This window comes from Pantoea sp. XY16 (assembly GCF_025153065.1).
In the GTDB taxonomy this organism is placed as follows: domain Bacteria; phylum Pseudomonadota; class Gammaproteobacteria; order Enterobacterales; family Enterobacteriaceae; genus Pantoea; species Pantoea alfalfae.
Window position 1 is genome coordinate 1 of sequence record NZ_JANZNP010000001.1, and the last position, 55,335, is coordinate 55,335.

At 56.6% G+C, this 55,335-nt stretch carries 56 protein-coding genes, 2 tRNA genes and 1 rRNA gene (1 of these 59 only partly in view); 39 read left to right on the forward strand and 20 right to left on the reverse strand.

Features of this window, described 5'->3' with window-relative positions; all coding sequences use genetic code 11:
* Positions 1 to 129: 129 nt before the first annotated feature.
* Positions 130 to 245: ribosomal RNA gene (gene rrf, locus N1689_RS00005) — 5S ribosomal RNA — on the forward strand.
* Between the two features lie 87 nt (positions 246 to 332).
* Positions 333 to 409: transfer RNA gene (locus N1689_RS00010), tRNA-Asp, on the forward strand.
* Between the two features lie 144 nt (positions 410 to 553).
* Here N1689_RS00010 and yafC read toward each other — a convergent pair.
* Positions 554 to 1,456, reverse strand: a complete 903-nt coding sequence (yafC, locus tag N1689_RS00015; protein ID WP_161734554.1) for a DNA-binding transcriptional regulator YafC — start codon at positions 1,454 to 1,456, stop codon at positions 554 to 556.
* 263 nt (positions 1,457 to 1,719) lie between these two features.
* Between yafC and N1689_RS00020 the strand changes: the two genes are divergently transcribed.
* On the forward strand, positions 1,720 to 2,511 hold the full coding sequence (locus tag N1689_RS00020) for an endonuclease/exonuclease/phosphatase family protein (protein WP_161734552.1): 792 nt from the start codon (positions 1,720 to 1,722) through the stop codon (positions 2,509 to 2,511).
* Positions 2,512 to 2,619: 108 nt separating this feature from the next.
* Here the strand turns inward: N1689_RS00020 and mltD are convergent, their stop codons facing one another.
* Both mltD and gloB read right to left on the reverse strand, forming a co-directional pair.
* Positions 2,620 to 3,996, reverse strand: a complete 1,377-nt coding sequence (mltD, locus tag N1689_RS00025) for a murein transglycosylase D (RefSeq protein ID WP_013356866.1) — start codon at positions 3,994 to 3,996, stop codon at positions 2,620 to 2,622.
* Between the two features lie 71 nt (positions 3,997 to 4,067).
* Positions 4,068 to 4,823 (reverse strand): hydroxyacylglutathione hydrolase, encoded by a 756-nt coding sequence (gloB, locus tag N1689_RS00030; protein ID WP_161734558.1) that lies wholly within the window; start codon positions 4,821 to 4,823, stop codon positions 4,068 to 4,070.
* A 42-nt stretch (positions 4,824 to 4,865) separates the two neighbouring features.
* On the opposite strand from gloB, the gene N1689_RS00035 reads away from it, so the two are divergent.
* Complete coding sequence (locus N1689_RS00035; RefSeq protein ID WP_150012952.1) at positions 4,866 to 5,603, forward strand: class I SAM-dependent methyltransferase; 738 nt, start codon at positions 4,866 to 4,868, stop codon at positions 5,601 to 5,603.
* Here N1689_RS00035 and rnhA read toward each other — a convergent pair.
* On the reverse strand, positions 5,585 to 6,151 hold the full coding sequence (gene rnhA, locus N1689_RS00040) for a ribonuclease HI (protein WP_161734560.1): 567 nt from the start codon (positions 6,149 to 6,151) through the stop codon (positions 5,585 to 5,587). The two genes, N1689_RS00035 and rnhA, sit on opposite strands and share 19 nt — an antisense overlap.
* On the opposite strand from rnhA, the gene dnaQ reads away from it, so the two are divergent.
* Together dnaQ and N1689_RS00050 are read left to right on the forward strand one after the other, a co-directional pair.
* Positions 6,105 to 6,836: a DNA polymerase III subunit epsilon gene (dnaQ, locus tag N1689_RS00045; protein WP_013356870.1), complete on the forward strand. Its 732-nt coding sequence runs from the start codon at positions 6,105 to 6,107 to the stop codon at positions 6,834 to 6,836. The genes rnhA and dnaQ overlap by 47 nt on opposite strands.
* A gap of 134 nt (positions 6,837 to 6,970) precedes the next feature.
* Positions 6,971 to 7,047, forward strand: a tRNA-Asp gene (locus tag N1689_RS00050).
* A 49-nt stretch (positions 7,048 to 7,096) separates the two neighbouring features.
* On the opposite strand, the gene N1689_RS00055 is transcribed toward N1689_RS00050, so the two are convergent.
* The gene (locus N1689_RS00055; protein WP_161734550.1) at positions 7,097 to 8,605 is read right to left on the reverse strand and encodes an NCS1 family nucleobase:cation symporter-1; all 1,509 of its coding nucleotides are present in this window, start codon (positions 8,603 to 8,605) and stop codon (positions 7,097 to 7,099) included.
* 144 nt (positions 8,606 to 8,749) lie between these two features.
* On the opposite strand from N1689_RS00055, the gene N1689_RS00060 reads away from it, so the two are divergent.
* The 3 genes from N1689_RS00060 to puuE are packed head-to-tail and all read left to right on the forward strand — an operon-like array spanning position 8,750 to position 11,188.
* Positions 8,750 to 9,472, forward strand: coding sequence for a GntR family transcriptional regulator (locus N1689_RS00060; RefSeq protein WP_222924499.1), 723 nt, complete (start codon positions 8,750 to 8,752; stop codon positions 9,470 to 9,472).
* Positions 9,469 to 10,200 (forward strand): allantoin racemase, encoded by a 732-nt coding sequence (hpxA, locus tag N1689_RS00065; RefSeq protein ID WP_161734546.1) that lies wholly within the window; start codon positions 9,469 to 9,471, stop codon positions 10,198 to 10,200. The genes N1689_RS00060 and hpxA overlap by 4 nt, the downstream gene beginning before the upstream one ends.
* A gap of 34 nt (positions 10,201 to 10,234) precedes the next feature.
* Positions 10,235 to 11,188 carry an allantoinase PuuE gene (gene puuE / locus N1689_RS00070; RefSeq protein ID WP_161734544.1) on the forward strand — a complete coding sequence of 318 codons (954 nt, stop codon included), beginning with the start codon at positions 10,235 to 10,237 and terminating at the stop codon, positions 11,186 to 11,188.
* 49 nt (positions 11,189 to 11,237) lie between these two features.
* On the opposite strand, the gene hpxZ is transcribed toward puuE, so the two are convergent.
* Genes hpxZ through N1689_RS00090 form a run of 4 tightly spaced genes read right to left on the reverse strand, consistent with a single transcriptional unit; the run spans position 11,238 to position 14,793 of the window.
* Entirely contained in the window at positions 11,238 to 11,618 is a 381-nt protein-coding gene (gene hpxZ / locus N1689_RS00075) for an oxalurate catabolism protein HpxZ (RefSeq protein ID WP_161734541.1), read from the reverse strand.
* Entirely contained in the window at positions 11,618 to 13,015 is a 1,398-nt protein-coding gene (locus N1689_RS00080) for an AtzE family amidohydrolase (RefSeq protein ID WP_260057561.1), read from the reverse strand. Before N1689_RS00080 ends, hpxZ begins: the two co-directional genes overlap by 1 nt.
* A complete protein-coding gene (gene hpxX / locus N1689_RS00085; protein WP_161734537.1) occupies positions 13,012 to 13,194 on the reverse strand; it encodes an oxalurate catabolism protein HpxX in 183 nt (60 codons plus the stop codon). The genes N1689_RS00080 and hpxX overlap by 4 nt, the downstream gene beginning before the upstream one ends.
* A 12-nt stretch (positions 13,195 to 13,206) precedes the next feature.
* A complete protein-coding gene (locus N1689_RS00090) occupies positions 13,207 to 14,793 on the reverse strand; it encodes a gamma-glutamyltransferase family protein (RefSeq protein WP_260057562.1) in 1,587 nt (528 codons plus the stop codon).
* 138 nt (positions 14,794 to 14,931) lie between these two features.
* Between N1689_RS00090 and hpxU the strand changes: the two genes are divergently transcribed.
* The 9 genes from hpxU (at position 14,932) to uraH (ending at position 22,130) form a co-directional block, all read left to right on the forward strand.
* A complete protein-coding gene (gene hpxU, locus N1689_RS00095; protein ID WP_222924491.1) occupies positions 14,932 to 15,771 on the forward strand; it encodes a MurR/RpiR family transcriptional regulator HpxU in 840 nt (279 codons plus the stop codon).
* 191 nt (positions 15,772 to 15,962) lie between these two features.
* Positions 15,963 to 16,748 (forward strand): transporter substrate-binding domain-containing protein, encoded by a 786-nt coding sequence (locus tag N1689_RS00100; protein WP_161734531.1) that lies wholly within the window; start codon positions 15,963 to 15,965, stop codon positions 16,746 to 16,748.
* A 10-nt stretch (positions 16,749 to 16,758) separates the two neighbouring features.
* On the forward strand, positions 16,759 to 17,427 hold the full coding sequence (locus N1689_RS00105; protein ID WP_161734529.1) for an amino acid ABC transporter permease: 669 nt from the start codon (positions 16,759 to 16,761) through the stop codon (positions 17,425 to 17,427).
* Positions 17,427 to 18,083 (forward strand): amino acid ABC transporter permease, encoded by a 657-nt coding sequence (locus N1689_RS00110; protein WP_161734556.1) that lies wholly within the window; start codon positions 17,427 to 17,429, stop codon positions 18,081 to 18,083. The genes N1689_RS00105 and N1689_RS00110 overlap by 1 nt, the downstream gene beginning before the upstream one ends.
* Positions 18,064 to 18,795 carry an amino acid ABC transporter ATP-binding protein gene (locus N1689_RS00115; protein ID WP_061061686.1) on the forward strand — a complete coding sequence of 244 codons (732 nt, stop codon included), beginning with the start codon at positions 18,064 to 18,066 and terminating at the stop codon, positions 18,793 to 18,795. The genes N1689_RS00110 and N1689_RS00115 overlap by 20 nt, the downstream gene beginning before the upstream one ends.
* Before the next feature lie 20 nt (positions 18,796 to 18,815).
* Positions 18,816 to 20,051, forward strand: coding sequence for an alanine--glyoxylate aminotransferase family protein (locus N1689_RS00120; RefSeq protein ID WP_260057563.1), 1,236 nt, complete (start codon positions 18,816 to 18,818; stop codon positions 20,049 to 20,051).
* Positions 20,048 to 21,301, forward strand: a complete 1,254-nt coding sequence (gene hpxK / locus N1689_RS00125; RefSeq protein WP_161734525.1) for an allantoate amidohydrolase — start codon at positions 20,048 to 20,050, stop codon at positions 21,299 to 21,301. The genes N1689_RS00120 and hpxK overlap by 4 nt, the downstream gene beginning before the upstream one ends.
* Positions 21,302 to 21,303: 2 nt before the next feature.
* On the forward strand, positions 21,304 to 21,798 hold the full coding sequence (gene uraD / locus N1689_RS00130) for a 2-oxo-4-hydroxy-4-carboxy-5-ureidoimidazoline decarboxylase (RefSeq protein WP_161734523.1): 495 nt from the start codon (positions 21,304 to 21,306) through the stop codon (positions 21,796 to 21,798).
* The gene (gene uraH / locus N1689_RS00135) at positions 21,795 to 22,130 is read left to right on the forward strand and encodes a hydroxyisourate hydrolase (RefSeq protein ID WP_161734521.1); all 336 of its coding nucleotides are present in this window, start codon (positions 21,795 to 21,797) and stop codon (positions 22,128 to 22,130) included. Before uraD ends, uraH begins: the two co-directional genes overlap by 4 nt.
* Before the next feature lie 23 nt (positions 22,131 to 22,153).
* Here the strand turns inward: uraH and N1689_RS00140 are convergent, their stop codons facing one another.
* Together N1689_RS00140 and N1689_RS00145 are read right to left on the reverse strand one after the other, a co-directional pair.
* Positions 22,154 to 22,921, reverse strand: a complete 768-nt coding sequence (locus tag N1689_RS00140) for an amidohydrolase (RefSeq protein ID WP_161734519.1) — start codon at positions 22,919 to 22,921, stop codon at positions 22,154 to 22,156.
* A complete protein-coding gene (locus N1689_RS00145; protein ID WP_161734517.1) occupies positions 22,909 to 24,069 on the reverse strand; it encodes a pyridoxal phosphate-dependent aminotransferase in 1,161 nt (386 codons plus the stop codon). Before N1689_RS00145 ends, N1689_RS00140 begins: the two co-directional genes overlap by 13 nt.
* Before the next feature lie 341 nt (positions 24,070 to 24,410).
* Between N1689_RS00145 and N1689_RS00150 the strand changes: the two genes are divergently transcribed.
* From N1689_RS00150 to N1689_RS00160, 3 genes are read left to right on the forward strand one after another with little or no spacing between them, the layout of a single operon-like run.
* A complete protein-coding gene (locus N1689_RS00150) occupies positions 24,411 to 25,025 on the forward strand; it encodes a methylthioribulose 1-phosphate dehydratase (RefSeq protein WP_260057564.1) in 615 nt (204 codons plus the stop codon).
* Positions 25,022 to 25,705, forward strand: coding sequence for an acireductone synthase (mtnC, locus tag N1689_RS00155; RefSeq protein ID WP_253421141.1), 684 nt, complete (start codon positions 25,022 to 25,024; stop codon positions 25,703 to 25,705). The genes N1689_RS00150 and mtnC overlap by 4 nt, the downstream gene beginning before the upstream one ends.
* A gap of 1 nt (position 25,706) precedes the next feature.
* Positions 25,707 to 26,249: an acireductone dioxygenase gene (locus tag N1689_RS00160; RefSeq protein ID WP_061061694.1), complete on the forward strand. Its 543-nt coding sequence runs from the start codon at positions 25,707 to 25,709 to the stop codon at positions 26,247 to 26,249.
* A 56-nt stretch (positions 26,250 to 26,305) separates the two neighbouring features.
* On the opposite strand, the gene mtnA is transcribed toward N1689_RS00160, so the two are convergent.
* Positions 26,306 to 27,328, reverse strand: a complete 1,023-nt coding sequence (gene mtnA / locus N1689_RS00165) for an S-methyl-5-thioribose-1-phosphate isomerase (protein ID WP_222924480.1) — start codon at positions 27,326 to 27,328, stop codon at positions 26,306 to 26,308.
* A gap of 121 nt (positions 27,329 to 27,449) precedes the next feature.
* Here mtnA and mtnK point away from each other — a divergent pair, with 121 nt between their 5' ends.
* The gene (gene mtnK / locus N1689_RS00170; RefSeq protein ID WP_161734507.1) at positions 27,450 to 28,649 is read left to right on the forward strand and encodes an S-methyl-5-thioribose kinase; all 1,200 of its coding nucleotides are present in this window, start codon (positions 27,450 to 27,452) and stop codon (positions 28,647 to 28,649) included.
* A 395-nt stretch (positions 28,650 to 29,044) separates the two neighbouring features.
* Here mtnK and fadE read toward each other — a convergent pair whose 3' ends face one another.
* Positions 29,045 to 31,495, reverse strand: coding sequence for an acyl-CoA dehydrogenase FadE (gene fadE / locus N1689_RS00175; RefSeq protein WP_161734505.1), 2,451 nt, complete (start codon positions 31,493 to 31,495; stop codon positions 29,045 to 29,047).
* Between the two features lie 253 nt (positions 31,496 to 31,748).
* On the opposite strand from fadE, the gene lpcA reads away from it, so the two are divergent.
* Positions 31,749 to 32,327: a D-sedoheptulose 7-phosphate isomerase gene (gene lpcA / locus N1689_RS00180; RefSeq protein ID WP_260057565.1), complete on the forward strand. Its 579-nt coding sequence runs from the start codon at positions 31,749 to 31,751 to the stop codon at positions 32,325 to 32,327.
* A 51-nt stretch (positions 32,328 to 32,378) separates the two neighbouring features.
* Positions 32,379 to 33,146: a class II glutamine amidotransferase gene (locus N1689_RS00185; protein ID WP_013356897.1), complete on the forward strand. Its 768-nt coding sequence runs from the start codon at positions 32,379 to 32,381 to the stop codon at positions 33,144 to 33,146.
* On the opposite strand, the gene dpaA is transcribed toward N1689_RS00185, so the two are convergent.
* On the reverse strand, positions 33,117 to 33,860 hold the full coding sequence (gene dpaA, locus N1689_RS00190; RefSeq protein ID WP_161734503.1) for a peptidoglycan meso-diaminopimelic acid protein amidase: 744 nt from the start codon (positions 33,858 to 33,860) through the stop codon (positions 33,117 to 33,119). The two genes, N1689_RS00185 and dpaA, sit on opposite strands and share 30 nt — an antisense overlap.
* A gap of 244 nt (positions 33,861 to 34,104) precedes the next feature.
* On the opposite strand from dpaA, the gene dinB reads away from it, so the two are divergent.
* On the forward strand, positions 34,105 to 35,160 hold the full coding sequence (gene dinB / locus N1689_RS00195; RefSeq protein WP_161734500.1) for a DNA polymerase IV: 1,056 nt from the start codon (positions 34,105 to 34,107) through the stop codon (positions 35,158 to 35,160).
* A gap of 36 nt (positions 35,161 to 35,196) precedes the next feature.
* Here dinB and N1689_RS00200 read toward each other — a convergent pair whose 3' ends face one another.
* From N1689_RS00200 to pepD, 4 genes are all read right to left on the reverse strand, one after another.
* The gene (locus N1689_RS00200) at positions 35,197 to 36,264 is read right to left on the reverse strand and encodes a sugar ABC transporter substrate-binding protein (RefSeq protein ID WP_260057566.1); all 1,068 of its coding nucleotides are present in this window, start codon (positions 36,262 to 36,264) and stop codon (positions 35,197 to 35,199) included.
* 25 nt (positions 36,265 to 36,289) lie between these two features.
* Positions 36,290 to 37,291 (reverse strand): ABC transporter permease, encoded by a 1,002-nt coding sequence (locus N1689_RS00205; protein WP_161734495.1) that lies wholly within the window; start codon positions 37,289 to 37,291, stop codon positions 36,290 to 36,292.
* Positions 37,288 to 38,793: a sugar ABC transporter ATP-binding protein gene (locus N1689_RS00210; RefSeq protein WP_260057567.1), complete on the reverse strand. Its 1,506-nt coding sequence runs from the start codon at positions 38,791 to 38,793 to the stop codon at positions 37,288 to 37,290. The genes N1689_RS00205 and N1689_RS00210 overlap by 4 nt, the downstream gene beginning before the upstream one ends.
* A gap of 260 nt (positions 38,794 to 39,053) precedes the next feature.
* Positions 39,054 to 40,511, reverse strand: a complete 1,458-nt coding sequence (gene pepD / locus N1689_RS00215; RefSeq protein ID WP_260057568.1) for a beta-Ala-His dipeptidase — start codon at positions 40,509 to 40,511, stop codon at positions 39,054 to 39,056.
* A 254-nt stretch (positions 40,512 to 40,765) separates the two neighbouring features.
* Between pepD and gpt the strand changes: the two genes are divergently transcribed.
* From gpt to crl, 3 genes are all read left to right on the forward strand, one after another.
* Positions 40,766 to 41,224 (forward strand): xanthine phosphoribosyltransferase, encoded by a 459-nt coding sequence (gpt, locus tag N1689_RS00220; protein ID WP_003851171.1) that lies wholly within the window; start codon positions 40,766 to 40,768, stop codon positions 41,222 to 41,224.
* A gap of 115 nt (positions 41,225 to 41,339) precedes the next feature.
* A complete protein-coding gene (gene frsA / locus N1689_RS00225; protein ID WP_222924471.1) occupies positions 41,340 to 42,587 on the forward strand; it encodes an esterase FrsA in 1,248 nt (415 codons plus the stop codon).
* Between the two features lie 131 nt (positions 42,588 to 42,718).
* Positions 42,719 to 43,120, forward strand: a complete 402-nt coding sequence (gene crl / locus N1689_RS00230) for a sigma factor-binding protein Crl (protein WP_161734487.1) — start codon at positions 42,719 to 42,721, stop codon at positions 43,118 to 43,120.
* 408 nt (positions 43,121 to 43,528) lie between these two features.
* Here the strand turns inward: crl and ompC are convergent, their stop codons facing one another.
* Positions 43,529 to 44,641 (reverse strand): porin OmpC, encoded by a 1,113-nt coding sequence (ompC, locus tag N1689_RS00235; protein ID WP_161734485.1) that lies wholly within the window; start codon positions 44,639 to 44,641, stop codon positions 43,529 to 43,531.
* A gap of 238 nt (positions 44,642 to 44,879) precedes the next feature.
* On the opposite strand from ompC, the gene proB reads away from it, so the two are divergent.
* The 11 genes from proB (at position 44,880) to N1689_RS00285 (ending at position 53,573) form a co-directional block, all read left to right on the forward strand.
* Complete coding sequence (gene proB, locus N1689_RS00240; RefSeq protein ID WP_010255198.1) at positions 44,880 to 45,983, forward strand: glutamate 5-kinase; 1,104 nt, start codon at positions 44,880 to 44,882, stop codon at positions 45,981 to 45,983.
* A gap of 10 nt (positions 45,984 to 45,993) precedes the next feature.
* Positions 45,994 to 47,247: a glutamate-5-semialdehyde dehydrogenase gene (gene proA / locus N1689_RS00245; RefSeq protein ID WP_161734483.1), complete on the forward strand. Its 1,254-nt coding sequence runs from the start codon at positions 45,994 to 45,996 to the stop codon at positions 47,245 to 47,247.
* Between the two features lie 360 nt (positions 47,248 to 47,607).
* Complete coding sequence (locus tag N1689_RS00250) at positions 47,608 to 48,339, forward strand: S24 family peptidase (RefSeq protein WP_161734481.1); 732 nt, start codon at positions 47,608 to 47,610, stop codon at positions 48,337 to 48,339.
* Between the two features lie 423 nt (positions 48,340 to 48,762).
* Complete coding sequence (locus tag N1689_RS22075) at positions 48,763 to 49,041, forward strand: hypothetical protein (RefSeq protein ID WP_161734479.1); 279 nt, start codon at positions 48,763 to 48,765, stop codon at positions 49,039 to 49,041.
* A 204-nt stretch (positions 49,042 to 49,245) separates the two neighbouring features.
* Positions 49,246 to 49,713 (forward strand): glycoside hydrolase family protein, encoded by a 468-nt coding sequence (locus tag N1689_RS00255; RefSeq protein ID WP_013356911.1) that lies wholly within the window; start codon positions 49,246 to 49,248, stop codon positions 49,711 to 49,713.
* Positions 49,710 to 50,057 carry a hypothetical protein gene (locus tag N1689_RS00260; RefSeq protein WP_161734477.1) on the forward strand — a complete coding sequence of 116 codons (348 nt, stop codon included), beginning with the start codon at positions 49,710 to 49,712 and terminating at the stop codon, positions 50,055 to 50,057. The genes N1689_RS00255 and N1689_RS00260 overlap by 4 nt, the downstream gene beginning before the upstream one ends.
* Positions 50,054 to 50,347 (forward strand): hypothetical protein, encoded by a 294-nt coding sequence (locus N1689_RS00265; RefSeq protein WP_260057571.1) that lies wholly within the window; start codon positions 50,054 to 50,056, stop codon positions 50,345 to 50,347. The genes N1689_RS00260 and N1689_RS00265 overlap by 4 nt, the downstream gene beginning before the upstream one ends.
* 204 nt (positions 50,348 to 50,551) lie before the next feature.
* Complete coding sequence (locus N1689_RS00270) at positions 50,552 to 52,306, forward strand: glycosyl hydrolase family 28-related protein (protein ID WP_161734474.1); 1,755 nt, start codon at positions 50,552 to 50,554, stop codon at positions 52,304 to 52,306.
* A 244-nt stretch (positions 52,307 to 52,550) separates the two neighbouring features.
* A complete protein-coding gene (locus N1689_RS00275) occupies positions 52,551 to 52,886 on the forward strand; it encodes an Ivy family c-type lysozyme inhibitor (RefSeq protein WP_260057573.1) in 336 nt (111 codons plus the stop codon).
* Between the two features lie 300 nt (positions 52,887 to 53,186).
* Entirely contained in the window at positions 53,187 to 53,399 is a 213-nt protein-coding gene (gene cspA / locus N1689_RS00280) for an RNA chaperone/antiterminator CspA (protein WP_003854408.1), read from the forward strand.
* Positions 53,400 to 53,402: 3 nt separating this feature from the next.
* On the forward strand, positions 53,403 to 53,573 hold the full coding sequence (locus N1689_RS00285) for a cold-shock protein (RefSeq protein ID WP_098053076.1): 171 nt from the start codon (positions 53,403 to 53,405) through the stop codon (positions 53,571 to 53,573).
* A 226-nt stretch (positions 53,574 to 53,799) separates the two neighbouring features.
* On the opposite strand, the gene N1689_RS00290 is transcribed toward N1689_RS00285, so the two are convergent.
* Positions 53,800 to 55,335 carry the 3' portion of a methyl-accepting chemotaxis protein gene (locus N1689_RS00290; RefSeq protein WP_260057576.1) on the reverse strand. 42 nt of this gene lie beyond the right edge of the window, so only the last 1,536 of its 1,578 coding nucleotides appear in the window; its start codon lies beyond the right edge, outside the window; its stop codon occupies positions 53,800 to 53,802.

Genomic DNA, 55,335 nt, shown 5'->3' on the forward strand with positions numbered 1-55,335 from the left:
GAGCTAACCGGTACTAATGACCCGTGAGGCTTAACCTTACAACGCCAGAGGCGTTTTTGAGAGACACGATTTTCAGCCCTGTTCCGGATATTCTGCGCGGCCTTACGGGCGGCGCGGAGACAGAATTTGCCTGGCGGCTTTAGCGCGGTGGTCCCACCTGACCCCATGCCGAACTCAGAAGTGAAACGCCGTAGCGCCGATGGTAGTGTGGGGTCTCCCCATGCGAGAGTAGGGAACTGCCAGGCATCAAATTTGTTCCTTTTCCTCTGACAGGGAAAATAACGGGAACAGGCGGTTATCAGCCGGTTGCTGATAAGCGTGAAAGAATCGGTGGAGCGGTAGTTCAGTTGGTTAGAATACCTGCCTGTCACGCAGGGGGTCGCGGGTTCGAGCCCCGTCCGTTCCGCCACTTAATTGGAAAGCCCTGACTTAACGGTCAGGGCTTTTTCCATTGCAGCAAATTCATCGCGGAAAAAGTATCCGCGCTGATTATCTTCGATCTCCAGGATCATACTGTAGCAACAGACCCCGATAAGGCCTGCTCTTATAGATGTCACGTGCGCCACGGCTGCGCAGCTGTCCACTCACTGAGAAAATCGATAAAAGCCCGCACACGCTGGCTTACTCCGATATCGCTGTAGTAGACCGCATTGAAGGGCATCTCGACCGGCAGACGCTGATCGGCCAGCACTTCCACCAGTGATCCCTCCGCGACCTCACGATCAATCATATAGTCTGACAGGCAGGCAATCCCATTGCCGGTAAGACAGAGCTGCTTAATTGTCTCTCCGCTATTCGAAGAGATAGCCCAGTCGATGTCATAAAGTTCGCCGCTTTCACGTGCAATGGGCCAGCGATTGAGCCTCGGGGACTCTTCGAAGCCAAGACAATGATGGTTATCCAGATCGGTCACCTTTTGTGGGACACCGTGCTCATGGAGATAGGCAGGGGAGGCGACAACTTTGCGAAAACTATTGAACAGTAATCTGGCGCGTAGTGTTGAGTCCGTGAGATTGCCAGCACGAATCGCAATATCCACTTTCCGTTCAATCAGATTGATAAAACTCTCAGATGAGATTAACGAAAGCGTCACCCCGGGATAGCGCTGGCGAAAGGGCTTAACCATCGGCATCAGCAAATGCAGAATAACCGGTGTCGCGGCATCAACGCGCAGTAACCCTTTGGGCTCCTGTAAGCTTTCTATCAAATCGCTTTCTGCGGTCGTCATCTCCTGCAAAAAATGCTGAACATGGCGGAAATAGCGTTCACCTTCCTGCGTAAGTGCCAGCTGTCGCGTGGTACGGGTTAGCAGAGCAATGCCCAGCTTGTTTTCCAGTTTTTTTATGGTTCTGCTGACGGCAGAATTAGCCATCTGCAACTGCTCAGCAGCGCGGCTGAAACTTCCACTCTCGACTACACTGACAAACACTTTGAGTTCGTCAGAAGATGCCTTCATTCTTCCTCCCTGTCATGTCGCAGATATTTAGCTATTTTATGGACGATTATACTGGCATAACTCCAGTACAGGCGTCCTCAATGATGACACCGTTGATGTGGCCAGGTTCTGCCTCGTTTAGCTTAGCGAGCTTAAAGTAACGCCTTATTCTGGAAAAGCGTGATGAATTCTGACATTCACCTGCATCCATTGAAACATCGGTCTAGAATCCCTATAACAGACAGGTGTTAACTGTATTTTTGAATTATCAGCCAGGCGGGAAAGTGCGTAAAAAAACTTATGCAATGCGATATGTAGCAGGACAACCAGTGGAGCAGATTTTTCCACCTGGCGCGATGCTCCATCTCGGCCAGGCACTGCCACCCGGCGCACCGTTGCCCGCGCATCCAAACCTTAAAGTTCTGGTATGGAATATCTTCAAGCAGCAGCGTGCAGACTGGATGTCAGTGCTGGAAGGATTTGGTAAGGATGCCCATCTGGTGTTACTGCAGGAAGCGCAGACCACACCTGAACTGGTGCAGTTTGCCACCAGCAATTATCTGGCTGCCGATCAGGTGCCTGCCTTTGTGCTGCCTCAGCATCCCTCTGGCGTAATGACCCTCGCTTCTGCCCATCCGGTCTATTGTTGCCCCTTACGCGAACGTGAGCCTCTGCTGCGGCTGTCAAAATCGGCGCTGGTTACGGCTTATCCTCTGCCTGCGGGAGAAATGCTGATGGTGGTTAACATCCATGCGGTTAACTTCAGCCTGGGTGTCGACGTCTACAGTAAACAGCTGGGGCCTATCGGCGAGCAGATCATGCATCATCAGGGACCGGTCATCATGGCCGGGGATTTCAATGCCTGGAGCCGTCAGCGCATCAATGCGCTCTATCGGTTTGCACAGCGGATGAAGCTGGAAGAGGTGATGTTTACGGCCGATCATCGCCGCAAAGCGTTTGGTCGCCCGCTGGATTTCGTCTTCTATCGCGATCTCAGAGTGAGTGAGGCATCCGTACTGGTGACGCGCGCTTCCGATCATAACCCGTTACTGGTGGAGTTTAGCTCAGGAAGCTAATCCGGTGCATTGAATGTGCCTGCAGAAGAAGAAGCGGGCAGGGTAATGAGTAAATCGTGGCAGATGGATGAAAGAAAAAGGCTGACAATTGTCAGCCTTTTCAACGTATCAGGTATCAGGTGTAGCGTTATTATTCACAAACAGCGTTAAGTTATCGCCGGGCTGAATATCTTTCGCACTGTCCAGCACACTGTTCCAGCGCATCACGTCTTTGATATTGACACCGTGATGACGGGCAATACTGTCAAGAGAATCACCCTTACGAACACGATAGGTGATGCTGTTGCCGTTATCAGCCAGTCGGGTGCCGTTCGAACCGATGGTCAGCGTCTGACCCGGTCGGATATCAGCACCGCGCAGGTTGTTTTCCTGCTTCAGTGTCGAGACGCTAACGCCAAGTTTCGCGGCGATACCTGAAAGCGTATCACCCCGTCGCACTTTGTACCCGCCACTCGCGCTGGCTTTCGCAAGCTGCACAGGCTGTACCGCTGCGATGTCACCGGAGGCCAGTGAGTTACGCAATTTCGCGACGTTCGACTTTGGCACCATAATGTAGTGCGGGCCGTTTGGCGCTGTTGCACCGCCTTTGTAGCCGGTATTGAAGCTCTTCAGTTTCGTGAGCGACATACCCGCCATTTCGGCAGCCTGCGTCAGCTGTATCTGCTGACCCACTTCCACTCGTGCCAGAGCACGACTTTCATTCGGTGTCGGCAGTTTGATACCGTAACGCTTGTTATTTTTGAGCAGTTCACTCAAGGCTAACATTTTAGGCACATACACGGTGGTTTCGCGTGGCAGCGATAAATGCCAGAAGTCAGTCGGCTTACCGCGCGCCTTATTCTGCTTAATCGCTTTGAGCACCCGTCCTTCACCACTGTTGTAAGCAGCAATGGTCAGTAACCAGTCACCGTCAAACATGGTATTAAGACGCTGCATCATATCCAGCGCAACTTTCGTGGATGCGACTACATCACGTCGCCCATCGTAATACTGGTTTTGTTTCAAACCATAGTTTCGACCCGTAGCTGCAACAATCTGCCAGATACCAGCGGCATTGGCGGATGAGGTTGCGCGAGGGTCAAAAGCGCTCTCCACTATGGGTAGCAGTACCAGTTCCATCGGCATTTTACGTTTCTGTATCTGCTCGACTATCCAGTACATGTACGGCTCTGCCCGTAATGTTACATCGTGGAGATAGCTCTTATTTTTTAAAAATTTACTTTTTTGTTCGCGGATTGCCGGGTTTTCCGGAATCCCCATCTTCAACTCGTCACTAATGAAACTCCAGAGATCTGCGTCTGCTGCGAGGCCAGTTCCATCTTCCTGCCATCGCGGCGACAAAAACTCGTCTCCGTACTTTCCATTTTCACCTTGACCAGCTGAAGACAGACTCTGTGCATGCTGTTCGGGGATATTGGCATCGTTCCTGGACGCCTGACATCCTACCAGCAAGACTGAGGCGAGTAAGATCGCTTTAGCCTTCATGTGTGTGTCAATAGTTCGCTTAAAAGACGAGCAACTATACGTGACGACTTTTCACAACACAACCCGAAAAATCAAAAAGCGTCTTTCTTCTCGCGTAGAACGGCAAATGTCCGCCATACTGGTTCATCAGTAATGTTAACGTTTAATGCCCTTTGTAAATCAATATCTTGCGTACGAAGAAATAAATTTATTGACCGTTCGTGCGCCAGTTTTGTTGGCAAAGTAATGCCATTTTCGGCGCGTAAGTCCTTAATTTTCTGGTATTCGGCCGTTATTTGCGGGTCATGGGGCAGAATAGCCGCAGCAAACTTCAGATTGGATAAAGTATATTCATGCGCACAGCAGACTAAAGTCTCACCTGGTAGCTGGTTAAGCTTTTGAAAGGAATCATACATCTGCTCTGGAGTGCCTTCAAAAAGGCGTCCGCACCCGCCTGAAAAGAGAGTGTCGCCACAGAAAAGATAAGGCGAGCTGTAATATGAGATATGTCCTAAAGTGTGACCAGGAGTATGGATCACTCTGAAGGTCAGGCCCAGTACGGTGACTTTATCGCCTTCGCTGACTATCGTCCTGGCCCCTTTCGCTTCGGTTTCCCGAGGGCCGTAAACCTCAAGGTCAGGGAAGTGCTCACATAATGTTTTCACGCCGCCCGTATGGTCGTTATGGTGGTGAGTCAACAGAATGGCGACTGGCTGCCAGCCGTTTGACGCCATTTTTTCTAACACTGGCTGAGCTTCGCCGGGATCAACGATCAGGCATTTACCCTCATCATCATTCAGCGTCCAGATGTAGTTGTCCTGCAACGCAGGAATACTGGTAAGATTCATCATCACCTCTCGCAGGTCGTAGGAAAAGGAAGAGCGTAAAGCATGAAGCCCGCTAAATCACGCCAGGTTCTGAACGCACCGCTGTCCTGGCGTAACATGCCGTGGGGAGATTATTTCCGCGACGCGCTAACGCAGCAGCTTCAGCCTTATCTCGGAAAGCTTTATGGCTTTCATATGCTTAAGCTTGGCAACCTCAGCGCAGAAATCAACACCGAAAACTGTGCTATTTCACATCAGGTCAATGTGGGCAGCGAAGGCGAGCTATTACAGGTGCGGGCTGACCCGATGCAATTGCCGTTTGAGTCGAAGTCGATTGATGCCTGTCTGCTTGCCCATACGCTTGCCTGGAGTCAGGATCCTCACCGGGTGTTACGCGAAGTAGACAGGGTATTAATCGACGATGGCTGGATGATCATCAGCGGCTTCAATCCTTTCAGCCTGCTCGGCGTTAGTAAAATGGTACCGGGATTAACTCGTAAAGCCCCCTGGAGCGGGCGGATGTTCAGCCAGATGCGATTGCTCGACTGGCTGGGACTACTGAATTATGAGGTGGTCTACCGCACCCGATTTCAGGTGCTGCCATGGCATCAGCAGGGCGGGAAACTGATCAGCGCCCACTTACCGGCGCTGGGGTGTCTTAATATTGTGGTGGCGCGCAAGCGAACCTTCCCGCTGCTGCCGACCCGGGCAAAGAAGAGCCTGAGTACCAGCAAGATTCGTCAGACGGTCAATGCCACACGTCAGTTCCGGAAAGCAGAGGATCAGGACTCGGCTTTATAGCCGATATCCTCAAAAGCAGGATTTTCCGCCGCGCTGCGGGCCAGCACATCGCAGCGCTCGTTTTCCGGGTGTCCGGCATGGCCTTTAACCCACTCCCACTGAATCTTATGGGTACTGAGGGCTAAGTCGAGACGCTGCCAGAGATCGACATTCTTCACCGGCTTTTTATCGGCGGTTTTCCAGCCACGCTTTTTCCAGTTGTGGATCCAGCTGGTAATACCCTGACGTACATACTGACTGTCGGTGCTGAGCACCACATCGCACGGCTGGGTCAGCGCCTCAAGCGAGACAATCGCCGCCATCAGCTCCATCCGGTTGTTAGTGGTAAGGCGATAGCCCGCGCTGAAGGTTTTCTCATGCTGACCGTAACGTAAAATCGCCCCGTAACCGCCGGGACCGGGATTTCCAAGACAGGATCCATCGGTGAATATCTCTACCTGTTTGCGCATCTCTGGTAGACTTCCTCTTAAAAAACGCCAAGTCTGACATAAAACGGGTCTTATGAGCACTGCAAATAACCGCCAGATCGTTCTCGATACTGAAACCACCGGCATGAACATGATCGGGGTACATTATGAGGGGCACCGCATCATTGAGATTGGTGCGGTAGAGGTGATTAACCGTCGCCTGACCGGTAACAATTTCCATATGTATCTCAAGCCCGATCGGCTGGTCGATCCCGAAGCTTTTGGCGTCCACGGCATTGCCGATGAGTTTCTGGCCGACAAGCCCGCCTTCAGCGAAATCGCCGATGAGTTTCTCGACTACATTCGCGGTGCCGAATTAGTCATCCATAACGCGCCGTTTGATATCGGCTTTATGGATTACGAATTTTCAAAGCTGAATCGCGGCATTGAGAAAACCGAAACCTTCTGCAAAATTACCGACAGCCTGGCACTGGCGCGTCGAATGTTTCCCGGCAAGCGTAACAGCCTTGATGCGCTCTGCTCACGTTACGAAATAGACAACACCAAACGAACCCTGCACGGCGCACTGCTCGATGCCGAGATTCTGGCAGAAGTGTTCCTGACCATGACCGGCGGGCAGACCTCTCTCTCCTTTTTATCGGAGAGTGAAAGCGCCCGACAGGCTCAGGGAGAGAGCATCCAGCGCATCGTGCGTCCCGCTTCTGCACTGCGTGTGGTCACGGCCAGCGAAGAAGAGGTGGTTGCTCATGAATCCCGTCTGGATCTGGTGATGAAAAAAGGCGGCAGCTGTCTGTGGCGCGGCTGAATTGCGTGATTTTGTTGAGAAAATCAGCGGCAAGCTGAAAAAAACAGCAAACGATTTGTTCGGTCGGAAAAAGCATTGACGCCATAACAGGCTGCCATTACTATGCGCCTCGTTCCCGACGGGGAACAAAGCGCGGAGCGGTAGTTCAGTTGGTTAGAATACCTGCCTGTCACGCAGGGGGTCGCGGGTTCGAGCCCCGTCCGTTCCGCCAATCTCTTTAAAAAAGCCGATTCAGAAATGAATCGGCTTTTTGCTGTCTGCTATTCAGCCGCGGCTTGCTTCTTCTGCGCCATTCCCTCGCTATGCCAGCGGGTCACATCCTCCGCCTCGCGATCTTCACGGGCGATAAAGCGATAGCAGCCTGCCGCCAGACCGGCACCAATAAACCAGCTGAAGTTCGCTACCTGATGCAGGGAAGGGATAAAGCTAATCACCAGGCAAATTGCCACCGACGGCAGCAGCGCGCCAATCGCTTTAGGGTTAAAGCCACCGCGATACCAGTAACGGCCTGCAGGTGTGTCGTTAAACAGATCGTCGACCGAAATACGTCCACGTTTAATCAGATAGAAATCGGTCAGCAGAATCCCGAACAGCGGCCCGATAAACGATCCCAGCACATCCAGCGTGTAGTGAATCAGCTCAGGCGACTGGAACAGGTTCCATGGTGTTAACAGCACCGAGCCAACGGCAGCGATCATGCCACCAGTACGGAAGCTGATTTTCTGCGGTGAACAGTTGGAGAAGTCAAAAGCGGGTGAAACGAAATTCGCCACGATATTGATGCCGATAGTGGCAGTAATCATGGTCAGCAGACCGATCGCAACGGCCAGATCGTTGCCAACCATGCTCACGGTTTCGATGGGATCGGTAATCATTTTGCCAAACAGCGACTGCGTGCCTGACACAATCACCACCGTCACCACAGAGAACAGCAGGAAGTTAAACGGCAGGCCCCAGCGGTTGCCGCGGCGAATCTCTGACATGTTCTTGCCGTAGCGTGAAAAGTCACCGAAGTTCAGCAGCGGCCCGGAGAAGTAGGAGACCACCAACGCCGTGGCCGTAATCATCTGCCACGTTTGCTCGCCCGCGGTCAGCGATTTGCTTGCCAGGGTAAAGGAGATCCCGTCAAAGCCGGTCTTGTATACAATCCAGCCCGCCAGCGCGACCATCACCACATAAACCGCTGGTCCAGCGACATCGATAAACCGTTTAATGGCGTTCATGCCGTGCCAGAACACCATCGCCTGCAGTAACCACATCACCCCGAAACAGCACCAGCCCAGCAGCGACAGGCCCAGCCAGTGCGGCACGGTCATCGACGTCAGAGAAGGCACGAACTTCAGCAGCACCAGCATCAGGGCGTTCGCCGCCAGATAAGTCTGGATGCCATACCAGGCGAAGGCGATTAGCCCGCGAATGACTGCTGGAATATTGGCACCAAATACGCCAAACGCCTGACGGCAAATCACCGCATAAGGCACGCCCGCCATCTGGCTCGGTTTCGCCACCAGATTCGCACAGATCTGCACGATGCAGATCCCGGCGAGCAGGCAAAGCAACACCTGCCAGCTGGCTAGTCCCAGCGTGAAGAAACTGGCGGCCACCACATAGCCGCCCATACTGTGCACATCGGACATCCAGAAAGAGAAAATGTTGTACCACGACCAGTTCTGATCGCGTGTCGGTGCCAGGTCGTCGTTACAGAGCCGTGGGCTGTAATGGGCACTGGCTTCAGAGGCCGTGCTGGCCACCGTTGATTGATTTGGCATGAAACCTGCTCCTGTACCTGAAAGTGGAATGAATAATCTGGTAGGACGGTATTGCAGGATTCAGGCCAGATCTCTTTTCTTGTATACAATATTTAATTTTCACGTATACGATATGTAGCACACAGCGAGTGACCGGAGCAGGTAATGACGAGTAAAACAGGCCAGCGAGACGCCACCAGGCTGCAGGATAAGGATGAAGGGATCTATCAGGCGTTAATGAACGCCATTGTTGAACATCAGCTACCGCCGGGCAGCAAATTGCCGGAAGAGGCCCTTTCCGGGGTCTTTGGTGTAAGCCGCACCGGCATCCGTAAAGTGCTGCAACGCCTCGCGGCGGTGCAGATGGTGACGCTGACGCCCAAACGTGGTGCGCAGGTGGCGACACCCGGAGTTGAAGAGGCGCGGGACATCTTCTCAACCCGCAGTTTAATGGAGTGCGCTAATCTGCCCGCGGTACTGGCGCATCTGCAGCCTCCCCATCTGGTGGCGCTGGAGCAGCTCATCGAGCAGGAGAACCAGGCGCTTGCCGATCAGGATGGTCCGGCAGCGATCCGGCTCTCTGCGGCATTTCATATCCAGCTGCAGGCGATCTCCGGCAATCAGGTGCTTACCGGCATGGTGACCAGCCTGACGCAGCGCTCCTCGCTGGTGATCGCCGCCTATGGCGCGCCCTGGCAGCGCGGCTGCCGCTGTGACGATCACGACAATCTGCTGAAGTTACTGCGCGCGCGCGCGCAGGAACCGCTGACGCAGGCGCTACAACATCACTTTGAGCATATCGTCTCCAGCCTGCACTTTGAGCGCAGCGGGGAAACCCTGCCCGATTTCTCCCGACTGTTTGCCGCAAACTCTGGAGCTGCCTCATGAGTCTGATTCAGGTGATTAACCCCAACACCAGCCTGGCGATGACCGAAACCATCGGCCAGGCCGCCCGTGCCGTCGCCGCGCCGGGTACCGAAATTCTGGCGGTTTCGCCGTCGCAGGGTGTGCCCTCCATTGAAGGCCACTTCGATGAGGCGATCGCCGCCATCGGTGTGCTGGAGCAGATCAGGCTCGGCAGGGAACAGGGCGTCAGCGGTCACGTCATCGCCTGCTTTGGCGATCCGGGTTTACTGGCAGCACGTGAGCTGGCCAGCGGACCGGTGATTGGCATTGCGGAAGCGGCGATGCACACCGCCACGCTGCTGGCGACGCGTTTCTCTATTGTCACCACGCTGCCGCGCACCCTGGTGATTGCGCGTCATCTGCTGCAGCAGTATGGCTTTACCCATCACTGTGCCGCGCTGCATGCCATCGATCTGCCAGTACTGGCACTGGAGGATGGCAGCGGCCTGGCGCAGGAAAAAGTGCGGCAGCGCTGCATTCAGGCGAAGCGGGAAGATGGCAGCGGGGCGATTGTGCTGGGCTGTGGCGGAATGGCGACGCTGGCTGCTTCGCTGACCCAGGAACTGGGCCTGCCAGTGATCGATGGTGTCAGTGCAGCAGTAAAAATGGTCGAATCGCTGGTGGCGCTTGGCTTTGGCACCAGCAAACATGGCGATCTGGCCTGGCCTTTGCAGAAACCTCTCTCAGGTGCGTTTCAGCATCTAAACTAACGGAACTTTCCCGAATCCCGAAAGGAAGCCAGTGATGACTGACGCTGCAGAGAAGAAAGAGTACAGCTTTAACAAAAACTATCCGCGCGATTTAATCGGTTATGGCGCTAATCCGCCACACGCCGCCTGGCCCAACAACAGCCGTGTGGCGGTGCAGTTTGTTCTGAACTACGAAGAAGGCGCTGAAAACAGCGTGCTGCATGGCGATGCCGGCTCGGAGCAGTTTCTCTCCGATATCATCGGTGCAGCGAGCTATACCGATCGGCACATGTCGATGGAGTCGCTGTATGAGTACGGCTCCCGCGCCGGATTCTGGCGCATCCACAATGAATTTCAGAAACGCGGTCTGCCATTAACCGTGTTTGGCGTGGCGATGGCGCTGGCACGTCATCCGGAAGTCGTTGAGGCGATTAAACAGGCGGATTACGATGTGGTCAGCCACGGCTGGCGCTGGATCCACTATCAGGGTATGGATGCAAAAACTGAACGTCAGCATATGCAGCAGGCGGTCGATGTGCTGGTGGATCTGTTTGGTAAAGCGCCGACCGGCTGGTACACCGGCCGCGACAGCCCGAACACCCGTCGGCTGGTGGTGGAGCAGGGCGGTTTCAGCTACGACAGCGACTACTACGGCGACGATCTGCCGTTCTGGACCCAGGTCACCTGTCAGGATGGCACGGTGAAACCGCACCTGATTATCCCCTATACCCTGGAGTGCAACGACATGCGCTTTGCCTCGCCGCAGGGGTTTAACACCGCCGAACAGTTCTTTACCTATCTGCGTGATACGTTCGATGTGCTGTATGAAGAGGGTGAAACCGCGCCGAAGATGATGTCGATCGGCATGCATTGTCGCCTGCTGGGCCGTCCTGGCAAATTCCGCGCGCTGCAGAACTTCCTTGATCACATCCAGCAGCATGACGATGTCTGGATCTGTACCCGCCAGCAGATCGCCGACCACTGGATCACCACGCACCCGGCACCGTAAGCCGGTTCCGGCGCTTGCCCCTGTTGAGCGGGCGAAGCGCCGGACAGTGTCAGCTCATCAGACTGACCTGCGCCGCCACGATGCACCAGCCGTGGGGCATTCGCACCCAGGTCTGCTGCTGACGGCCAATTTTATCGCTACCGGTGCGGGTAAATTCAGTGCTGCAGACCGCATAATTCTCACCAAAAGTGGTAATCACGGTGTTGCGCAGCGTCCGGTTCAGCCCGGCTGACGGACGCGCGGCACGGAAGGCCCGAATCTCATCAATGCCATACAGGTTCTCACCCGCGCCAAGGCGCACGGTTCGCGGGTCGTGCCAGAACAGGGCATCCAGTTCGGCCACATCATTGCTGACCAGCGCCTGCTCGTAGCGATAAAACTGCGCCGTCACCTCGGTAAGCACCTGCGGTAAATTAATCTCTCTGTTCATCAGGCTCCTGCCATATTGATTTGCGGCATCGTGATGCCGCGTTGTTCCAGTGTCCAGGCGGCACGTAACACCGCCTCTTCGTTAAACGGACGGGCGATAAGCTGTAATCCAATCGGCAGACCACTTCGGGTCGCCAGCGGCACGGTACAGACCGGTAATCCCAGGAAGGAGATCGGCTGCGTCAGCATCCCCATGCTCGCCTTAGCAGGCAGCGATTCGCCCTGAATCGTCAGGGTCTGCTGACCGATAGTGATCGCGCTGCAGGGCGTCGCCGGCGCGATCAGCACATCGAAGCGATCAAACAGCGGTAACACCTGCTGCTGGAAATGACGACGGAAGCGCTGCGCCTGCACGTACCAGGCACCTGGCATCATGGCACCCGCCAGCAGACGCTCACGGGAGTTTGGTTCAAACTGCTCCGGTATCTGACGCAGGGCAGGGAGATAGTGATTGCCACCTTCTGCGGCGGTCATGATAAACGCCGCCGAGCGGGCCACCTCTGCGTCCGGCATCAGCACCTCTTCCTGGGCTTCAAGCGCTGCCGCAACCACCGCGACGGCAGCGCGGGCATCCTCATCGCACCAGCGGGCAAAAAAGCCACCCAGCACGCCGCAGCGTAATCCTTCGCTGCCCAGTGACAGCCCCGGCAGCGTCGCGGCCACCGGACGATCGGCCTGAAACGTATCGGTGTGGTCTGCGCCCTGTAACAGATCATATACCAGCGCCAGGTCTTCAACCCGCCGCGTCAGCGGCCCGATGTGATCGAGGCTGGCAACAAACGGATGACTGCCGCTGCGAGATAACCGGCCAAAGGTCGGCTTAAGACCAAAAATACCGCACAGCGACGCGGGCACCCGAATCGAACCGTTGGTGTCGGTGCCGAGCGAAAAGTGGACCAGCCCGGCGGCTACCGCGGCGGCCGAACCGCCTGACGAACCGCCCGCCACGCGGCTGAGATCGCGCGGATTGTGGGTCGCACCATAATGGCTGTTTTCGGTGGTAAAACCATACGCGTAGGCATCCATGTTCAGCATGCCCGACAGCAGCGCGCCAGCATGCCGCAGTTTTCCGACGGCAAACGCATCGGCCTGTGCCGCAGGGCGATCGCGGAACAGGCTGGCACCGGCCAGCGTGCTGTGACCCGCCACATCAAACAGGTTTTTCACCGCATACGGGATGCCCGCCAGCGGGGGCAGCTTGTCGCCACGCTGCCGCTGCGCATCAATGGCGCTGGCCTCTTTTAACATGCGCGGCCCGGTGACCTCCGTCCAGGCATTCAGCGCCGGATTATGCTGCTCAACTGCCTGCAGCGTGCGCTTTGCCACTTCCAGTGCGCTGATCTCACCCTGCTGGATAGCCTGTTGCAGCGTCTGAATTGAAACGTCACCTAATCTCATGCCTGGTATACTCCTGCCACTTCCAGTCGTTCATCCAGCGGAAACGCCATCAGCGGCGCAGCCATCACCGCGATACGCGACAGCTGGATCAGCAGTTCAGCGCGACGCGCGTCATCCAGTTCCAGTTGCAGGATCTGCTCCATATGGCCGATGTAGCTGGCCCACTCGTGTTGATTCATGATTCGCTCCTGTTAAAAACCGGCGGCGCTGCCGTTACTGCGCGGATCGCTTGCGCCCTCGAACATGCCGTTGCTGTGGCGCACAATCGCGCCCGCATGGCCCACGGATTCGCTGAAATCCGGCAGCATTTCCACCTCATGGCCCCACAGACGCAGCATCAATACCGTTTCATCGTCAAAGCGGCCTTCCAGTTTCAGCGAGTCTGACGATTGCCCCCAGGTACGGCCCAGCAGCCAGCGCGGCGCACTGACCGCCTGTTGCAGCGGCAGGCCCTGAATCACATGGCGGGTGAAAATCGCCGCCTGGGTCTGCGGCTGTCCATCGCCGCCCATCGCGCCATACACCATTGTCCGGCCATCTTTCAGCCGTGCGGCGGCGGGATTCAGGGTATGAAACGGCTGCTTGCCGGGCGCAAGGGCCAGCAGATGCTCAGGGTCGAGGCTGAACGCCGCGCCCCGGTTCTGCCAGGTAACGCCCGTGCCGGGCAGCACCACACCACTGCCAAACTCGTGATAGATGCTCTGAATAAAAGAGACAGCCAGACCGCTGCTGTCCATTACGCCCATCCAGACCGTATCGCCCGGTCCGCGTCCGCTGCCCCAGGCGGCGGCCTCGCCATCGGCGATCTGGCTGGCGAGCGTGGCGAGGTGATCGCTTTCCAGCAGCGCCTGCAAATCTTCGGTGACGTGACGCGGATCGGTGATGTGTTTGTCGCGCAGGGCAAAGGCTTTTTTGGTGGCTTCAACGATGCGGTGCACCGTCTGTGCGTCGTCAGCCTCGGCCATCTCCAGGCGATCGGTGATGCCGAGGATCGCCAGCGACACGACGCCCTGGGTCGGCGGAGCGATATTCCAGATGTCGCCTTCGCTGTGGGCGAGATGCAGCGGAGTCGTGCGACGGGCGCGATGCTGCTGCAGATCGGACAGCGTCACCGGCATGCCCAGCGTCGCCATGTCGTCGGCCATATGGTGAGCCAGCGGACCGCGATAAAAGCTGTCGAGTCCCTCTTCGGTGAGCTGGCTCAGGGTATTCGCCAGCGCGGGCTGGGTAAAACGGCTGCCCGGCTGCGGCACATCGCCGTCGGGCATAAAATGGGCACTAAAGCCGGGCTGATGCTGCAACTCACTGCGGAAGTTCGTGGTCGCGGCGGTCTGTGAGGCGCTCACCGGAATGCCGTCGGCGGCGTAGCGAATCGCATCCCGCAGCAGACGGGCCAGCGGCAGTGGCGGGGTGCCCATCTCCGCAGAGAGCGTCAGGGCCTCCTGCCAGCCGCTGACCGTACCGGCCACCGTCAGCGCCGCTTTCGGCCCACGATGGGGGATCTTCGGGTGATCGGCGTAAAAATCGCGGTGAGCCAGCGAACCGGCGGCACCGCTGGCGTCGATAGCGACAGGGCCGCCGCCGGGCGGCAGAATCAGCCAGAAGCCATCGCCGCCCAGTCCGTTCATGTGCGGATAGACCACAGCGATAGTCGCGGCAGCGGCTACCATCGCTTCAATGGCATTACCGCCATCACGCAGCACCGCGAGCGCACTTTCACTCGCCAGATGGTGTGGCGTTACCGCCATCCCCTGCGGGGCCATATTGCTTTGAATCATCTTTTTCTCGTTCTTTGGGTGACAGAACCCATAACAAAGCAAGAGCTGTTCCAGTTTTCATGCTCCGCTGACGATGCACCGGTTAACCTGGCGTAAATTGTGCTAGCTTCTGCTGAAACAAAAGTTACAGGACGCCTTATGAAACAGCTTGATGAACGACTCAGAAGTCACTATGCCCAGCTCTCTCCGCAGGAGCAGCGTATTGCCGACTTCGTGTTTGACCACTTCGATGATCTGATTAGCTACAACAGCGCCGAGCTGGCGCGGCTCAGTGGCGTGTCGAAAGCCACAGTCAGTCGACTGTTTAAGCGTCTGGGCTATGAGAAGTACAAGGATATGCGTGATGAGCTTCGCATCCTGCGCCAGAGCGGCATGCCGCTGACCGATAACCGGGATGCGGTGCAGGGCAATACGCTGCTGGCACGTCATTACAAGCAGGAGATGGCTAATCTGACGCAGTGGGTAAACAGCCTGGATGCCCGGCACTTTAACGAGGTGATTCAGCAGCTGGCGCAGGCTAAACGTCTCTTTATCATCGGCATGCGCAACGCCTATCCGGTAGCGCTGCATCTGCGACAGCAGCTGGTACAGGCGCGTTCGCAGGTGCATATTCTGCCGCAGCCGGGCCAGACGCTGGCTGAGGAGCTGGTGGATATCACGCCGGACGATATGGTCATTGTGATGGCGTTTCGTCGTCGTCCGCGCATCATTCGCCCACTGATGCAGCAGCTGCAGACGGCTGGCATCCCGCTGCTGGCGCTGTGTGAGCCACAGGCGCAGACGGTAATTGCGCTGGCACGCTGGCAGCTCTGTACGCCGCTCGACAGCGTTTCCGCCTTCGACAGTTACAGTGCCGCCATGAGCCTGGTTAACCTGATCGCCAATGCGCTGCTGCATGAAATGCTGGCACAGGGACGCCAGCGGATTCATCAGATCGCCGACCTTTACCAGCAGTTTGACGAGCTGGAGCACCGTTAACAGGCACCGTTTTGGTGCTTTGCCCCATTTCAGAACACCTCTTCCGCGGCGTGATTGCCCCGATTACGCCCTATTTCCGTAGAACTCTCTGTCGCTTAACCCTTTTTCTGTTGCCGCCCGGGTTGGCACATTAGTTGCAGATTGCTTGTCAAAGAATCTTTTGTTTCACGTTAATCTCACCGGGGTGCATAATGAAAAAAGTTTTGATGGCGGTTGCGACAGCGGCATTACTGATGGCACAAACGGGCAGTGCGCTGGCCGATCAATTGCAGGATATCCAGAAGCGCGGCGTCATCCGCGTCGCCGTGCCGCAGGATTTCCCGCCGTTTGGCTCGGTCGGCACTGACCTGCAGCCGCAGGGATATGACATCGACACGGCGAAATATCTGGCAAAGCAGATGAAACTTAAGTTGCAGCTGGTGCCGGTCAGCAGTGCCAACCGCGTGCCTTATCTGCAAACCGACAAGGTCGATCTGGTTATCTCCAGCATGGGTAAAAACCCCGAGCGTGAAAAGGTGATCGACTTTACCCGCGCCTATGCGCCGTTCTTTCTGGGCGTCTTCGGTCCGAAAGGCGATGAAATTAAAGCGGCGTCGGCTCTGAGCGGCAAGTCGATTGGCGTCACGCGCGGTGCGGTAGAGGACATGGTGCTCAGCGAAGTGGCCCCGAAAGATGCGCAGGTGAAACGCTATGAAGACAACAACACCACCTTGTCTGCGTATCTCTCCGGTCAGGTGCAGTATGTTGCGACCGGCAACCTGGTCGTCGCCGCCATTGCGCGCCAGAATCCGGCCAAAGCGCCCGTCGCGCAGTTTATGCTGAAAGATTCACCCTGCTTTATCGGCCTGAAGAAAGATGAGCCTGCGCTGAAAGCGAAAGTGAATGAACTGATTGAGCAGGGCATTAAAGATGGCACGCTGAATAAACTCTCTGAAGAATGGCTGAAAGCACCGCTGCCTGCGAACCTCGGCGCCTGAGGACGGATTCATGATCGGGCAACTTAACTTTCCCGCCCTGTGGCCCTACTGGCCGGAGCTGCTCTCCGGTCTGTGGGTCACCATCCAGCTGACGGTGCTGGCGACCACCGGTGGCGTGGCGCTGGGCATTGCGGGCGCCGCGCTGCGCAGCGGCAAACCGAGCTGGATGAGCCGTCTGTGGGGCATCTATGTCGAGCTGATCCGCAATACGCCGTTTGTGGTGCAACTGTTCTTTATTGTTTTTGGTCTGCCTGCGCTGGGGCTGAAACTCACTGCGGGTGAGGCGGCGCTGCTGGCGATGCTGATCAATCTTGGCGCCTACAGCACCGAGATCATCCGCGCCGGGATCCAGGTGACGCCCAAAGGGCAGTGGGAAGCGGGACGGGTGCTGGGATTAACCCGCAGCCAGACCTTTCTGCGGGTCGTGCTGCCGCCTGCGCTGCAGCGCATTTATCCGGCGCTGGTGAGTCAGTGCATCATCGTCATGCTGGGCTCGTCGGTGGTGTCGCAGGTCTCCTATGAGGAGCTGACCTTCGCAGCCAACCTGATTCAGTCGCGCACCTTCTTAAGTTTTGAGGTCTATCTGGTGACCACGCTGATCTACCTGGCGTTGTCGATTGCGATGCGCCATCTGCTGCTGGCGATTGGCCGTAAATGGTTTGGAGTGCAGGCATCATGATGACGACCTTTACCGACTGGGACATCCTGCGCAATCTGCTGCTGGCGGCGCGCTGGACTCTGTTGCTGTCGCTGGTGGCCTTTGTCGGCGGCACGCTGGTGACGCTGCCGCTGCTGTTTCTGCGACTGCTGCAGCGTAAGTGGCTGACACGCGCGGTACGCGGTTACACCGCGCTGTTTCAGGGCACGCCGCTATTGATGCAGCTGTTCCTGGCGTTTTTTGGCGTCGGCCTGTTTGGTATTGATGTCGCGCCCTGGACCGCCGCCTCGCTGGCGCTGACCTTTTACACCAGCGCCTTTCTGGTCGACATCTGGTACGGCAGCATCCGCGCCCTGCCGAAAGGGCAGTGGGAAGCGTCGCGCTGCCTCGGCCTGACCTTCGGTCAGACGCTATGGCGGGTGGTGGCACCGCAGGCAATCCGCATCGGTATCGCCCCGACCGTAGGATTCGCGGTCCAGGTGATTAAGGGCACCGCGCTGGCGTCAATTATCGGCTTCATCGAGCTGACTAAAGCCGGCACCATTCTGAACAATGTGACCTATCAGCCGTTTAAAGTCTTTGGGCTGGTGGCGCTGGGCTACTTCCTGATGTGTTATCCGCTGTCTCGCTACAGCCAGTATCTGGAGAAAAAATTCAATGCCGCTCATCACCATTAATCAGGTGCAAAAATATTACGGCGACAACCATGTGTTGAAAGGCGTGGATCTGGATATCGACATGGGCGAAGTGATCTCAATCATCGGTCGCAGCGGATCGGGTAAAAGCACGCTGCTGCGCTGCATGAACGGTCTGGAAGGCTATCAGGAGGGCAGCATCAAGCTCGGCGGGATGACGATCACCGACCGCGATTCGCAGGCGCGTGAAATCAGCCGCTCGGTCGGGATGGTGTTTCAGAGCTTCAACCTGTTCCCGCACATGACGGCGCTGGAGAACGTCATGCTGGCGCCACGCCGTGTGCTGAAGAAAAGCGAGGCCGAGTGCCGGGCGCTGGCTGCGCAGATGCTGGAGAAGGTCGGGCTGGGCGAACGCCTTAACTACTATCCTGCCAGCCTCTCCGGCGGTCAGCAGCAGCGCGTGGCGATTGCCCGTGCGCTGGCGATGACGCCGAAAGTTTTACTCTGTGATGAGATCACCTCCGCGCTCGATCCCGAACTGGTGGGCGAAGTGCTCAAAGTTCTTGAGCAGCTGGCGGCAGAGGGAATGACGCTGATCCTCGTCACTCATGAAATGAACTTCGCCCGCGACGTGGGCGATCGTGTGGTCTTTATGCATCAGGGGCGTGTCTGGGAGCAGGGCGACAGTAAAACGCTGTTCGCCCAGCCGCAGACGCCGGAACTTAAGCAGTTTATCTCTTCGGTTCGCCTCTGATTCTGAAAAAGGAAAGGAAGATGGATATCAATCACTACCCGCAACTCAATCCGCCACAGCGTCTGCTGATGGGACCTGGGCCGATCAACGCGGATCCCCGCGTGCTGCGCGCCATGTCGAGTCAGCTGCTGGGGCAGTACGATCCCGCGATGACCCACTACATGAATGAAGTGATGGCGCTCTATCGCGGCGTGTTTCGCACAGAGAACCGCTGGACGCTGCTGATTGACGGCACCTCCCGCGCCGGTATCGAAGCCATTCTGCTGTCATCGATCCGGCCTGGCGACAAAGTGCTGGTGCCGGTGTTTGGCCGCTTCGGTCATCTGCTGTGCGAAATTGCCCGCCGCTGTCGTGCGGAAGTCCACACCATTGAAGTGCCGTGGGGTGAAGTCTTTACCCCGGACCAGATCGAAGATGCGATTAAAAAAGTGCGACCGCGCCTGCTGCTGACCGTGCAGGGTGACACCTCGACCACCATGCTGCAGCCGCTGACGCAGTTAGGCGCAATCTGCAAACAGTATGGCGTGCTGTTCTACACCGATGCTACCGCGTCGCTGGCGGGTAACGCGCTGGAAACGGACGCCTGGGGACTGGATGCCGTCTCGGCGGGGATGCAGAAATGCCTGGGCGGCCCATCGGGTACCTCGCCGATCACCCTGAGCGCAGAGATGGAAGCCGTGATCCGCAAACGCAAATGCGTAGAGCAGGGGATCCGCACCGAAGCACATCAGGATGGCGAAGAGGAGATGATCTACTCCAACTATTTTGATCTCGGCATGATCATGGATTACTGGGGCCCGGAGCGGCTCAACCATCATACCGAAGCCACCAGTGCGCTGTTTGGCGCGCGCGAGTGCGCCCGTCTGATCCTGCAGGAGGGTCTGGATAACGGCATCGCCCGTCACAAACTGCACGGTGAAGCGATGCTGAAAGGCATTCAGGGGATGGGGCTGGAGACCTTCGGCGACCTGAAAAACAAAATGAACAACGTGCTGGGCGTGATGATCCCGTCTGGCGTGAATGGCGATCAGGTGCGCAAACTGATGCTGGAAGATTTCGGCATTGAGATTGGCACCTCGTTTGGCCCGCTGCATGGCAAGGTGTGGCGCATCGGCACCATGGGCTACAACGCGCGCAAAGACTGCGTGATGCAGACGCTGTCCGCGCTGGAAACGGTGCTGACCTATGTCGGCTATCGCACGCCACAGGGTGCCGCCGCGCAGGCCGCCTGGGATCACTACGGGAGCCACGCATGATGATGAGCGCCAGCGAAGCCCAGGCCGCTGCACAGCGCGTTATGGCGCGCTGCGATGCGCTGGCGGCGATCAGCGAAACGGCTGAGGGGCTGACCCGCGTCTACCTCTCCCCAGAACATCTGCGCGCCAACGCCTGCGTCGGTGAGTGGATGCAGGCGGCGGGGATGCAGGTGTGGCAGGATGCGGTCGGCAATATCTGCGGGCGCTACGAGGCGGCAGAAGCGGGTGCGCCTGCGCTGCTGCTTGGCTCGCATCTCGACACGGTGCGCAACGCCGGTCGCTACGACGGGATGCTGGGCGTACTCAGCGCCATTGAAACCGTGCAGTGGCTTAACGAACATCAGTGCCGCCTGCCGCTGGCGATTGAGGTGATTGGTTTCGGCGACGAAGAGGGCACCCGTTTTGGCATTACGCTGCTCGGCAGTCGTGGCATTACTGGCAGCTGGCCGCAAAGCTGGGTGACCCATCCTGACGGCAACGGCATCACCGTAGCGCAGGCGATGGCCGATGTCGGGCTCGATAGCGACAGAATCGCCTCTGCGGCACGGCGGGTTGAGGATATCGTCGGGTATCTTGAGCTGCACATCGAGCAGGGCCCCTGCCTGGAGCAGGAGGATCTGGCGCTGGGCGTGGTTACGGCGATCAACGGTGCGCGCCGGCTCAACTGCCGTTTTACCGGAGAAGCGGGCCATGCGGGCACCGTGCCGATGACCCATCGCAAAGATGCGCTGGCCGCCGCTGCCGAGTGGATGGTGTTTATCGAGCAGACGACGCGTGAGCAGGACCCGCAGCTGGTCGCCACCGTCGGCACGATTAACTGCGCGCCGGGGGCGGTCAATGTCATTCCGGGTGAGATATCACTGTCGCTGGACGTGCGTGGTCCGCTGGATAATCCGCTGGAGACGCTACTCTCCAGCCTGTTAACCCAGGCCGAGGCGATTGCGCTTCGCCGTGGACTTCGCTTCGAGTCGAACGAATATTATCGCATCGGTGCCACCGCCTGTGACTCTGCGCTGCAACAGGCGCTGAGCCATGCGGTTGAAACGGTGCAGGGTCGCAGCCTGTCGCTGCCGAGCGGCGCCGGGCACGACGCTATCGCCATCGCTGAACGCTGGCCGGTCGGCATGTTATTTGTGCGTAACCATCGCGGCATCAGCCATCATCCGGCGGAGTCGGTGGCGGTGGAAGATGTGGCACCTGCGCTGCAGGCTTATTTACAGGCGGTCTCGCTGATTGCCGGACGGAGCTGAACATGGAATTAGCCGCATTTAATCAGCTTTCCGCTGACGAAGCGCAGGCGGCCATCCGGCACTGTGTGGCGCTCCCGCACTGGCAACAGGCGCTGGTGGCGGCCCGGCCTTTTGCCACCACCGATGCATTACTGGCAACTGCCGATGCGCTGGCGCGTCAGTGGCAGCAGCCTGAACTGGAGGCCGCACTGTCGGCACATCCGCGCATCGGTGAACGCGCAAACGGTGCAGATAAAGAAGCCGCGTTGTCGCGCGGCGAGCAGTCTGCAATGCAGCAGGCCGATCACGCTCTGCAACAGGCGATGCAGCAGGGCAATCAGGCATATGAAGCGCGTTTTGGCCGGGTGTTCCTGATACGCGCCAGAGGGCGCAGCGGCGAGCAGATGCTGGCAGAGTTGCAGCGCCGGTTGCAGAATAGTGAGGTTACCGAGCAGCAGGAGGCGCTGGACCAGCTGCGTGAAATTACTCTGTTACGCCTGAAGGAGACGATGCAATGAGTACCGTGACGACCCATATTCTTGACACGGCGCTGGGCAAACCGGCCAGCGGTGTGGCGATTTCACTGGAGCAGAACAGCCCGGAAGGGTGGTTTCCGATTTCTCAGGGTGAAACGGACAGCGACGGACGTCTGAAAGATCTGACGCCTGAGCCGCTTACGCCGGGTCATTACCGTTTAACGGCGGAAATTGGCGACTATTTTGCCGTCGCCGGTCGGGATGCGCTCTACGTCAGCGCGCAGATCGATTTTGTCATTGCCGAGGCGGGCAGCCACTTTCACCTGCCGTTTCTGATTTCGCCCTGGTCGTGGTCAACTTATCGCGGCAGTTAAAGGCTGATGGCCGCGCCTGCGATTTACAGCGAAAAACGATCCGCATCCTGCCAGGCCGGAAAACGCTCGCGGTAAGCATTAAGTGCGTCCAGCGACAGCTCAGCATCCAGTCGGGCGCGCTGATGCGGCTCGGCTGCGCTAAGGATCTCGCCCTGCGGCGAAATAATCTGGCTGTCGCCACTATAGTGATGCTGATTGCCGTCACTGCCGACGCGGTTACAGCCTGCCACATACGCCTGATTTTCAATCGCCCGCGCTAACAGCAGCGCCTGCCAGTGCAGCGCGCGTGGCGCAGGCCAGTTGGCGACATAGAGCGCCAGATCGTAATCGTTGCGGTTGCGCGAGAAGACCGGGAAGCGCAGGTCGTAACAGATTTGCGGCAGGATGCGCCAGCCGCGCCACTCAAAGACCTGACGCTGCTCACCAGGCAGATAGTGATGATGCTCGTCCGCCATGCGGAACAGGTGACGCTTGTCATACTGATGCAGCGTGCCGTCCGGCTCGACCAGCAGGAAACGATTTACCGCGCCGTTTTCGGTCTGGATTGCCGCGCTGCCGCCGATCAGCGCATCGGTGCGACGGGCATGCTGATGCAGCCATTCAACCACCTGCGCCTCTGGCAGGGAGCTCTTTGCCGCCTCCATCGCAAAGCCGGTAGTAAACATCTCTGGCAGCAGAATCAGATCGCGTCCGGTGAATCCGGCCAGCTGCGCGTCAAAATGGCGCAGGTTGGCCTCGCCATCCATCCAGCTCAGCGTCTCCTGCAAAACGGTAATTTTTAAAGCTGACATAAGCGCTCCGCGGCGGCATCTAATGTCGCCGGCTGTTTGGCAAAACAGAGGCGGATCAGTTTATAGGGGAAAGCATCGGCGCAGAACACCGACAGGGGAATCGCGGCGACGCCCACTTCGCGGGTCAGCCACTGGCAGAAACTGACATCATCCAGATCGGAGATGGCGCTGTAATCGACCAGCAAAAAGTAGGTGCCTTCGCAGGGCAGCACCTTAAAGCGGCTGTTGCTCAGTGCCGTCGCCAGTCGATCGCGGCGATCGCGATAGAACGCCGGCAGCTCAAGATAGTGTTCCGGATGCTCACGCAGCATATCGGCGATCGCCAGCTGCGCCGGGGTATTCACCGAGAAGGTCAGGTACTGATGCACCTTGCGCAGTTCGGCGCTGATTGCCGCAGGGGCAATGCAGTAACCCACTTTCCAGCCGGTCATGTGGAACGTCTTGCCAAACGACGATACCGCAATGGCGCGCTGCCGCAGTTCAGGATGGGCCAGCACGCTGGCGTGGCCCGTCTCATCGAAGCAGATGTGCTCATACACTTCGTCGCTCAGCACATAGATTGGGTGCTGAGCAATTGCCTGCCACAGCGCGGCGAAATCCTGCTGCTGCCAGACGGTGGCCGAAGGATTGTGCGGCGTATTCAGGATCACCAGCCGGGTTTTGTCACTCAGTAGCGCAGCAAACGCCTGCCAGTCCACCCGAAAAGCGGGCGGTTGCAGCGTAATGCGTTTCATCACGCCGCCCGACAGCTCCACCGCAGGGGCATAGCTGTCGTAGCTGGGATCAAAGCAGATCACCTCATCGCCTGGCCGCACCAGCGCGGTAATCGTCGCATAAAGCGCTTCTGTTGCGCCCGCCGTCACCGTGATTTCCGCCTCAACATCCGGACGATAGTCATAAAGTCGCGCGGTTTTCTCTGCAATCGCCTCACGCAACGGCAGCGCACCGGTCATCGGCGCATACTGATTCGCGCCCTGGCTGACGTGATACGCCAGTCGCTGCTGCAGATAGTCCGGGCCGCTGAAATCGGGAAAGCCCTGTGAGAGATTGATGGCGTTGTGCTGCTGCGCCAGCGCACTCATCTGGCTGAAAATCGTGGTGCCGAGCAGAGGGAGTTTACTCTCGGGGATCAGGTTGTGCTGCGTCATGGTGTCAGGCCTTAAGCGCGAAGATTGATGCGGTGTCACCCGGTGTTTGTGCCACTATAAACAGGATGGTAGTATTTGGCAATCAAGACGCTTAGACGGCTAAATGCGTCATGCTCCACACCTCAGCTTCGTTAGCTTCGTTTGCTTACCCCGGTCACTGACAAGTGTCAGCTCACGGGGATGCGCGCACTTGCTGCCTCGCTGAGATGCGGATCATTTCGCATTTACATGCGCCATGTTACACACGGTCCATTTAGCATTTACATGCGTCATGAGCTGCGCGTCGGCGGCGTTGGCTACCCATACTTATCCGGAATTATATTTCACCGCAAGGAACCTTTATGTCGCAGAGTCTTCCGTTAGATCAACTGGTCGCCGCCTGTCACTGGATTGGGGCGAAAGGCTGGGCACCGGCCACCGGCGGGAATATGTCCGTGCGCCGTGATGAACATGTCTGCCTGCTGAGTGAATCGGGCAAAGATAAAGGCACGCTGACGCGGGATGACTTTATCGAGGTCGATATCGCCACCAGCCAGTCGCTCTCTGGCCGTAAGCCGTCGGCAGAAACCGGGCTGCACACGATGATCTATCGCCTCTTTCCGGAGGCAGGCGCGGTGCTGCACACCCACACGGTCAATTCGACCGTACTGTCGGGGGTGGAGCAGGGTGCGGCGCTGCTGCTGCATGGCTATGAGATGCAAAAATCGTTAAGCGGCCAGCACACCCACCTGGATACCCTGGCGATTCCCGTTTTCGACAACAGCCAGGACATTACGGCGCTGGCGTCAGAAATTGAAGATTACGCTGCCCGCTTTCCGCTGCGTTATGGCTTCCTGCTGCGCGGCCACGGCTTAACCTGCTGGGGCCAGGATGTCAGCGAAGCCCGCCGTCATCTGGAAGGTCTGGAATTTTTATTCGAATGTGAACGTCAACGTCGCCTGCTGGAGAAAGCATGATTCGCGCCATTGTTACTGATATCGAAGGCACCACCAGCGATATCCGCTTTGTACATAACATCCTGTTTCCCTATGCCCGCCAGCACCTGCCGGACTTCGTGCGTAACAATGCGCACCAGCCCGAGGTGGCAGCGGCGCTGCAGTCGGTGCGTGAAGAGGCCGATCAGCCGCAGGCTGATCTGAACGGGGTGACGGACATTCTGCTGAGCTTTATGGACCAGGATCGCAAATCCACCGGCCTGAAAGCGCTGCAGGGGATGATCTGGCGTGACGGCTACGTGAACGGCAGTTTTACCGGTCATCTCTATCCCGATGTCCTGCCTGCGCTGCGCCACTGGAAGGCGCAGGGCATTGAACTTTATGTATATTCCTCCGGCTCGGTTGCGGCGCAGAAATTGTTATTTGGCTACAGCGACGAAGGTGATATTACTGGCCTGTTCAGCGGCTATTTTGATACGCGCGTGGGTGCCAAACGCGAAGTCGCGGCTTATCGCGCCATCGCCGCTGAAATTGGTCGGCCAGCGGCACAGCTGCTGTTTCTCTCCGATATTCATCAGGAGCTGGATGCCGCCGCAGAGGCGGGCTGGCAGACAATGCAATTACTGCGTGGCGAAGCGGACGACGAGAGCCGCCATCGTCAGGTGACTGATTTTACCCAGATTAACCCGGAGTCGATTTAGGATGAGCGCACTGACTATTTTTACCGACCGCGAAGCCAGCCAGCCGGTGTGGCACAGCACTGACGCGGAAGCGATTCGTGACCGCCTGAATGCTAAAGGTGTCCGTTTTGAGCGCTGGGAAGCCGATCGCGATTTGGGTGAGAACCCGGATGCCGAAACGGTGATCAACGCCTATCAGCATGCGATTGATCGGCTGGTGGCGGAGAAGGGCTATCAGAGCTGGGACGTGATCAGCATGCGTGCCGACAATCCGCAGAAAACCGTGCTGCGCGAGAAGTTTCTCAATGAGCATACGCACGGTGAAGATGAGGTGCGTTTCTTTGTCGAGGGGGCCGGGCTGTTCTGCTTGCATCTGGATGGTGAGATCCTGCAGATCCTGTGCGAGAAAAATGATCTGATCTCGGTGCCCGCGGGCACGCCGCACTGGTTTGATATGGGATCGTCACCGCACTTCACGGCTATCCGTATTTTCGATAATCAGGAAGGCTGGGTAGCGAACTTTACCGGCGATAAGATTGCGGATGCCTATCCGCGTCTGGCGTAATCAGCCCGTCGTTTTCGCAAGGCGTTTGCCGCTCACGGTAAACGCCTTGCAGACCGTTACTGCGGCTGGAAGATGCCGTTCTGTACCTGGTCAGGCGTGACCACGCCGGTATCCAGCACCCAGCCGCTGATCAGGGCGGCGGGCGTAACATCAAACGCCGGATTGTAAACCTTTGCCGCTTCCGGTGCCCACTGCACGCTGCCAAAACTGCCGGCTACGCCCGTCACTTCGCTGGCGGCGCGCTGCTCAATGGGAATCGCTGCGCCATCAGGACAGCTGCGATCCAGCGTAGTGTGTGGGGCCGCTACGTAAAACGGAATCTGATGATAATGCGCCAGCACCGCCAGGCTGTAGGTGCCGATTTTATTCGCCACATCGCCGTTGGCGGCAATGCGGTCAGCGCCGACCCACACCGCATCCACTTCTCCACGGGCCATCAGGCTGGCGGCCATGGAATCGGTGATCAGCGTGTAAGGAACCGCCAGTTCGCCCAGCTCCCAGGCGGTTAACCGGCCGCCCTGTAACAGCGGGCGGGTTTCATCCACCCAGACATTCTTAATCAGCCCCTGCTGATGGGCGCGGGCAATCACGCCCAGCGCCGTACCGACGCCAGCGGTGGCCAGCCCGCCGGTATTGCAGTGGGTCAGCAACTGGCTATGGGGTTTCACCAGCGTGCAGCCCGCGTCAGCGATGGCATCACACAGCAGCTTATCCTCCTGCACCAGCCGCCAGGCTTCTTCAGCCAGCGCGGGGGTAAAGTCTGGCTGTGCCAAGGCCACTTTCATCCGATCCAGGTTGTTCATCAGATTGACCGCAGTAGGGCGGGCGGCACGCAGGGTCTCCAGTGCCTGCGCCAGTTCAGCGCGCGTCAGTCCCTGTTCTGCCAGCAGCGCCAGCAGCAGCGAGGCGGAGAGGCCGATCAGCGGCGCACCGCGCACCCGCAGCGCGTGAATATGTTCAATCAGCTGAGGCACGCTGTGCGCGGGCAGCCAGTTCTTCTGCTGCGGCAGCGCCTGCTGATCCAGAATCCAGAGCTGATTGTCACGAATCTGTAAACTGGTGGTTTGAAGTGTCTGCATTGTGGGTGAAATCCATGTTGCGTTAATGATGCGTATTGTGCCAACATGCTGAACGGATGTATAGACGTCTGAACGGCTTATTATCCCTGAGTGACCCCCTTCGAATGATAAGGAACAGGCAATGTCGCAATACCGTACCTTTACTGCTGCTGATGCTGTGGAATATGCCCGACAATTTGGCGGCGTGGACAATCCTGCCGCGCTGAGCAGCGCAGAAGAGATTGGTGATGGCAACCTTAACCTGGTGTTTAAAATTTATGACGATCAGGGCAACAGTCGGGTGGTGGTCAAGCAGGCGCTGCCCTATGTGCGCTGCGTAGGGGAGTCCTGGCCACTGACGCTGGATCGGGCGCGGCTGGAAGCGCAGACCCTGGTCGAACACTACAAATATTGTCCGCAGCATACGGTGAAGATCACCCATTATGATGCGGAGCTGGCAGTGATGGTGATGGAAGATCTCTCCAGCCATCGCATCTGGCGCGGCGAGCTGGTGAAAGGCGCGTATTACCCGCAAGCGGCGCAGCAGTTAGGCGACTATCTGGCGCAGACCCTGTTCCATACTTCCGACTTCATCCTGCATCCGCATCAAAAAAAGGCGGAAGTGGCGCGTTTCATTAATCCGGAAATGTGTGAAATCACCGAAGATCTTTTCTTTAACGATCCTTACACCAACCATGAGCGCAACAGCTATCCCGCTGCGCTTGAGCCCCTGGTCGCCAGCCTGCGTGATGACGATGCGTTGCGCATTGCGGTGGGCGGCCTTAAACATCGCTTCTTTGCCCATGCTGAAGCGCTGCTGCATGGCGATATTCACAGCGGCTCGATTTTCGTTGCGGACGGCAGCCTGAAAGCGATTGATGCAGAATTTGGCTATTTTGGCCCTATCGGTTTTGATGTCGGCACCGCCATCGGCAACCTGCTGATTAACTACTGCGGCCTGCCGGGTCTGCTGCCTCCGCGTGAGGCCGCCGATGCACGCGAGCAGCGTCTCAGCGATGTTCACACCCTCTGGACGACCTTTGCGTCAGGCTTCCTGGCGCTGGCGGCAGAGAAGACCCGCGATGAGGCGCTGGCTTATCCAGGCTATTCGCAAGCATTTCTGCGTAAAGTGTGGGCCGATACCATCGGTTACTGCGGCACCGAACTGATTCGCCGCACGGTGGGGATGTCTCACGTGGCGGATATGAAGCTGATTGCCGATCCGGCAATGCGTACCGACTGCATCCGCAATGCGATTAACCTGGGACGTACGCTGATTCTGGCAGCCGATCACGTCGAAGATGTGGATGCGCTGATTGCCCGCATCCGTCAGGCGGGATAAAAAAAGCCGACATGATGTCGGCTTTCAGGTAAATCAAAGGCTGGCTGTAAGAGTGTGCCTGCGCCGGTAACAGGGTCAGACCGGAAAGTCGCTAAAGCCATCCCTGGCTCGCTCGGCCCGCGCAATTACGCACCTCATCCCTGAGGTGCGCCCGTAAACGGGCCAACGCTTTGCGTTGTTCAAAAACGCTCCCGGCGTTTTTGTCCGTGGCACGGGACGCTTTCCTCTTCTGACCCTGCTCCCTGCGCCTTAAGCTAATCGATTGTGGTCAGATTCACCTGGATTTGTCATTGTGAGCTCTTTTTGGCCGACGAGGCGTCGACCTCTGAAAACAGTGCTGACTCCCATCGCTTTAAGTTCAGTACCCGATGCTGATATCACATCGGCCCTGAATCTTATGCCGCCTCACTTGCCCGTGACGCAGGCTGAGGGGCTTTCTCTGGCACCGGTACGGCCAGTGCCTCCGGCTCAAACTCATCGACGTTAATCGAACGCAGACGACTGGCTTCAGCACGCTTCAACACGTCAGCCTCTTTAGCATCAATCCAGCCCTGCTCCAGCGCACGCTTCGCCAGCGCGTCCAGCCGGGTAAAGGAGAGGTGCTGTTTCGTCTGTTTACACAGCCTGTCATGGATCACTTCTGCCGCCATCACATCCTGCAGCGCCTGTTCCAGCTGACCGGCAGGGTTGTGCTCACTCGGCGTCAGATACATGCCACGGCCCAGACGGCTGCGGGTAGCCGACGGCTGTTGCAGCATTTTCGCCAGCTGATGATCCAGGCGATCAGATGGCGCAGGGCAGTGATGACCGCCAGCAAAAATGGTCATCCGCAATGCACCCGCCACCAGACGGTTCGGGAAGTTACGCAGCAAATCGTCGATAGCCACTTCCGCCTGATGCAGCGCATCCTGCACGCCCCAGTGAACCAGCGGCAGATCGGCTTCGTTGCGGCCTTCATCGTCATAGCGTTTCAGCGTCGCAGAGGCAAGATAGAGCTGGCTCAGCACATCGCCCAGACGCGCCGAAATACGCTCGCGGCGTTTCAGGCTGCCGCCCAGTACCGCCATCGACACATCAGAGAGCAACGCCAGATTGGCACTGATGCGGTTCAGGTGCTGGTAATAACGGCGGGTGCCATCCCGAGTCGGACTGGCGCTGGTGCGCCCTGCGGTTAAGCCCAGCCACAGGCTGCGCATAGTGCTGCTGCCCACGTGCCCGATATGGCTGAACAGCGCCCCGTCAAACGCATTAACATCGTTGCTGGCTGCGGCCGCCATCTCCTGCAGCACATAAGGATGGCAGCGAATCGCGCCCTGTCCGAAGATAATCATGCTGCGGGTCAGAATGTTAGCGCCTTCCACCGTGATAGCGATCGGTGCGCCCTGATAGGCACGGGCCAGGAAGTTGCTGTTGCCGAGCATGATGCCTTTACCGCCCGCAATATCCATGGCGTCGATAATGGCGCGCTGACCGCGATGGGTGCAGTGATATTTCACAATCGCCGACAGCACTGCCGGTTTTTCACCCTGCATAATCCCGGCGGTAATCAGCGTGGCCGCCGCATCCATCACGTAAGCGTTACCGGCGATGCGCGCCAGCGGCTCTTCAATCCCTTCCATCTTACCGATTGAAACCCGGAACTGACGGCGGATATGGGCATAGGCACCTGTCGCCAGCGCCACACTTTTCAGGCTGCCGGTTGAGTTCGATGGCAGCGTAATACCGCGGCCTACTGACAGACATTCCACCAGCATCCGCCAGCCCTGGCCGGCCATTTCCGGCCCGCCGATAATATAGTCAATCGGTACAAAGATATTGTTGCCACGCGTCGGCCCGTTCTGGAACGGTACGTTAAGCGGGAAGTGGCGATGGCCAATTTCCACGCCGGGAGTATTCGTTGGAATCAGCGCACAGGTAATGCCAGGATTCTCATTGTCGCTGAGCAGATGCTCCGGGTCGGAAAGCTTGAATGCCAGGCCCAGCACGGTGGCGATTGGCGCCAGCGTAATGTAGCGCTTGTTCCAGGTCAGGCGCATGCCCAGCACCTGCTGACCCTTCCATTCGCCCATGCAGACGACGCCGGTATCGGGGATCGCACCGGCATCTGAACCCGCTTCCGGGCTGGTCAGCGCAAAGCAGGGGATCTCATCGCCGCGTGCCAGCCGCGGTAAATAGTGATTTTTCTGATCTTCGGTGCCGTAGTGCTGCAGCAGTTCGCCCGGACCCAGTGAGTTAGGCACGCCCACGGTAATCGCCAGAATCCCGGAAACGCCTGACAGTTTTTGCAACACGCAGGCCTGTGCATAGGCGGAGAAATCGAGTCCGCCATACTCTTTCTTAATGATCATCGCGAAGAAGCGGTGCTCTTTCAGATAAGCCCAGAGTTCCGGCGGCATATCGGCCAGCTCATGGGTAATCTGGAAATCGTTAGCCATGCGGCACGCTTCTTCAACCGGGCCATCGAGGAAAGCCTGCTCTTCGGCAGTCAGGCGCGGCTGTGGATAGTTGTGCAGCTTCTGCCAGTCCGGTTTGCCCTGGAACAGATCGCCTTCCCACCAGGTGGTGCCCGCATCAATCGCTTCTTTCTCGGTGCGTGACATCGGCGGCATCACCTTCTGGAAGCGCTGAAAGATCGGCTTTGAAAACAGGCTGCGGCGCAGTGACGGCAGGTTAAATGGCAGCAGGATGATCGCCAGCGGCAACAGCAGCCACGGCGTCCAGAGATGAGCAACAGCCATCGCCGCAGTCCACAGCAACAGGATGGCGCTGCTGAGCCGCAACGACAGGCGGTGATAGAACAGGGCGCCAATCAGCGCCACAGTGGCAAGTATCGAAACAACCATCATAATGAACCGCTCCAAGTAGTAAGAGGTCTGACCTGTTATGTAGAGAGGTTTAGAGTAGTTGAAGGGATTTATCAATTTGTTTACATCGCAATTACAACCTGCCTCACAAAAACCGTTTTTAGCCCATTTTTGCATCAACTGTGGCAATGATCATCGCCGCCACTATCTGGCCGGACATGGCATGACGCTTTGCGCTGACCGGCCATTCCGTTAAACTTGCTGCGATTAACCTCTCCTAAAAAAGGACATCCCTATGTACCAGGACATCATCCGCTCTGAGCTTAATGAAGCTGCTGATACGCTGACTAAATTCCTCAGCTATGACGCCAATATTCATGCGATTCAACGTGCTGCGGTGCTGCTGGCTGACAGTTTCAAGGCGGGCGGCAAGGTGCTTTCCTGCGGTAACGGCGGTTCACATTGTGATGCGATGCATTTCGCCGAAGAGCTGACCGGTCGCTACCGTGAAAATCGTCCTGGCTATCCGGCGATTGCTATCTCTGATGTCAGCCATCTCTCCTGCGTCAGTAATGACTTTGGTTATGACTATGTCTTTTCGCGCTATGTGGAAGCGGTAGGACGACCAGGCGATGTGTTGCTGGGCCTCTCAACCTCCGGCAACTCTGCCAATATTATTAAAGCGATTGAAGCTGCGCGTGCGCAGGGGATGAAAGTGATCACCCTGACCGGTAAAGATGGCGGTAAGATGGCAGGCAGTGCCGATATTGAAATCCGCGTGCCGCACTTTGGTTATGCCGATCGCATCCAGGAGATCCACATTAAAGTGATCCACATCCTGATGCTGCTGATCGAAAAAGAGATGGTGAAATAACTGCGCTGGCCTCCTGCCTGACGGGAGGCCGCAAAATCAGAGGTGGTGGCTATGTGCGAATTGCTCGGGATGAGCGCCAATGTTCCCACGGATATCTGTTTCAGCTTTACCGGACTGGTTCAGCGGGGCGGTGGAACCGGGCCTCACAAAGATGGCTGGGGCATTACCTTTTACGAAGATAAAGGTTGTCGTACGTTTAAAGATCCGCTGCCGAGCTTTAACTCGCCGATTGCGCGTCTGGTGCAGGAGTATCCGATCAAATCACATTCGGTGGTGGCGCACATCCGCCAGGCGAATCGTGGTCAGGTGTCGCTGGAAAACACCCACCCGTTTACCCGCGAGCTGTGGGGCCGAAACTGGACCTACGCGCACAACGGTCAGCTTAAAGGCTATCGTCAACTGGAGACCGGTACATTCCGGCCCGTGGGCGAAACGGACAGTGAGAAGGCGTTCTGCTGGATCCTGCATCAGCTGGCGACACGCTATCCACGCACGCCGGGCAACTGGCCTGCGGTGTTTCGTTTTATCGGAGAGCTGGCCGGTTCGTTACGGCAGAAGGGCGTGTTTAACATGCTGCTGTCAGATGGCCGCTATCTGATGGCCTTCTGCTCCACCAACCTGTTCTGGATAACCCGCCGGGCACCGTTTGGCCGGGCGCAGTTACTGGATCAGGATGTGGAGGTTGATTTTCAGCAGCACACCACGCCGCATGACGTGGTGACGGTGATTGCTACGCAGCCACTGACGGCCAATGAAACCTGGCAACGGATTGCGCCAGGTGAATGGGCGTTATTCTGCCTTGGAGAGCGCCAGGAATGAACGTGAAGCGGCTTCGGGACTGGCTAACACCGGTGCCGGGCTGCTGTTCATCACATATTTCCCGCTGGCGACATTGACCATCGGCGGCTGGTGATATTTCGCAAAGTACGCATAGCCCGGCTGCAACTGTTGCCAGAAACTGGCATCGCTGGAGTAGCGGTGACGCTGCATGTTGCTGTCGGTCATGCGGAACGGATAGATGCTGATGCTGACATCCTGCTGGCCGTTACGCAGCGCCGCGTTCACATAAGTAAAAATCTCATCCATATAGGCGTTGGTCATGGCATAGCAGCCAATCGACTTACAGTCGCCATGAATCATCAGGTAGTTGCCGCTATAGCCCTGATTACGATCGTACTGATTCGGAAAGCCAATATTAATCGCGCGATAAAACCGGCTGTCCGGCTTCAGCTGATTCAGCTTCACGTTGTAAAAACCTTCCGGGCTTTTGAAATCGCCTTCACGACGTTTCGGGCCGAGGCCGCCAGAAAAGTTACAGATGCGATAGGTATCCAGCAGGCGGAATTCATTACCGATTTTGCCGTAGAGTTCGAGCGTGCGTTCTTCCTTGAAAATCTGGATATAGACCGGGGTACCGAGTAACTGCTTCTTTAATTCTTTGCTGACCGGTGCCGCTGAGACGGGTTCGGGTGTCATTGCCATGCTGAGGGCTGGCAGTAAAATCATCGCAAACAGGAGTGCGATTTTGCCCATGCTGTGTATACCTTGAGGTGAAGAGAACATGACGCAAAATGTGCGTCTTTGTTTGCATTATCGGAACTGTCCGCTACCGCAGCGCAACATTAAACATTGTCTGTTTTTTTAGCAAGACGCCGACAGCCAGATTCGCGATTTACTGAAAGATATTCGGCCACAAATTTGTAAACTTTAATTGTGGGCGCGACAAATATTGCAGTTACCCCTGCCAACTGTATACTTATCCAGTGCCGGAGGGGGTATGCGTAAAATCATTCATGTCGATATGGACTGCTTCTATGCCGCGGTGGAGATGCGTGATAATCCCCAGCTGCGCGATATCCCGATCGCTATTGGTGGCAGCCGCGAACGCCGCGGCGTGATCAGCACCGCTAACTATCCGGCCCGCAAATTTGGCGTGCGCAGTGCCATGCCAACCGGCATGGCACTTAAGTTATGTCCGCATCTGCGTCTGCTGCCAGGCCGTTTCGACGCCTATAAAGAAGCCTCCGCACAAATTCGCGATATCTTTACCCGCTACACGCCGCTGATCGAACCGCTCTCCCTCGATGAAGCCTATCTGGATGTCACCGACAGTCCGCACTGTCACGGCTCCGCCACGCTAATGGCGCAGGCGATCCGCGCCACCATCTACCGTGAAACCGGGCTTACCGCGTCAGCGGGTATCGCGCCGATTAAGTTTCTGGCAAAGATCGCCTCGGATCTGAATAAGCCGGACGGACAGTATGTGATTACCCCGCCAGAGATGGCCGGTTTTCTGCTGACCCTGCCGCTGGCGAAAATTCCAGGCGTCGGCAAGGTCTCGGCCAAAAAGCTGGAGGAGATGGGGCTGGTCACCTGTGGCGACGTGCAGAAGGCAGATTTAGCGCTGCTGCTGAAGCGCTTTGGAAAGTTTGGCCGGGTGCTGTGGGAGCGCAGTAACGGCATTGACGATCGCGAAGTTATCGTCGAGCGCGAGCGTAAATCGCTGGGGGTGGAACGCACGCTGGCAGAAGATATCAGCGACTGGGACGCCTGCCTGGAGATTATCGACTTTCTCTATGCTGAACTGGATCGCCGGCTGACGCAGATACGACCTGACAAACAGGTGGCGCGGCAGGGCGTGAAACTGAAATTCAGCGATTTCCAGCAGACGACCCAGGAGCATATCTGGCCGGTACTGAATAAAGAGGACATGATTGCCATCGCCCGGAAAACCTGGGATGAGCGTCGTGCCGGGCGTGGCGTGCGGCTGGTGGGACTGCATGTCACCATGGTGGATCCCCAGCTGGAGCGTCAGCTGCTGCTGGGTCTGTAACGATCAGCCTCACCGCCCGATGAGGCTGACCTCCGATTACTTCTTATATTTCGCCGCCAGAGTCGCAAACCACGGGGCAACGAAATCCTCATTGCTGCCCCAGCCCGGAATAATCCTGTTCAGCGATGCAACGTTCACCGCGCCAGGCTGACTGTTGAGCTGCTGCTGAGAGATTGACGCGGCTTTAAACTGGTAAGTCGCTGGTGTCTCTTCACCGGCAATCTTCTTCGCGACCAGACGCATATTCACCGCGCCGATGGTTTTAGGATCGACCGCCACCGTCTGCACCCACGGGCTGTTTTTCTCGCGCATCAGCTGCAAATCCTGGTTCGAGACATCGATGCTGTAGAGCTTGATCTCAGTACGGCCATTCTCCTGCAGCGCTTTGTAAGCGCCCTGGCTGAAGGCATCCCACGCACCCCAGATCGCGTCGATTTTGCCTTTCGGGTATTTCGCCAGAATCGCACCAATCTTGTTGGCCGTATCGCCCTGAACATCCGTCGACACTGCGCCAATCGACTCCAGCTGATGAATGCCCGGATTCTCTTTCAGCAGTTTTTCATACACCACCTGACGGCGCTCCATCGGCGGGAAACCGGCGACCCACAGCTTGACGATATTCGCCTTGCCGTTGAAATCGTGAATAAGCTGGCCAAGCGACAGCTGTGCCAGTGAAGCATCATCCTGCGCGGTGACGGTGACGCCCGGAATCGGATTATCCACCGGGGTATCAAACACGGATAGTCTGATACCGGCATCGGCAATACGCTTCACCAGTCCGCTGGCGTAAGGCGCTTTACCGTGCGACAGCACGATGCCGTCATATTTCTGGCTGATCGCCTGATTTACGAAATCCTGGAAGCGCGCATCGTCGCCGTTGCTGAGAAAGGTGCTGACTTTAAAGCCCAGCTGGCGACCCTGCTGAATGGCACCGGCAACAAACTGGGTGGTGTTGTCATCGGAGCCGAGATTGCGGATCACCGCAATGCGAATCGGGCCATCATGGCTGGCGATTGCCGCAGGCACCGGGGTGACGGTGTCTGCGAAGGCGGCGCTGGCGTTCAGCAGGCTCAGGGCCAGTAGCGAGAGTGTTATTTTTTGCATTGTTATCAACTCCGGTAAACGCGCCTCAGCGGCGCTGGATATAGGTGATCGCCAATGCTAACGCCAGCACCAGCCCTTTAATAATGTCCATGGCGTAATAGGGCACAGAGAGCATGACCAGGCCGTTCTGCAGCACGCCGAGGATGACCGCGCCAACCAGCGTGCCCAGCGCGTTGGGCTTGCCGGAGCCGGCCAGCGAGAAGCCAATCCACGCCGCCGCGACCGCATCCATCAGATAGCCGCTTCCGGCGTTGACCTGCGATGAACCGATACGCGAGGCGAGCAGGATGCCGCCCAGACCGGCCAGCAGAGAGGCAATCACATAAGCCAGCACCCGGTAGCGGGTGGTGCGGATGCCGGAGAGGCGCGCCGCTTCCGGATTACCGCCCAGCGCATACATCCGGCGACCATGTTTAGTCAGCGACAGCGCCAGCTGTGCGGCGACGGTCACCACCAGCATAATGATGACGATGGTCGGCACCTGGCCGAGCAGGCCAAACGTCGCTGGAATGGTGCCTTCTGCCATATCACCGCTCGGCAGCACCATATTCTCGGTGATCGACCCGCCAAAGCTGTAGGTCATTGCCACACCCTGAATCACAAACAGGGTTGCCAGCGTCGCCAGCATGTCGGGAATGCGCAGGATCACAATCAGGAAGGCGTTAAACAGCCCGACCAGGGTGCAGAGCGCCAGGGTGAGCAGGATGGCGGTGGTCGTGCCGAAGCCGTACCAGACAAACAGCGAAATCACTAAGGCATTGGCGAGCGAGGCGGTCGAGCCGACCGACAGATCAAAGCCGCCAACCGTCAGGGAGATGGACACGCCGATCGCAATCACCGTAACAATCGCAATCGAGCGCAGAATGTTGATGATGTTGTTGGGTTCAAGGAAGCTGTCGGAGGCCAGGCCAAAGGCAGCGATCAGGAGCACCACCGTAAGCAACATGCCCCATTTATAGAGAAAGTCGAACAACTGGTGACGCCACGGCGAGGGGGTCAGGTTCAGGCGGGTTTCTTTACTGCTCACGCAGGGGTTCCTCCGGTGGAATAGAGCAAAAGCGTCTCTTCGGTCACGTCGCGTGCAGCCAGCTCGGCCACAATGCGTCCATCCCAGAGCACGCAAATCCGGTCGCATAAGCCGACCAGTTCAGAAAATTCCCCCGACGCGTAGATAATGCCTTTCCCTTCGCGCGCCAGGTTATCGATCAGGGTGAACAGCTCGGTTTTGGCTTTGATATCCACGCCTTTGGTCGGCTCATCAAAAATCAGCACATCAGCGTTGTTGCGCAGCCATTTGCCAATGGCCACTTTCTGCTGGTTGCCGCCGGAGAGACGCCGCAGTGTCTGTGCCGGGCCAGTGGTGCGTACCTGCAACTGCTGGATAACCTGCTCAGCCCAGCGCCACGCCTGACGATGCCCGAACAGGCTCCAGCGCGAAAAGCTGTCGTCCGCGCTGACGCTGAGGTTCATCGCGACCGACTCATCAATAAAGATCCCCTCTTTGCGCCGTTCTTCCGGCACCAGCGCCATGCGGCGACTGACGGAGTCGTACGGCGAGCGGGGCTGCCACGGCTGACCATGCAGTTCCCCGCGACTGACGCGGCTTTTGCTGGCACCAAACAGGGCTTTGCAGAGTTCGGTTTTGCCCGCACCGGCCAGACCGGCGATGCCCAGAATTTCGCCTTTGTGCAGCCTTAGCGAGATATCCTGCAGCAGCTGTTCATCGTGAAGGCCTTCTACCGCCAGCAGCAGTGGTTGTGCCTGTTGTGCACGGCGGGCCGGGAAGATATCGGTGAGCTGATGGCCCAGCATCTTCTCCACGATCTGTTCGCCGCTCAGCGCCGCCATCGGGCCGGTTTCAATCAGGCGGCCATCACGCAGCACCGTCAGCTGGTCGCAGATGGCTTTTAGTTCATGGATGCGGTGAGAGATAAACACTACGCCGATCCCACTGGCCTGCAGACGACGCACCACGGCAAACAGCCGCTCGCTTTCGTGCTGATCCAGCGGGGCGGTGGGTTCATCCAGAATCAGGAAGCGGCAGTGGTGCGACAGCGCCCGCGCCAGCAGAATTTGCTGTTTTTCCGCCAGGGTGCAGCGCTCCACCAGTCGGTTGACGTCCAGTGCCACGTCGAGCTGCGTCAGCAAGGCCTGAGCCTGACGGCGGATCTCGCCCCAGCGATAGCGGTGGCCTGGTTCTGCCAGCCGATCCAGCAGAATGTTTTCCGCCACGCTGAGCTGCGGCACCAGGGCGACATCCACTTCCTGCTGAACCAGATGGATACCCAGCTGTTTTGCATCACGCGGCGTGCGGATGGAGACCGGCTCACCATCCAGCAGGATCTCGCCGCTGTAGTGGCTATGCGCGCCGGACAGGATCGCCATCAGCGTTGACTTCCCCGCGCCGTTCGCGCCGGTCAGCGCATGGACTGAATGGCCGTCACTGCGGAAATCCACCGACGATAGCGCGGCAAACCCGCCAAAAGCGATGGAGATGTTACGCATCTCAAGGCGGTTTAACCCTGGCATGTCATTACTCTCCTGAAGAAACACTGGCCGCATTTTTTCCTGAACATTCAGGCGCGGCAACAGCCGAAAGCGCATAAGCTAGCACGAAATCTTATTAGCCATCCAGACATCCGGACATAATGGCGGCTGTGACCAGCGAACCGCGGGAACGTGGCGGAATAGCGGGGTAAAGCGCGGAAAAGGCAGCGGATTATGCTGGGCGTGAATGACAGGCATAAAAAAACCAGGCCGGAGCCTGGTTGACTTTTTTTGTGACAGAATTACTTTTCTGGCACCACATTCAGCAGGGTGGTCAGCAGTTTCCAGTAAAGACCAACGCTTTCGATGTGAACCTGCTCATCCGGCGAGTGCGGCCCGGTGATGGTCGGCCCAATCGAGACCATATCCATATCCGGATAAGGCTTTTTGAACAGACCACACTCCAGACCGGCGTGAATCACCTGAATGTTCGGGGTCTTATCAAACAGCGCGATATAGGTCTGACGGGTCAGCGCCATGATGGCGGAGTCCGCATCCGGCTGCCAGCCTGGGTAGCCGCCTTTCGCTTTGGTCTGCGCGCCAGCCAGCTGGCCCAGCGAGGTCAGCATCTGCACCACATAATCGCGGCCGGTGTCGATCAGCGAACGGATCAGGCAGTTGATCTCTGCGTGATCGTTTTCCATCGTCACCACACCGATATTCAGTGAGGTTTCGACCACGCCTTTCGCCACGTCTGAATTGCGGATCACGCCGTTTGGCGTGCTGTTCAGCAGGTTCAGGAAGCGATCGCGGCTGTCTGTGCTCAGGGCATCACCCTGATGCGCCAGCGGCTCGGTGACCAGAGCGATGTTTGGCTCTTTAATGCCGTGCTCGTTTTTGATGGCGCTAAGGAAGTGCGCCGCCGCGGATTTCAGCGCATCCGCTTTGTGGCTCTCGACCGCCACGGTGGCAAAGGCTTCACGCGGAATTGCGTTGCGCAGCGTACCGCCGCTGAACGCCAGCAGACGCAGATCCAGATCAGCCGCGTGTGCCGCCAGGAAGCGCGCCAGCAGTTTGTTGGCGTTGCCGAGGCCCATATGAATATCAGCGCCGGAGTGACCGCCACGCAGTCCTTTCAGCGTCAGCTTCAGGGTCTGGAACTCAGCAGGCAGGGTTTCACGGGTCAGCGGCAGGGTAGAGACGAAGTCGATACCGCCTGCACAACCCATGTAGATCTCACCTTCTTCTTCGGAGTCGGTGTTGATCAGGATTTCAGCCTGCAGCCAGTTGGGTTGCAGACCGAAAGCGCCATCCATGCCGGTCTCTTCGGTCATGGTCAGCAGCACTTCCAGCGGGCCATGCGTCAGGCTGTTGTCAGCCAGTACCGCCAGCGCAGAAGCCATACCGATGCCGTTGTCCGCGCCCAGCGTGGTGCCGCGCGCTTTTACCCACTCGCCGTCAATCCAGGGCTGAATCGGATCTTTGGTGAAGTCATGAACGGTGTCGTTATTTTTCTGCGGCACCATGTCCAGATGCGCCTGCAGCGCAACCGGAGTACGGTTTTCCATACCTGCGGTGGCGGGCTTACGAATCAGGATGTTGCCGACCTGATCGCGCTCACACCAGAAGCCCTGCTCTTTAGCCCAGCCGGTGATGTAGTTCGCCAGCGCTTCTTCGTGAAAAGAGGGATGGGGAATCGAGCAGATCTTAGCGAAAATATCCCACAGTGGCTGTGGAGAGAGTTGAGACAATTCAGACACGACAGGTCTCCTGTGTCAGTGTACCGGCGAGGCCGGACATCGCGAGTTTCCAGTGAAAAATCGCCGTCAGAGAATCTGACGAGCCAGGCCTGAGAATATCACTGTTTTTTACCGGGTGCGCTCTCAGACGCGCTAAAAAGCCGCAACCAGCGCGCGGGTGCTGGTTTTTAGTGCGTCAACTCCTTATAATCTCGCGCAACCTTTTCCCCGTTGCACATTTTTACGCCACTTCGGTTGGCTGGGATTTCTATTCTATGAGCGAAAAATACGTCGTTACCTGGGACATGCTTCAGATTCATGCCCGTAAACTGGCCCAGCGCCTGCTGCCTGTTGAGCAGTGGACAGGCATTATCGCGGTGAGCCGCGGCGGTCTGGTACCGGCTTCGCTGCTGGCACGTGAACTGGGTATCCGCTACGTTGATACCGTCTGCATCTCCAGCTATGACCACGATCATCAGCGCGAAATGAAAGTGCTGAAGCGCGCAGAAGGCGACGGTGAAGGCTTTATCGTGATCGATGACCTGGTAGACACCGGCGGCACCGCTCAGGCGATCCGCGAGATGTACCCGAAAGCGCGTTTCTGCACCATTTTCGCGAAACCGGCTGGTCGCTCACTGGTTGATGATTATATCGTCGATATTCCGCAGGATACCTGGATTGAGCAGCCGTGGGATATGGGTGTGGTCTACATCCCGCCGATTGTAAAAAACTGATTGATACACATCAGACAACGCCCGGTTTTCCGGGCGTTGTGCTTTCTGAGCCTCGCACCCCGAATTGGCGTACAGTACACTTAGCCATCGCCGTTTTGTTGCAGGAGAAGTGAGTATGTCGAGCAAAAATCTCAGCGAGGAGCTATTCAAGCCGCGCTTTAAGCATCCTGAAACCTCTTCCCTGGTTCGCCGCCAGCATCACGCTACCCCGGATGTCCACTCAGCCCTGGACGGTGATAGCCAGCGTGGCTGGTATCGCATGCTGAATAAGCTGATGTGGACATGGCGCGGCCTGACGCCGCAGGAGATCAGTGAAGTGCTGGCGCGTATCGCCATCAGCAACGTTGAACATACTGATGAGATGCTGCTCGACACGGTGATTGGTTTCCGCGGCGGCAACTGGCATTTTGAATGGTGCAGACAGGCAGGCATCTGGCAGCAGAAGGCGCTGGAGGCGACCGAAGACAGTGAGGCGGGCGACTACTGGCTGCACGCGGCGCACCTTTATAGCGTTGCCGCTTATCCCTATATAAAAGGCGATGAGCTGGCTGACCAGGCACAGACGCTGGCCAACCGCGCCTATGAAGAGGCCACTCAGCGGTTGCCAGGCGAACTGAAATCCCTGACGTTTGCCATCACGGGCGGCAGCCCGGTCAGCGGCTTTCTGCACATACCGCCGGATGTTGAAGCGCCTTATCCCACCGTGCTGTTCTGCGGCGCGCTCGACTCGTTACAGAGCGATCATTACCGTCTGTTCCATGACTATCTCGCCCCGCGCGGCATTGCGATGCTGACCATTGATGTGCCGTCGGTGGGTAACTCGGTGAAATGGACGCTGAATCAGGACACCAGTTTTCTGCATCAGCAGGTGCTCCGCGATCTGAAAAATGTGCCCTGGGTTGACCACACCCGCGTGGCGGCGTTTGGCTATCGCTTTGGCGCGAACGTGGCGGTGCGGCTGGCCTATCTGGAATCGCAGCGGCTGCGCGGCGTCGCCTGTCTTGGCCCGATTGTGCATGCGCTGCTGACGCAGACGGCGTTGCAGGATGAGATCCCGGATATGTACATGGATATGCTGGCCAGCCGGTTAGGCATGGCGACCGCTTCCGACAGCGCGCTGCGCACCGAACTCAATCGCTATTCGCTTAAAACTCAGGGATTGCTGGGCCGCCGGACGCCGACGCCGATGCTGTCGGGCTACTGGCAGAACGATCTCTTCAGCCCGGAAGAGGAGAGCAAGCTGATCGCTAACTCGTCGTCTGACGGCAAAGCGTTGCTGATTCCGGTGAAGCCGATGATGGCCAGCTTCGATAAAGCGCTGAATGAGATTTGCGACTGGCTGGAGAAGCGTTTAAAAAGGTAACTGGCAAAATTTACAGTATTTGCTACAACTAGTAGCGGAATTCTTCCGGGCTGCCCTATAAAGGCTTATGACGTAATCAGGCCGCCCGGAAATCAGGGCTGTATAGCGGTCAAAACCTATGGAGAATCAGCATGACGTTACCAAGTGGTCATCCCCGCAGTCGCCTGCTTAAGCGTTTTACCGAGCTTGGGCCTTATATTCGCGATGGGAAATGTGACGAAACCCGGTTCTTCTTCGACTGTCTGGCTGCCTGCGTCAATGTGAAACCGGCACCGGAACTTCGTGAGTTCTGGGGCTGGTGGATGGAGCTGGAAGCGCAGGCTGACCACTTTACCTATGTCTACCATATCGGTCTGTTCGATAAAGAGGGTGACTGGTCGGTGGCAACCATCAAGGGCAAAGAGAACACGGCGCGCGTGGAAGAGACCTTACGGAATTTCCATACCCGCCTGAAGGCGATGCTGAAGGAGTTAGATCTGGACCTTATCCCGGCCAGTGATTTCGATGAGAAACCGGTGAAGCTGAGCGCCTGATAGGGTGTTTAGCGATAAAAGGGTGAGTTAAAACGCTCGCCCACAAACTGCTGACAACTCTCAATCAGGGTGAATCTGGCAGCAACGAATAAGCTCAACGCGCAGGTAATCGGGTCAGAAAAGGAAAGCGTCCCGCGGCAGGGACAAAAACGCCGGGAGCGTTTTTGAACAACGCAGAGCGTTGGCCCGGCAACGGGCGCACCTCAGGGATGAGGTGCGTAATCGCGCGGGCCGAGCGGCCATGGATTGGCGTAATCGCCTTTCCGTTCTGACCCGATTACCTGAGCGGGCTCGATCTCACAGCAAACCGGGCCAGATGGTTGAAATAACAAAAGGGCGAGTTGAAAAACTCGCCCTTTTCGATGCTCACAAATTCTGTCGCTCATGCTATGCGGCATGAGCCTGACATCAGAACTGGTAAGTCACACCCATCGCCACAATGTCGTCGTTGTTGATCGACAGCGCGTTGTCATCATCCAGCTGGTTGATTTTGTAATCCACGAAGGCGGACATGTTTTTGTTGAAGTAGTAGGTTGCACCCACATCGATATATTTCACCAGATCCGCATCGCCGATACCGTTTTCGATATCCTTGCCTTTAGTCTGCACATAACCAATAGAAGGACGCAGGCCGAAATCAAACTGATACTGCGCCACCAGTTCGATATTCTGCGCTTTGTTGGCTGCGCCCGCGACGGCAGCGCCGGTATTACGGTTGGTGCCGCTGATTGGCGTCATGTTGCGGGTATCGGTGTAAATCGCCGCCAGGTAAACGCTGTTGGCATCATACTTCACGCCTGCGCCCCAGGAATCTGCACGGTCACCGCCGCCATAGGCGCGCGCCTGCTGCTGGTTGGTGCGATCAGATGAGGTGATGGCACCCATCAGGCTCACGCCGCTATCACCCAGCGCGTAGCCCAGTGAAGCACCATAGCCGTCGCCGTTCTGGCGGTTAATATCGGTGCGGCTGTTGGCGCTGGTGGCGTCGTTCTTGCCCTGATACTGCAGTGCAAATTTCAGGCCATCGACCAGACCAAAGAAGTTGTTATTGCGGTAAGTCGCGACGCCGGTGGCGCGCTGGGTCATAAAGTTATCAGAGCGTGCCGTGCCATCACCACCGAATTCCGGGAACACGTCTGTCCAGGCTTCAACGTCATACAGCACGCCATAGTTACGGCCATAATCCACCGAACCATACTGCGAGAATTTCAGGCCAGCAAAACCAAGGCGGGTTTTGTTGCCGTTATTGGCGTCGCTGCCTTCAGAGTTATTAACGTTGTACTGATATTCCCACTGACCGTAACCGGTCATCAGGTCATTAATCTGCGTCTGGCCTTTAAAGCCGATACGGGTATAAGACTTGTCACCGTCTGTGCTGGCATTATCGCTGATGTAGTGCTCAGCTTTAACTTTGCCATATAAATCCAGTTTATTGCCGTCTTTGTTATAGATTTCGGCAGCGTGCGCGGCAGAAGCCAGCGTCAGCGTGGAGACGATCATGGCCAGTGTGCTTTTCTTCATTTGCTATCAATCCCAATGTGAACGCCGTAAAAAAATGAAAGTTTTTGTAAAACACCGACTTTTTACCCGTCCGTGATGAACTTTTTATGACACTTTTCCGGATTTCTTGTTAATGCTGAACTTTTGGTCTACTGCCTTGTCCGCGTAAATTCGTGCTTTTCCCCCGCTGGCTGTTGGCTTCCGTATCGACTCCTGTTAAAACGTCCTTTCGTAAAAATTTTTCACTACGGCAGGAAATATGAGTGGCAGTCAGACCTTAGTGGTCAAGTTGGGTACCAGCGTTCTTACCGGCGGCTCTCGCCGGTTAAATCGGGCGCACATGGTGGAACTGGTTCGTCAGTGCGCGCAGCAGCACGCAGCCGGCCACCGCATTGTGATTGTTACGTCTGGCGCAATGGCCGCAGGACGCGAACATCTGGGCTACCCCGAACTGCCACCGACCATCGCCTCAAAGCAGCTGCTGGCTGCGGTGGGGCAGAGCCGTCTGATTCAGCTGTGGGAACAGTTATTCTCTATCTACGGCATCCATATTGGTCAGATGCTGCTGACCCGTGCTGACATGGAAGATCGCGAACGTTTCCTTAATGCCCGCGACACGCTGCGCGCGTTGCTGGATAACCACATTGTGCCGGTGATTAACGAGAACGATGCGGTTGCGACTGCCGAAATCAAAGTGGGCGACAACGACAATCTTTCGGCGCTGGCAGCGATGCTTGGCGGTGCCGACAAGCTGCTGCTGCTGACCGATCAGCAGGGACTGTTCACTGCCGATCCGCGTAACAATCCAGAAGCTGAGCTGATCAGCGATGTCCATGTGATTGATGATGCGTTACGCGCGCTCGCGGGTGACAGCGTGTCCGGCCTGGGCACCGGCGGCATGTCGACCAAGCTTCAGGCGGCGGATGTTGCCTGCCGGGCAGGAATAGACGTGATTATCGCCTCGGGCAGTCGCAGCGGTGTGATCAGTGATGTGATTGACGGCAAGCCGGTTGGAACGCGCTTTCATGCGCAGCAATCGCCGCTGGAGAACCGTAAACGCTGGATCTTCGGTGCGCCACCGGCAGGCGAACTCACCGTCGATGACGGTGCGCTGGCTGCCATCATTGAACGCGGCAGTTCGTTGCTGCCCAAGGGCATTCGCGCTATTCAGGGGAATTTCTCGCGCGGTGAAGTGATCCGCATCCGCAGCCTGCAGGGCCGGGATATTGCTCACGGTGTTTCTCGCTACAACAGCGACGCGATGCGCATGATTGCCGGTCATCACAGCCAGCAGATCAGCGAAATTCTGGGATACGAATATGGCCCGGTGGCCGTTCACCGCGACGACATGATCGTCAGTTAAGGAGCGGACAATGCTAGAAGAGATGGGAAAAGCGGCGCGTGCCGCAGCTTACACCGTGGCCGATTTGTCGACGGCTGAGAAGAATCAGGTTCTGATGACCATTGCCGATCGCCTTGAGGCGGAAAGCGCAGACATTCTGGCAGCCAATGAGCTGGATTTAGCTGATGCGCGTCAGAACGGCATGAGCGCCGCATTGTTAGATCGGCTGACACTCAACCCGCAACGCCTCAGCAGCATCGCCAGCGATGTGCGCCAGGTCTGTCAGTTGGCCGATCCGGTGGGACAGTTAATCGACGGCGGTCAGCTCGACAGCGGTCTGCGCATTGAACGCCGTCGCGTGCCGCTGGGGGTGGTGGCCGTGATCTACGAGGCGCGTCCCAATGTTACGGTGGACGTCGCCAGCCTGTGCCTGAAAACCGGTAACGCCGCCATACTGCGCGGTGGCAAAGAGACCTGGCGCACCAATGCGGCCACCGTCCGGGTCATTCAGAACGCGCTGCAGCAGCACGGTTTACCGGAGGCTATCGTACAGGCGATTGAAAATCCGGATCGCGAGCTGGTGAATCAGCTGCTGAAGCTGGATCGCTACGTCGATATGCTCATCCCGCGTGGCGGAGCCGGGCTGCACAAGCTGTGCCGGGAAAACTCCACTATTCCGGTGATTACCGGCGGCATCGGCGTCTGTCACATCTACATTGATGAGACGATGGAGATTGAACCGGCTCTTGATTTGATCGTTAACGCCAAAAAACAGCGTCCCAGCGCCTGTAACTCGCTGGAAACGCTGCTGGTGAATCAGGCGATGGCCGAACGCTTCCTGCCCGCCTTCAGCGCGCGTATGGCGCAGGAAGGGATTGCGCTGCATGCGGACAGTAACGTGCTGGCGCAGCTGCAGCAGGGTCCGGCGGCTGTCAGACAGGTCAATCCACAGCAGTACAATGATGAGTGGCTGTCGCTGGATCTTAACGTCAAATTAGTGGCGGATATGGATGAGGCGATCGATCACATCCGCACGCACGGCACGCAGCACTCGGATGCTATCCTGACCCGCGACACCCGCAACGCCGCGCGCTTTGTCCGTCAGGTCGACTCTTCCGCGGTCTATGTTAACGCCAGCACCCGCTTTACCGATGGTGGGCAGTTTGGCCTGGGTGCGGAAGTGGCGGTCAGTACCCAGAAACTGCATGCACGCGGGCCAATGGGATTAGAGGCGCTGACCACCTATAAATGGATTGCCTGGGGCGACGACACACTCAGGTCATAACGACGATAATTTTTAACAAAACGGGAGTCTTTCAGAGACTCCCGTTTTTTTTAGCCCGCTTTTTCGATCCAGTGAAAGGTAGAGTTTTCTCTCTGTCTGATTAAATTTCATTCCGATCCCGCCACCGTCGCCCGTTAAGCTGGCTGAATTTTACGCAATTTCTTACGGAACATTCCTGAAAGCCGGGGCTGTATGCGGCCTGAGGCAATATTTTTTGTTCAGATGCAGACCGAAGCGGATAATGATAATTAGAAATGCTTGATAAAGCGGTTAGGTAGTAAACGAGCGGTAATATAAAATGAACTGGTAGCAATAATGAAAATAACATCCAGTATCTCTTCTATGGCTGATTATTAACTAATGGTTAAAAAAGAAAGTACAAGACAAGCTTTCACCACCAGGCTGATAGCGGCCTGTGAGAGTGCCGGCATTGCCGGACATGGACGAAACAAACAGGTTGCCAGAGCCCTGCAGCAGCAAGGCTGCAAGATTTCAACGCCGGGAGTGTGGAAGTGGTTTAACGCGCAGTCAGTGCCTGATGGCGGCAATTTACTGGCGCTCAGTCAGCTGCTGGGAGTCAGGGTAGAGTGGCTGCAATACGGTATGGATCAACCCGCTGACCCGGTAACGCTGAGCACGTTCACCGGCCATAAGAATGTGTTTCGGGTTGATAGCCTCGATATCGGGCAGCGAAGTGCTGCGGGACTGCCCGCGCGTGATGAGTTTGTGGAGACCATCCAGGCGATCGAATATGGTCTGGATGAGGCGCGGGTGCTGTTCAATGGGCGTCCGGCGGAGAACATCCGGTTAATTGCCATCAATAGCGACTCTATGGCTGACACCTTTGCACCGCGCGATCAGCTGTTTGTGGATATCAGCGTGCGGATGTTCGACGGTGATGGCATCTACATTTTTACCCTTGATGAGCAACTCTATCTCAAGCGCCTGCAGCTGCAGCATAAGAAAATTGCTGTGATTTCAGACAATAAACGCTATGAAACCTGGTATCTCAATCATGATGACGTCACCAGCCTGAAGGTCCTGGCAAAAGTGATCATGAGTCAGGCGCGTCACTATCAAATCCTCGGCTAAGGCCGCTTTTGCTGCCTTTCTCAGACGGGCTGCAAAAAAATAATCGACATAAATTCATAAATTTAACCAGCGGTAAATAAAAAATTAACCAACAGTGTTTGATAAAGCATAAGAACCTGTTAATAATTTGGATATGGATGAACGAACCAGTTCTTTCACGGATGAGCCGCTCTTAAACAATTGAGGCGCTGCACAAGCGCGAATCATACCACCCAAAAGTCAGTGAACTTTGGGATGGGGTGGATGCGCAAAATGCAGCGTCGTCAGATGCCGTTTATTTCCCCCTCGCTTACTTTCCACCTGGCTGCTAACGCAGCCGGGCGGCGAGCGTGCGAGCGCGATACACGTCATTCGGGCCCGTTCGGATCACCGAAAGCTCGCGCCTGCCACCCCATCGCCAAAGACTCATTCACAGGAGGAGTTATGGCGATAATTCACTATGGCAAAAGCGTTTTTGTGGGCAACGCACGTACTCGTCGCCATCGGCGGCGCCAACCTCTCAGCAGCCTGACTCAGAGCATCGACCAGGCCCTTAACTTTCCAACTGAACCCCCTGTCCTGAGACGTGCAGAGCAAATCTGCCAGCGTCAGGTCGCCCCGCGTGTTGATCGCGCAATCACCGCACCCCGCGTCACCAGTCAGGAAACACCCAGTTTCGACAATTGCTGTCTTCCCCACGTTCATCTCTACGTCGTGAGCTGAAGCGCGAAGACAGCATGCTTTTCCGTTCCGGCTAACTCTTCGTTATCTCCAGCTCTCACTGGACGCAATGTGCTGAATTACTGTTCAGTTTTGCTGCAGGGTCAGTAAGGCCTCTTGCTGCGCCTGAACGGGTAATGATCAGCAGGCGTTATGTATTTCTTTTCACAATGGTGAATTGCTTTAACCCGTCATTAAGGAGTCGTTATGAGCCAGATAATTGCAGTGCTGAATTTTGAAGAGGGGTATGTCGACACGCCTTACCTCGACACGCTGGGCTTTCCCACGGTGGCAGGCGGTATCCGCATCGGACCTAAGGGGGCATCACTGAGTAATTACACTTTCCGCGTGCCGCGGCGCGTCGGGGACGTCTGGAAGCAGTGCATTCTTGAAAACAAAGTTCAGGAGATGCAGGGCAGGGATCTGCTGCGTAATGCGCTGGCGAAGTGTAATGACGCCCGAACGGATGTGTTGCTGAGCATGACGTATCAATTGGGCGTCGAAGGCGTTATGCAGTTTAAAAACATGCTTACCGCCATCGCGGCTGAACAGTTCAATGAAGCGGCTGACGCGATGATGAACAGCCTCTGGGCCCGCCAGACACCGGGCCGCGCCCGACGTCATGCGGAGATGATGCGCAGCGGAACCTATGCGGTTTACAGGGGGCTGCTATGAGATGGCTTATGTTTCTCGTTGCCGTGCTGGCGGCGATCGTCATCCTGCTGCTCTTACAGCGCTTCACTACCCTGCAGTTTGTCTCTCATGCCCGGCTCCTCTTCAAAACCTGGTCCGTCTGGCTCGCGTCACTGGGTTCGATGCTCAGCGCCTGGGCGCAGTCGTTTCCTTCTGCTGCCGTTGATGCCTGGAGCGTACTGCCGGAGGACGTGAAAACGATTCTGCCGCACGACTACCTGGGGCTGGTGGGCGCATTCATGGTGGCGATGGGGGTGATTGCACAGTTTGTTCGTCAGAAAAACCTGCTCAACGCGAAGGAGCAGGCTGAAGGAGCGAAACCATGACTCTGATTACCACCTTACTGGGCGGCAGCTGGCACTGGCTTGCTGCACTGGCAGGCGTTATTGCTGCACTGGGCGCCACTTATTTCGGCGGCAGGAAAATCGGCAAAGTGCAGCAAAAAGCGCGATCTGACGTCGATAACGCACAACAGGAGGCGTCCCGCGTCAGCGCGGTGGCGCAGCAACAACAACATAACCGCGAGGAGGCTAACCGTGTGGCGACCAATAACCACAGCCTTGATGACGCTGCTGCTCGCGACAAGCTGCAGCAGTCGAAATACCACAAACCCTGAGCCGGTGGCGATCACCGACTCTGCCTGCGTACTTTTTTCCCCTCTTTATACCTACGGCGATGACGCGCAAAAAATGGACGTCAGGACAGTGCGCGCCATCAATACCCACAACGATATGTGGGACACCCTTTGCGGCCATCCGGCTGCGGCTAAGTAGTGCGCTGACAATCAGCGCGATATCACATTGATCCTGAGGAGGATTCTATGATCGAAGTTAACTCTTTTGCTGAACTGCGTACCACGGTCCCGCCAAAATCAGGTGAAGTCGCGAGCCTGAAACGCTATTACGACAAAGACTCCAGCTTCCGTGGCGGTGCTGACTTTGTTGGTTTTCTCTCCACTACTACGCTGAAAGATGATGGCGGTACGGTGGCAGTGGGTAACGGTTTCTACTGGAAGCGCACCATCAATGACCCTACTGAAGTGAATGTTCTGCACTTTGGCGCGAGAGGGGATGGCGTGACCGATGACACTGAAGCCTTTAAGCGGATGCTGGCATGGACGCAGTCCTATAACGCCTATGCGAAAGCGATGCCGGTGCGTTTTCCGGGGGGCCGCTTCCTGATTTCACCCATTGATATCAGCGATACAGAGTTGCCGTTTTTTGGTCTGGCAGGTGATGATATCGAACTCGGATCGTCACCGCGCACCACCATTGTCTCTGATAAAAGCGCGAGTGCGGTGTTTAAAGTTAATGCACGCAAAATCGTCATCAAAGGCATCTGCTGGCACGGACAAGCTAATGCCGGGACTGTCGACACCACTCAAAAAGTCACCGTTACGCCTGAACAGTGCAGCAACGTGCAGCCGTTCTTCGAAAATACGATTGTCGGCGGCCAGATCGTCAATATCTTCTGCTTCAAGGCGCAAAGTACCGGTGGAACCGTCTTTAAGCTGCAGGATACGCTCGACAGTAAGTTCGATCAGATTTACAGCTCCTCGACCTATTCACGGGTGTTTGATATCGGCTGGTCAAACACACCGAAGGGGAACTGGGACCACTCAACCGCCATTGAGCTGTGTAATGCCAACTTCCAGTCGGGCTATGGCGACGCCACACTCTACATGCCGCGCGTCACGCAGGGTATCATGCGAAACGTCTGGATTGAGCACACGACCAACCCGGGAGACCTGTCGGATGGTGGGTGGACCATTGATACGCTCAACATTGAGGATTGTGCCGCACCATTCAATCTTAACAATGCCCGCGTGGTGATGCGTCAGATTAACCTGCAGGCGGGGGCGAAAATTACCAATGATCTGGCCGGAAGTAAGTGGTTATCGACCTTTGAATATGGCTATCGTCGGGATGAGAACTTCGGCACGTTCATGACGGGTTCGCTGCGTGCCGGCTATTACAGCGGCTATAAAGTGGTGAACAACACCGATACCGATAACTGGTATCGGCTGGGGCAGCTCTTTTTCCCGGCGCCTAACCAGCAATGGGTGATGGAGTTGATCGGGAAAGCGGATGCCACTACGCCGTCCGGCACCGCCGCTTCACCCGTAAATATGCCTGCTACCGGTAAAACGCTGATCAACCTGCAGCGGCTGGAAACGGTCTGGGCGGATGCTTACCACATGGGGCAGCCTTCCGTGCTGGACATCCGTTATAGCCGGGTAGGAACCACCTATGCAGCGGTATGGGTCAAGCTGAAAGCCAGCAGTGGCGAGACCATGTTCAACCTGAAGACGACCGGTCCGACCCGCTTCGATACCGGCTCCTGCTCGTTGTTCCAGTCCGATATGTCGGTGGTGACGGACATTACCAAAGTTGGCACTCTGAAACCCGCTGCACGCTTCGGCATGCACAATGGACTGGCGGGCATCGGTGCCAATGAAAAAGGGGTCGTTACGCTCGCTACTGCGGCGGGTACACCGACCAATAAAACCGCGCCAACCGGTTTTGTGCTGATCAATATCAACGGCGTTGACCGCAAGGTTCCTTACTACGATTGATGTTCGGCATGTTTTGGGCGAGGCTCCGGCCTCGCCCTTTTTTTGATTTGCCTCTCTGAAGCTTCAATGGCAAGTGTTCCCCACCTGACAAACAGTGGCAAAGCCGATAATGTCCTGTTTAACACAGGCAAAACTCAGCGGGTAAGAGGGGCGCGCGATGAATAAAGGTTTACTGGTAGCAGTATTAGCTGGCATGCCAATGTTAGTAAATGCTGCAAATCAGACTTATCTTTCTGATTTCATAATGAATAAACAGACCAGCCAGGCGTATCACCAGCTTATCGCCGGACATGATTTCCCTGCCTGCGTTAAGCAGGGCGGAACCAGTACACTGGCCAGTACAGTTACCCTCCAGGGTGAAACCTGGCAGCTACTCTCCGGCTGTAAGCCACACAACTGTCCGGCACAATCTATTGCTCTCCTTTACTCTCCGGAGAAAGGGGAGATTCATGGTGTTTACTCTGACTACGATCAGAAAAGAGATCGTCAGACGCTGACCTGGCTTAATCTCACTCCAGCAGATGAGGCAAAGATGCGAAACGTGCTGTTCAGGCGGCTGGAGGGTGACGTAGCAGAGTGATCTTTTCTTTCAGGCCGCAGTGTGGGGCAGAGCAGGCTGTAACATAGCAACGTCGCTGTGCGGCTTTCGGGCAACGCTATTTGAGTTTAATTTTAATTACGGCTTGCGTCGCCTGGTGAAGTGTGGCCTAATGAATTGTCGGTTTGATTAACAGACACTATCAAAGTAAGTAACCAAAGCAGTTCTCATCTCTAAGTTTGTCGCGAGACATCCCTTCTTTTTGAGTCTTCTCTTACGTTCTGATTAAAATCTGTTCTCAGGCCATTATGCCGGAAGGCTCGATATATTAAGGATTTAAGCATGTCTAACAAAATTCGCGGTACCGTTAAATGGTTTAACGCAGAGAAAGGCTTCGGTTTCATCTCTCCTGCAGACGGCAGCAAAGATGTATTCGTACATTTCTCTGCAATCCAGGGCACCGATTTCCGTTCATTAGACGAAGGTCAGCAAGTTGAATTCACAGTAGAAAATGGCGCCAAAGGCCCAGCTGCTGCGAACGTTGTTGGTCTCTAAGGACTGAAAATTACTTTTAAATGTCCTCACTGTAATGGCTCACAGTTTCGTACATCACATTTTGATGTTACAAGAGCCAACCCGCATGGAGCGAAATGCATTTTCTGCAAATCTGTCGTTGTTCAGGTGAACGCGGCGAGGATTGCAATTCAGAGCCAGCTTCGCGCTCTCTGATAAAGGCTAGTGAGCTTTATAGCGTTGTTGCATTTACAGTAATAAAAGGCTGCCTCTGGCAGCCTTTTTTGTTTCTGCTGTTTCCATCCGCAATCCCTAATCCTTTCTTCTATAACCCCCGGAATACCTTAGCTTCCCTGCGCAACTTTTTGGTCAACCATCTGTAACCTGTTCGTTTACTGTCACCGATCTGAAAAGGCCCGCCGGAGCAGGCCATTAAAGGGAATCAGCGAAGCACGGGTTGCAGTGCGAGCTTGCCGGTATTAAACACGCTCATTGCCTGTGCCATACGCTCAGCCTGATCCTGCAGTGCCTGTGAAGCGGCTGACGCTTCCTGAACCAGCGCGGCGTTCTGCTGCGTTACCGCTTCCATCTGGGTAATCGCCTGATTGATCTCATTGATACCGCTGCTCTGCTCGCTGCTGGCAATGGTGATTTCGCTCATGATATTCGCCACGCTCTGCACGCTGTTCACCACCTCACCGATGGTCGAACCCGCATGGGTTACCAGTTTGCTGCCTTCATCGACTTTAGCGACCGAATCTTCAATCAGGACCTTAATCTCTTTGGCCGCGGAGGCTGAGCGCTGTGCCAGATTACGCACTTCACTCGCAACCACCGCAAAGCCGCGACCCTGTTCACCCGCACGCGCAGCTTCAACGGCGGCATTCAGTGACAGAATATTGGTCTGGAAGGCGATGGAGTCGATGACGCTGATGATATCGACAATTTTGCGTGAGGAGAGCGCGATCGCTTCCATCTTCTCGATCACTTTCTCCATGACCACGCCACCTTCACGCGCTACGCTGGACGTCGTCGATACCAGGTGATTAGCTTCACGCGCATTGTCGGCATTGTGTTTCACGGTCGACGTCATCTGCTCCATGGCAGAGGCGGTCTCTTCCAGCGAACTGGCCTGTTGCTCAGTGCGGGTTGAGAGGTCAAGGTTACCGCTGGAGATCTGATTAGAGGCGACCGCGATAGTGTCGGAGCCGGTGCGTACTTCAGTCACAATCGACAGCAGGTTATCGTTCATGCGCTGCAGCGCCTGCATCAGGACGCCGGTTTCATCACGCGAGGTTACCTGCATCTGGGTACTCAGATCGCCCGCGGCAACACGTTCAGCAACGTCAACCGCTGCAACCAGTGGACGGACAATAGAGCGGGTCAGGAAGTAGCCCAGCATAATCGCGGCCAGAATGGCCAGCGCGGAGAAAATCAGGGTGATGGTGATGGCTGACTGTCCATTTTCCACAATACCCTGGCCTTCACTGCGCAGCTGGGAATCCTGTGAGTTGGCAAAATTCACCGCATCCTGAAGAAACTTATTCTGTGTAGCGGTCATCGATTCCAGGACATAGATGCTGGCAGCATCAAAATCGCCTGCTTTAATCAGGGTGATCAACTCAGCTTTAACCTTCTCAAACGCCTGAGAAGAGGCCAGCAGACCGGCGATCTTTTTCTTACCTACGGGCGTGACCTGGATATCCTCAATCTTTTTCATCGCGATGTTAGTGCGTTGCGTCGCTTCATCAAGCTGACCATAACGCTTCACATTCATTTCCGGGCGTGTTGTGTCGATCACCATGCCGCGCAGGTATTTGATCTGATCGTTGACGCCATCGCGCACATCAAATGCCAGTCGTACTTTTACATAGCGATCGTCAACGATCGATGAGATCGCGGTATTAATACTGTTAATTCTGGTAATGGATGTTACGCCAATCACTATCAGTAAGGTCACAATAATACCGAAGGCTGC

Excerpts from the sequence above, each read along its gene's own strand:
- yafC (WP_161734554.1), bottom strand. The coding sequence starts at position 1,456 with ATGAAGGCATCTTCTGACGAACTCAAAGTGTTTGTCAGTGTAGTCGAG.
- mltD (WP_013356866.1), bottom strand. The coding sequence starts at position 3,996 with ATGAAGGCTAAAGCGATCTTACTCGCCTCAGTCTTGCTGGTAGGATGT.
- gloB (WP_161734558.1), bottom strand. The coding sequence starts at position 4,823 with ATGAATCTTACCAGTATTCCTGCGTTGCAGGACAACTACATCTGGACG.
- N1689_RS00035 (WP_150012952.1), top strand. The coding sequence starts at position 4,866 with ATGAAGCCCGCTAAATCACGCCAGGTTCTGAACGCACCGCTGTCCTGG.
- dnaQ (WP_013356870.1), top strand. The coding sequence starts at position 6,105 with ATGAGCACTGCAAATAACCGCCAGATCGTTCTCGATACTGAAACCACC.
- N1689_RS00055 (WP_161734550.1), bottom strand. The coding sequence starts at position 8,605 with ATGCCAAATCAATCAACGGTGGCCAGCACGGCCTCTGAAGCCAGTGCC.
- N1689_RS00060 (WP_222924499.1), top strand. The coding sequence starts at position 8,750 with ATGACGAGTAAAACAGGCCAGCGAGACGCCACCAGGCTGCAGGATAAG.
- hpxA (WP_161734546.1), top strand. The coding sequence starts at position 9,469 with ATGAGTCTGATTCAGGTGATTAACCCCAACACCAGCCTGGCGATGACC.
- puuE (WP_161734544.1), top strand. The coding sequence starts at position 10,235 with ATGACTGACGCTGCAGAGAAGAAAGAGTACAGCTTTAACAAAAACTAT.
- hpxZ (WP_161734541.1), bottom strand. The coding sequence starts at position 11,618 with ATGAACAGAGAGATTAATTTACCGCAGGTGCTTACCGAGGTGACGGCG.
- N1689_RS00080 (WP_260057561.1), bottom strand. The coding sequence starts at position 13,015 with ATGAGATTAGGTGACGTTTCAATTCAGACGCTGCAACAGGCTATCCAG.
- hpxX (WP_161734537.1), bottom strand. The coding sequence starts at position 13,194 with ATGAATCAACACGAGTGGGCCAGCTACATCGGCCATATGGAGCAGATC.
- N1689_RS00090 (WP_260057562.1), bottom strand. The coding sequence starts at position 14,793 with ATGATTCAAAGCAATATGGCCCCGCAGGGGATGGCGGTAACGCCACAC.
- hpxU (WP_222924491.1), top strand. The coding sequence starts at position 14,932 with ATGAAACAGCTTGATGAACGACTCAGAAGTCACTATGCCCAGCTCTCT.
- N1689_RS00100 (WP_161734531.1), top strand. The coding sequence starts at position 15,963 with ATGAAAAAAGTTTTGATGGCGGTTGCGACAGCGGCATTACTGATGGCA.
- N1689_RS00105 (WP_161734529.1), top strand. The coding sequence starts at position 16,759 with ATGATCGGGCAACTTAACTTTCCCGCCCTGTGGCCCTACTGGCCGGAG.
- N1689_RS00110 (WP_161734556.1), top strand. The coding sequence starts at position 17,427 with ATGACGACCTTTACCGACTGGGACATCCTGCGCAATCTGCTGCTGGCG.
- N1689_RS00115 (WP_061061686.1), top strand. The coding sequence starts at position 18,064 with ATGCCGCTCATCACCATTAATCAGGTGCAAAAATATTACGGCGACAAC.
- N1689_RS00120 (WP_260057563.1), top strand. The coding sequence starts at position 18,816 with ATGGATATCAATCACTACCCGCAACTCAATCCGCCACAGCGTCTGCTG.
- hpxK (WP_161734525.1), top strand. The coding sequence starts at position 20,048 with ATGATGATGAGCGCCAGCGAAGCCCAGGCCGCTGCACAGCGCGTTATG.
- uraD (WP_161734523.1), top strand. The coding sequence starts at position 21,304 with ATGGAATTAGCCGCATTTAATCAGCTTTCCGCTGACGAAGCGCAGGCG.
- uraH (WP_161734521.1), top strand. The coding sequence starts at position 21,795 with ATGAGTACCGTGACGACCCATATTCTTGACACGGCGCTGGGCAAACCG.
- N1689_RS00140 (WP_161734519.1), bottom strand. The coding sequence starts at position 22,921 with ATGTCAGCTTTAAAAATTACCGTTTTGCAGGAGACGCTGAGCTGGATG.
- N1689_RS00145 (WP_161734517.1), bottom strand. The coding sequence starts at position 24,069 with ATGACGCAGCACAACCTGATCCCCGAGAGTAAACTCCCTCTGCTCGGC.
- N1689_RS00150 (WP_260057564.1), top strand. The coding sequence starts at position 24,411 with ATGTCGCAGAGTCTTCCGTTAGATCAACTGGTCGCCGCCTGTCACTGG.
- mtnC (WP_253421141.1), top strand. The coding sequence starts at position 25,022 with ATGATTCGCGCCATTGTTACTGATATCGAAGGCACCACCAGCGATATC.
- N1689_RS00160 (WP_061061694.1), top strand. The coding sequence starts at position 25,707 with ATGAGCGCACTGACTATTTTTACCGACCGCGAAGCCAGCCAGCCGGTG.
- mtnA (WP_222924480.1), bottom strand. The coding sequence starts at position 27,328 with ATGCAGACACTTCAAACCACCAGTTTACAGATTCGTGACAATCAGCTC.
- mtnK (WP_161734507.1), top strand. The coding sequence starts at position 27,450 with ATGTCGCAATACCGTACCTTTACTGCTGCTGATGCTGTGGAATATGCC.
- fadE (WP_161734505.1), bottom strand. The coding sequence starts at position 31,495 with ATGATGGTTGTTTCGATACTTGCCACTGTGGCGCTGATTGGCGCCCTG.
- lpcA (WP_260057565.1), top strand. The coding sequence starts at position 31,749 with ATGTACCAGGACATCATCCGCTCTGAGCTTAATGAAGCTGCTGATACG.
- N1689_RS00185 (WP_013356897.1), top strand. The coding sequence starts at position 32,379 with ATGTGCGAATTGCTCGGGATGAGCGCCAATGTTCCCACGGATATCTGT.
- dpaA (WP_161734503.1), bottom strand. The coding sequence starts at position 33,860 with ATGGGCAAAATCGCACTCCTGTTTGCGATGATTTTACTGCCAGCCCTC.
- dinB (WP_161734500.1), top strand. The coding sequence starts at position 34,105 with ATGCGTAAAATCATTCATGTCGATATGGACTGCTTCTATGCCGCGGTG.
- N1689_RS00200 (WP_260057566.1), bottom strand. The coding sequence starts at position 36,264 with ATGCAAAAAATAACACTCTCGCTACTGGCCCTGAGCCTGCTGAACGCC.
- N1689_RS00210 (WP_260057567.1), bottom strand. The coding sequence starts at position 38,793 with ATGCCAGGGTTAAACCGCCTTGAGATGCGTAACATCTCCATCGCTTTT.
- gpt (WP_003851171.1), top strand. The coding sequence starts at position 40,766 with ATGAGCGAAAAATACGTCGTTACCTGGGACATGCTTCAGATTCATGCC.
- frsA (WP_222924471.1), top strand. The coding sequence starts at position 41,340 with ATGTCGAGCAAAAATCTCAGCGAGGAGCTATTCAAGCCGCGCTTTAAG.
- crl (WP_161734487.1), top strand. The coding sequence starts at position 42,719 with ATGACGTTACCAAGTGGTCATCCCCGCAGTCGCCTGCTTAAGCGTTTT.
- ompC (WP_161734485.1), bottom strand. The coding sequence starts at position 44,641 with ATGAAGAAAAGCACACTGGCCATGATCGTCTCCACGCTGACGCTGGCT.
- proB (WP_010255198.1), top strand. The coding sequence starts at position 44,880 with ATGAGTGGCAGTCAGACCTTAGTGGTCAAGTTGGGTACCAGCGTTCTT.
- proA (WP_161734483.1), top strand. The coding sequence starts at position 45,994 with ATGCTAGAAGAGATGGGAAAAGCGGCGCGTGCCGCAGCTTACACCGTG.
- N1689_RS00250 (WP_161734481.1), top strand. The coding sequence starts at position 47,608 with ATGGTTAAAAAAGAAAGTACAAGACAAGCTTTCACCACCAGGCTGATA.
- N1689_RS22075 (WP_161734479.1), top strand. The coding sequence starts at position 48,763 with ATGGCGATAATTCACTATGGCAAAAGCGTTTTTGTGGGCAACGCACGT.
- N1689_RS00255 (WP_013356911.1), top strand. The coding sequence starts at position 49,246 with ATGAGCCAGATAATTGCAGTGCTGAATTTTGAAGAGGGGTATGTCGAC.
- N1689_RS00260 (WP_161734477.1), top strand. The coding sequence starts at position 49,710 with ATGAGATGGCTTATGTTTCTCGTTGCCGTGCTGGCGGCGATCGTCATC.
- N1689_RS00265 (WP_260057571.1), top strand. The coding sequence starts at position 50,054 with ATGACTCTGATTACCACCTTACTGGGCGGCAGCTGGCACTGGCTTGCT.
- N1689_RS00270 (WP_161734474.1), top strand. The coding sequence starts at position 50,552 with ATGATCGAAGTTAACTCTTTTGCTGAACTGCGTACCACGGTCCCGCCA.
- N1689_RS00275 (WP_260057573.1), top strand. The coding sequence starts at position 52,551 with ATGAATAAACAGACCAGCCAGGCGTATCACCAGCTTATCGCCGGACAT.
- cspA (WP_003854408.1), top strand. The coding sequence starts at position 53,187 with ATGTCTAACAAAATTCGCGGTACCGTTAAATGGTTTAACGCAGAGAAA.